This window comes from Parabacteroides sp. Y3-G-102, assembly GCF_023656845.1.
GTDB lineage: Bacteria > Bacteroidota > Bacteroidia > Bacteroidales > Tannerellaceae > Parabacteroides > Parabacteroides distasonis.
Window position 1 is genome coordinate 57672 of sequence record NZ_JAMOKU010000010.1, and the last position, 57671, is coordinate 115342.

Annotated in this window: 42 protein-coding genes and 2 tRNA genes (1 of these 44 only partly in view); 5 read left to right on the forward strand and 39 right to left on the reverse strand. The window is 44.5% G+C overall.

Features of this window, described 5'->3' with window-relative positions; all coding sequences use genetic code 11:
* Positions 1 to 137: 137 nt before the first annotated feature.
* The gene (locus NBH16_RS06745; RefSeq protein ID WP_122144277.1) at positions 138 to 578 is read right to left on the reverse strand and encodes a DUF695 domain-containing protein; all 441 of its coding nucleotides are present in this window, start codon (positions 576 to 578) and stop codon (positions 138 to 140) included.
* A 161-nt stretch (positions 579 to 739) separates the two neighbouring features.
* Positions 740 to 1222: a ferritin gene (locus NBH16_RS06750; RefSeq protein WP_005861772.1), complete on the reverse strand. Its 483-nt coding sequence runs from the start codon at positions 1220 to 1222 to the stop codon at positions 740 to 742.
* Positions 1223 to 1379: 157 nt separating this feature from the next.
* Between NBH16_RS06750 and NBH16_RS06755 the strand changes: the two genes are divergently transcribed.
* Positions 1380 to 1883 carry a methylated-DNA--[protein]-cysteine S-methyltransferase gene (locus NBH16_RS06755; protein WP_250788250.1) on the forward strand — a complete coding sequence of 168 codons (504 nt, stop codon included), beginning with the start codon at positions 1380 to 1382 and terminating at the stop codon, positions 1881 to 1883.
* 45 nt (positions 1884 to 1928) lie between these two features.
* On the opposite strand, the gene NBH16_RS06760 is transcribed toward NBH16_RS06755, so the two are convergent.
* The 26 genes from NBH16_RS06760 to NBH16_RS06885 form a co-directional block, all read right to left on the reverse strand.
* Positions 1929 to 3209 (reverse strand): DUF2262 domain-containing protein, encoded by a 1281-nt coding sequence (locus NBH16_RS06760; protein WP_250788251.1) that lies wholly within the window; start codon positions 3207 to 3209, stop codon positions 1929 to 1931.
* A gap of 418 nt (positions 3210 to 3627) precedes the next feature.
* On the reverse strand, positions 3628 to 4428 hold the full coding sequence (locus NBH16_RS06765; RefSeq protein ID WP_250788253.1) for a GNAT family N-acetyltransferase: 801 nt from the start codon (positions 4426 to 4428) through the stop codon (positions 3628 to 3630).
* Between the two features lie 31 nt (positions 4429 to 4459).
* Positions 4460 to 5257 carry a class I SAM-dependent methyltransferase gene (locus tag NBH16_RS06770; protein WP_250788255.1) on the reverse strand — a complete coding sequence of 266 codons (798 nt, stop codon included), beginning with the start codon at positions 5255 to 5257 and terminating at the stop codon, positions 4460 to 4462.
* 102 nt (positions 5258 to 5359) lie between these two features.
* The gene (gene mobV / locus NBH16_RS06775; protein WP_250788257.1) at positions 5360 to 6718 is read right to left on the reverse strand and encodes a MobV family relaxase; all 1359 of its coding nucleotides are present in this window, start codon (positions 6716 to 6718) and stop codon (positions 5360 to 5362) included.
* A gap of 191 nt (positions 6719 to 6909) precedes the next feature.
* On the reverse strand, positions 6910 to 7896 hold the full coding sequence (locus NBH16_RS06780) for a DUF8464 domain-containing protein (RefSeq protein WP_250788259.1): 987 nt from the start codon (positions 7894 to 7896) through the stop codon (positions 6910 to 6912).
* Positions 7897 to 8051: 155 nt separating this feature from the next.
* Entirely contained in the window at positions 8052 to 9125 is a 1074-nt protein-coding gene (locus NBH16_RS06785; protein ID WP_122357531.1) for an AAA family ATPase, read from the reverse strand.
* Positions 9126 to 9129: 4 nt separating this feature from the next.
* Positions 9130 to 9423 carry a helix-turn-helix domain-containing protein gene (locus NBH16_RS06790; protein WP_013611477.1) on the reverse strand — a complete coding sequence of 98 codons (294 nt, stop codon included), beginning with the start codon at positions 9421 to 9423 and terminating at the stop codon, positions 9130 to 9132.
* 129 nt (positions 9424 to 9552) lie between these two features.
* Positions 9553 to 10482 (reverse strand): hypothetical protein, encoded by a 930-nt coding sequence (locus tag NBH16_RS06795; protein WP_250788261.1) that lies wholly within the window; start codon positions 10480 to 10482, stop codon positions 9553 to 9555.
* 303 nt (positions 10483 to 10785) lie between these two features.
* Complete coding sequence (locus NBH16_RS06800; RefSeq protein WP_195309600.1) at positions 10786 to 11178, reverse strand: DUF6941 family protein; 393 nt, start codon at positions 11176 to 11178, stop codon at positions 10786 to 10788.
* Between the two features lie 2 nt (positions 11179 to 11180).
* Positions 11181 to 11618: a hypothetical protein gene (locus NBH16_RS06805; RefSeq protein ID WP_195309599.1), complete on the reverse strand. Its 438-nt coding sequence runs from the start codon at positions 11616 to 11618 to the stop codon at positions 11181 to 11183.
* A 2-nt stretch (positions 11619 to 11620) separates the two neighbouring features.
* Positions 11621 to 12052 (reverse strand): hypothetical protein, encoded by a 432-nt coding sequence (locus tag NBH16_RS06810; RefSeq protein WP_250788263.1) that lies wholly within the window; start codon positions 12050 to 12052, stop codon positions 11621 to 11623.
* Between the two features lie 149 nt (positions 12053 to 12201).
* A complete protein-coding gene (locus tag NBH16_RS06815) occupies positions 12202 to 13395 on the reverse strand; it encodes a site-specific integrase (RefSeq protein WP_250788267.1) in 1194 nt (397 codons plus the stop codon).
* 178 nt (positions 13396 to 13573) lie between these two features.
* Positions 13574 to 14527, reverse strand: a complete 954-nt coding sequence (locus NBH16_RS06820; protein ID WP_250788269.1) for a transporter — start codon at positions 14525 to 14527, stop codon at positions 13574 to 13576.
* Positions 14528 to 14639: 112 nt separating this feature from the next.
* Entirely contained in the window at positions 14640 to 17210 is a 2571-nt protein-coding gene (locus NBH16_RS06825; protein ID WP_250788271.1) for a glycoside hydrolase family 38 C-terminal domain-containing protein, read from the reverse strand.
* Positions 17211 to 17277: 67 nt separating this feature from the next.
* Entirely contained in the window at positions 17278 to 18663 is a 1386-nt protein-coding gene (locus NBH16_RS06830) for an SGNH/GDSL hydrolase family protein (RefSeq protein ID WP_250788272.1), read from the reverse strand.
* 163 nt (positions 18664 to 18826) lie between these two features.
* Complete coding sequence (locus NBH16_RS06835) at positions 18827 to 20341, reverse strand: RagB/SusD family nutrient uptake outer membrane protein (RefSeq protein ID WP_009018572.1); 1515 nt, start codon at positions 20339 to 20341, stop codon at positions 18827 to 18829.
* 33 nt (positions 20342 to 20374) lie between these two features.
* Positions 20375 to 23635: a TonB-dependent receptor gene (locus tag NBH16_RS06840; RefSeq protein ID WP_230327939.1), complete on the reverse strand. Its 3261-nt coding sequence runs from the start codon at positions 23633 to 23635 to the stop codon at positions 20375 to 20377.
* A gap of 246 nt (positions 23636 to 23881) precedes the next feature.
* Positions 23882 to 24922: a FecR family protein gene (locus NBH16_RS06845; RefSeq protein WP_217772549.1), complete on the reverse strand. Its 1041-nt coding sequence runs from the start codon at positions 24920 to 24922 to the stop codon at positions 23882 to 23884.
* 65 nt (positions 24923 to 24987) lie between these two features.
* Positions 24988 to 25554 carry an RNA polymerase sigma-70 factor gene (locus NBH16_RS06850; protein ID WP_008778039.1) on the reverse strand — a complete coding sequence of 189 codons (567 nt, stop codon included), beginning with the start codon at positions 25552 to 25554 and terminating at the stop codon, positions 24988 to 24990.
* A gap of 158 nt (positions 25555 to 25712) precedes the next feature.
* A complete protein-coding gene (locus tag NBH16_RS06855) occupies positions 25713 to 27698 on the reverse strand; it encodes a glucosamine-6-phosphate deaminase (protein ID WP_250788273.1) in 1986 nt (661 codons plus the stop codon).
* 182 nt (positions 27699 to 27880) lie between these two features.
* Positions 27881 to 29047 carry an N-acetylglucosamine-6-phosphate deacetylase gene (gene nagA, locus NBH16_RS06860; RefSeq protein WP_057319954.1) on the reverse strand — a complete coding sequence of 389 codons (1167 nt, stop codon included), beginning with the start codon at positions 29045 to 29047 and terminating at the stop codon, positions 27881 to 27883.
* 12 nt (positions 29048 to 29059) lie between these two features.
* Positions 29060 to 30226 (reverse strand): N-acetylglucosamine-6-phosphate deacetylase, encoded by a 1167-nt coding sequence (gene nagA, locus NBH16_RS06865; protein ID WP_008778038.1) that lies wholly within the window; start codon positions 30224 to 30226, stop codon positions 29060 to 29062.
* A gap of 584 nt (positions 30227 to 30810) precedes the next feature.
* Positions 30811 to 32760 (reverse strand): ABC-F family ATP-binding cassette domain-containing protein, encoded by a 1950-nt coding sequence (locus NBH16_RS06870; RefSeq protein WP_250788274.1) that lies wholly within the window; start codon positions 32758 to 32760, stop codon positions 30811 to 30813.
* Positions 32761 to 32798: 38 nt separating this feature from the next.
* On the reverse strand, positions 32799 to 33764 hold the full coding sequence (locus NBH16_RS06875; protein ID WP_005865889.1) for an alpha/beta hydrolase: 966 nt from the start codon (positions 33762 to 33764) through the stop codon (positions 32799 to 32801).
* 123 nt (positions 33765 to 33887) lie between these two features.
* Positions 33888 to 35495 carry a RagB/SusD family nutrient uptake outer membrane protein gene (locus NBH16_RS06880; protein ID WP_250788275.1) on the reverse strand — a complete coding sequence of 536 codons (1608 nt, stop codon included), beginning with the start codon at positions 35493 to 35495 and terminating at the stop codon, positions 33888 to 33890.
* Positions 35496 to 35525: 30 nt separating this feature from the next.
* Complete coding sequence (locus NBH16_RS06885; RefSeq protein WP_121961634.1) at positions 35526 to 38615, reverse strand: SusC/RagA family TonB-linked outer membrane protein; 3090 nt, start codon at positions 38613 to 38615, stop codon at positions 35526 to 35528.
* Between the two features lie 520 nt (positions 38616 to 39135).
* On the opposite strand from NBH16_RS06885, the gene NBH16_RS06890 reads away from it, so the two are divergent.
* Together NBH16_RS06890 and NBH16_RS06895 are read left to right on the forward strand one after the other, a co-directional pair.
* Positions 39136 to 39690 (forward strand): DUF3332 domain-containing protein, encoded by a 555-nt coding sequence (locus NBH16_RS06890; protein ID WP_008780794.1) that lies wholly within the window; start codon positions 39136 to 39138, stop codon positions 39688 to 39690.
* Between the two features lie 111 nt (positions 39691 to 39801).
* Positions 39802 to 43140, forward strand: a complete 3339-nt coding sequence (locus NBH16_RS06895) for a glycoside hydrolase family 2 TIM barrel-domain containing protein (protein WP_416338880.1) — start codon at positions 39802 to 39804, stop codon at positions 43138 to 43140.
* Positions 43141 to 43241: 101 nt separating this feature from the next.
* Here NBH16_RS06895 and NBH16_RS06900 read toward each other — a convergent pair whose 3' ends face one another.
* On the reverse strand, positions 43242 to 44225 hold the full coding sequence (locus tag NBH16_RS06900; RefSeq protein WP_057326369.1) for a TlpA disulfide reductase family protein: 984 nt from the start codon (positions 44223 to 44225) through the stop codon (positions 43242 to 43244).
* A gap of 20 nt (positions 44226 to 44245) precedes the next feature.
* On the reverse strand, positions 44246 to 45022 hold the full coding sequence (locus tag NBH16_RS06905; protein WP_121961632.1) for an EFR1 family ferrodoxin: 777 nt from the start codon (positions 45020 to 45022) through the stop codon (positions 44246 to 44248).
* Between the two features lie 87 nt (positions 45023 to 45109).
* On the opposite strand from NBH16_RS06905, the gene NBH16_RS06910 reads away from it, so the two are divergent.
* Complete coding sequence (locus NBH16_RS06910) at positions 45110 to 45373, forward strand: hypothetical protein (RefSeq protein ID WP_122368708.1); 264 nt, start codon at positions 45110 to 45112, stop codon at positions 45371 to 45373.
* Between the two features lie 379 nt (positions 45374 to 45752).
* Here the strand turns inward: NBH16_RS06910 and NBH16_RS06915 are convergent, their stop codons facing one another.
* Genes NBH16_RS06915 through NBH16_RS06930 form a run of 4 tightly spaced genes read right to left on the reverse strand, consistent with a single transcriptional unit; the run spans position 45753 to position 51693 of the window.
* Positions 45753 to 47027: a TolC family protein gene (locus NBH16_RS06915; RefSeq protein ID WP_048928020.1), complete on the reverse strand. Its 1275-nt coding sequence runs from the start codon at positions 47025 to 47027 to the stop codon at positions 45753 to 45755.
* A 28-nt stretch (positions 47028 to 47055) separates the two neighbouring features.
* Positions 47056 to 50169 carry an efflux RND transporter permease subunit gene (locus NBH16_RS06920; RefSeq protein ID WP_008774099.1) on the reverse strand — a complete coding sequence of 1038 codons (3114 nt, stop codon included), beginning with the start codon at positions 50167 to 50169 and terminating at the stop codon, positions 47056 to 47058.
* A gap of 6 nt (positions 50170 to 50175) precedes the next feature.
* The gene (locus NBH16_RS06925) at positions 50176 to 51285 is read right to left on the reverse strand and encodes an efflux RND transporter periplasmic adaptor subunit (protein ID WP_250788279.1); all 1110 of its coding nucleotides are present in this window, start codon (positions 51283 to 51285) and stop codon (positions 50176 to 50178) included.
* A gap of 48 nt (positions 51286 to 51333) precedes the next feature.
* Positions 51334 to 51693, reverse strand: a complete 360-nt coding sequence (locus NBH16_RS06930; RefSeq protein WP_005861714.1) for a DUF8478 family putative metalloprotein — start codon at positions 51691 to 51693, stop codon at positions 51334 to 51336.
* A gap of 128 nt (positions 51694 to 51821) precedes the next feature.
* On the opposite strand from NBH16_RS06930, the gene NBH16_RS06935 reads away from it, so the two are divergent.
* Positions 51822 to 53369, forward strand: coding sequence for a M28 family metallopeptidase (locus NBH16_RS06935; protein WP_005865866.1), 1548 nt, complete (start codon positions 51822 to 51824; stop codon positions 53367 to 53369).
* A gap of 141 nt (positions 53370 to 53510) precedes the next feature.
* On the opposite strand, the gene NBH16_RS06940 is transcribed toward NBH16_RS06935, so the two are convergent.
* The 5 genes from NBH16_RS06940 to NBH16_RS06960 all read right to left on the reverse strand — a co-directional run.
* A tRNA-His gene (locus NBH16_RS06940) sits at positions 53511 to 53584 on the reverse strand.
* A 92-nt stretch (positions 53585 to 53676) separates the two neighbouring features.
* Positions 53677 to 53750 (reverse strand) — tRNA-His (locus tag NBH16_RS06945).
* A 98-nt stretch (positions 53751 to 53848) separates the two neighbouring features.
* Positions 53849 to 54745, reverse strand: coding sequence for a bifunctional methylenetetrahydrofolate dehydrogenase/methenyltetrahydrofolate cyclohydrolase FolD (gene folD, locus NBH16_RS06950; protein WP_005865864.1), 897 nt, complete (start codon positions 54743 to 54745; stop codon positions 53849 to 53851).
* A gap of 22 nt (positions 54746 to 54767) precedes the next feature.
* On the reverse strand, positions 54768 to 56105 hold the full coding sequence (gene ffh / locus NBH16_RS06955; RefSeq protein WP_005861632.1) for a signal recognition particle protein: 1338 nt from the start codon (positions 56103 to 56105) through the stop codon (positions 54768 to 54770).
* 101 nt (positions 56106 to 56206) lie between these two features.
* A protein-coding gene (locus tag NBH16_RS06960) for a heavy metal translocating P-type ATPase (protein WP_250788281.1) crosses the window boundary here: on the reverse strand, positions 56207 to 57671 show its 3' portion. 446 nt of this gene lie beyond the right edge of the window; only the last 1465 of its 1911 coding nucleotides appear in the window; its start codon lies beyond the right edge, outside the window — the gene reads right to left on this strand; it ends in the stop codon at positions 56207 to 56209.

Here is a 57671-nt window from a genome sequence, read left to right on the forward strand (position 1 = left end):
TTAAAAAGCGGTGGTGGCAGCTTGTTCGCGCTCCCCGTTTACGCTCGTTGGCTTTTATAGCCAGAGAGCCGTGTCGTGAAAAAGAAGGTATTTCAATCAAAAAGATACCTTTCACGCCAAACTCGAAGCACAGGATCTCAATCCACCGCCCACTCTTTCATCTCATACATATCCTTATATTCTTCCCAATCCGGATCCATCTCGGTATAAATAGAGATGGGCAGTAACTCGAAAGGAGCCAAGGCCTCATTCAAGCGTTCGCCGAATACACGCACGGTACGTGTGTAAAACACCCAGACCTTCTCTCCTCCTCCGGTATAGACACCCGTCAGGATAGCCAGCTTGTCTTTCTTTTCCATCGCCTTACGAAGCGCTTCCTCCACGGCCTCCATTTTCTCGCCAAGGTCATCGCTAGGAAGGCCTCTCCCATCTCCCTCGTATTTCCAAGTGATCTCGACACGTTCCTTGAACTTACCGGATTCGGTGAACTCATTCAACTCGTCCCGCCCGTAAACGGTAATCATTTGCCCTGACTCGTTTTCCGAGAGAGCCGTAAACCATACATCGCTTAATTTCATCGTCCCTATCTATAAATGATACGCTACTAATTTGACATGATAAAAAAATGAAGCTAAGTAACATTGCCAACACTCTTAACTTACTAGGCAATGTCACTTAGCTTACTTGGCAAAGTAAGTTAACTTCATTCGACAACGAAGTTAACTTCGTAAAACATGTATTATCTCTTTCCTAATCTATGATCCATAATGGCGTAATGGCATTCCCCATAATTCTTCAATTGATCCACGATCTCTTTAGCCGTAGATTCTTCCTCTACTTGCTCGCGTACGAACCAGAACAAGAAATCACGGGAAGCATGATCCTTATCAGCCTCGGCGATATCAACCAATTTGTCGATCAACTCTGATACATAGCACTCGTGTTTGTAAACATGCTCGAATACCTCCAACGGATTTCCCCAGCCTGTCGGAACCACGTTGATCTGGCCGATCGTAATATCGCCGCCACGATCCAAGGCGTAATCGATCAACTTATGAGCATGCTCCAATTCCTCAGCCGCTTGTTTCTTCATCCAATGGGCGAAACCGTTCAACCCTGCTTTCTGGAAATACACGGACATTGACAAATACAAATTCGAAGACCACATCTCCGCATTAACTTGGGCATTGAACGCCTCTGATAAATTTCTACTTAAGATCATAATTTTATCATTGTTTAAAAATGTTGAAGTATTATCCGTTCACGAAATTTCACTATGCAAATATAAATAAAAGTAGGATTCCTTATCTCATTTCCGCCCTTAGATATTGGCTACTTTCGAAAATTTTTCTAACTTACGCCCTTATTTGATAAACATCATGCAATACACCGACAAATATCGATCTCCCTTGGGAGAAATAACCCTAGCCAGCGATGGCGACCACCTGACAGGATTATGGTTCGACGGGCAAAAATATTTTGCCGCCACTTTATCGGCGGAACACCAAGAAAGAGAACTGCCGATATTCGAGCAAGCCAAAGAGTGGCTGGATAGCTATTTCATGGGTAAGATTCCCAGCTTCACCCCTCCTATCCATCTGGAGGATACGCCTTTCCGACTTGCGGTATGGGACTTATTGAGCAAAATACCTTATGGCGAAGTCGTAACCTACAAGGAGCTCGCCGGCGAAATCGCCCGGCAAAAAGGTATCCCGAGCATGTCTACGCAAGCGATCGGAGGAGCGGTAGGCCATAACCCGATCAGTATCATCATCCCCTGCCACCGTGTCGTAGGCAGCGATGGCAGCCTAACCGGATACGCCGGAGGTATCGACAAAAAAAGGAGCCTGCTTACAATCGAACAGGCCCCAAAAGTATCGTAAAGAGACTTTACCTTGCAAATCCTTGTGGACAAACATAGAATGTAACTATCCCATTAACGTTATCTCCTTCACCTCATGGTCCTCAATATCAGCATATAGGAAGTGGCCGGCGAAAGTGTCTTCCGTGTCTTGGAAAAAAAGCTCCAGTTCGTAATGGATGGAGCCGTCTTCTTTCTCCTTGGTCTCTATATGAACAGATTGCAATTCTACTTGGAGGGCAAACTCCTCTCTGGACAATGCCGGAAGTTCACAATCTTCCCGCCATGCGTTTGCTGTCGGGAGCAATTCGTCGGCCATGCGCAATTGCCATATCGCTTCCCCTTCCTCTTCCAGCCTATTCATATAGCCACTAATAGCTTTCAGATGTTTCCGGATAAGGGATTCGTGCGGACAACGGGGCTCCAAGTTTTTACCGCATTGCTTCCTAATTAGTTTAATGGTCTCATTCAAACATTCAATTTTAGTACCGATAGAAACCGAGGGCATTTCCCAAAGTCGCTCGTATAACTCCAATCGTTTTTCAAACGAGTGAAGGGCAGACCTTGCTCCAATCTTTATATCAAGATAAGCATCATAGGCTTTAGACTCTTCCTTAGTCATATCTCGCTCAACGCCGTTTAGCTTATTCTGACCCTCATCCATGCGAGTAATGATGTCATTGGTAAATTTCACTAATTGACGTACCTGCTTGGGTGTTTTTATTTTGTTTTTCTTCGCATTTTTCTCTACGCTTTGTGCAAAGAATTGAATGGTGGCCATTGTAATTGAAATATTCGTATCCGCACGCATCAAATCATCCGGCAGTTGGACATTACGCACAAGGTCATATAATTCAATTTTATAAGGAATGAGCTGACTGATTTTTTCTTCAACGGGTAAATCCGGATTGCTCCATATCTTGGTACAGTCTTGAATGATTGCCTTAATCCTCTCGGCGTTCATGTAATCCAAATAGCGTTGCTCTAACGCCTCGTCCACCTTAGGCGGCAGGAGTTTTTTGAGAGCTTTTATCTTCTTTTTGAGTTCGTCTACGTAGGCTTGCTGTTCCGGGGGAAGCAGCTCATTCTTACCTTTTGCCGATTTCTCTTCAATGATAGGTAATTTCTCGGTCGGTGTCTCCAAGGGAGCGATGGAGATGCATAGGTCTACCTCCCTCCCCCAAATCGTCGCTTTATACTCTTCGGGTGTTTGATAGCCACGAAACCATGTCTGGAGTGTACTAAGCCAAAACTCCGTATGCATTTCCAAGGTCATTTTGGAAAGATGGGCGATCTTATCTGTCAGATGAAATTCCCAACTATTTTCATCCGTTTGTTCCTTTCTCATAAATATGAATAATTATTATACTCAAACAGATAACATAACCGCCATTGAGTCAACAAGATTTTCCTCATAATCAACAACTCCGATATGTCTTTATTCAAGCTCATTCTTTCTCTTTTTCCATAACTGATAACTGTTAAACAGATTTTGCCAGATATTATACATCAATCAGCATATTAATTTGATTATCAATAAATAAGCCCACCTATCACTAATAGTGGGTAACAAAATAGTAACAAAAAAAACGAAGAAATCGCTTTGCGGTGGGCTTCATGTGCAAAGGTAACAAAAGGCAGAATATCCGCAAAAATAAAGCTGGCGAAAAGAGAAACAATCTTTTTCTTTTCGCCAGCACCTATCTTGCTGTCGGTACAAATAAGTTTAGTCCGTTTTGGATATATAGACAAAGGAACGTACTAAACTAATCTGTAACCTTTTTATTATAATACTCCAAAAATGCCACTTCGCCTATTTCACTTAACAGTTTCTGATTCTCAATAAAATTCTGTCCATACTTTAGCCAACGCTTGGTAAAACCTTTGAATTTGGTACATGGAAAGCTGCTGCATTGGAAACAATGTGTTATCTCTTTCTCCAAACAGCATAAATGAAATGTTTTGCATTTTTCACAGCGAGAACTATTTAGCTCGGCTCCTTTGCAAGGTCTTTTTTCTCTCGTATATGTGGGACACCCCCCACAAAAAACACCACAAGCAGGAATACGACCATTATAAGGCTTGACTTTAGTTATTCCCTTTGCCATCCAAAAATTAGTAAGAGAAAGCTGATTCGCTTTGCGCTTTTGTTCTTCCTCTACTATATAGCCTCTTTTTTCAAAGAAAGGGCGGGCTGTTAAGCTCACTTCAGACGTAATCCGCATAATCCCGGATGTAATTGCATACCGTTCTATTTCTTCCAAAAGCATCGTAGCAATACCTTTACCTTGAAAGTCCTTGGGAACAAACATAGAATGTAAATAGCCTTGGGGCGTAATAGATGAAAAACCAACGATTTGTGAGCGTTGATTAACAGCTACAATAAAATAGTGAGTCTTTATCATATCTTCTATTTCAGAGAGATTATCTCCGCACGATGCCCAGTCTTCAACTTCGGATTGTGAATAATCACGTCTGTTTATCACAAGAACAGTATTTTGAAATAACTCTTTCAGCGCAACAGCATCCGACTGCTGAGCTTCCCTGATTGTAAAGTCCTCCTTCATATCTATTATATTAAATTCTTTCCAGTCTTTTTTATTTTGTAGCTATTATAGAATAGACCATCGGAATATTATTACTTAAATGCTTTATCCTATATTTGTTAGGTTCACATTCAACTGTTTGGGAAAAACAATTATAGGGTGAATAATCAAATTCATCAAAAGAAGATATTGTGAGCCCACTTTGTATAAGGCTATTTAGAACCTCACTCAAACTATGATTCCACATCACACATTCTTGCAACAAATCGTTTTCTCCGTCCGTATAGGTTCCATCTTGAATTTCTCTAATTGCACCGGAATTAAAGTAATTATATTCAATCCTTTTAAAGTCATCATCAAACACCCACAAAATCGGATGAAACTCCACAAATATAAACTTCCCATTTGGTTTTAAATAATTTGAAATAATCTTAGCCCACTTACCCATATCAGGTAACCAGCCAATCACTCCATAGCTTGTAAATACAATGTCGAATTGTTCATTCAAGTAAGTAGGTAAATCATAAATATCACAGCAAATAAAAGTTGCATTAACATTTGCTTTCTTGGCTAATATTTTTGCATTATCAATCGCTTTATCCGATAAATCAACACCTGTAACATTTGCCCCAAGTCTGCCCAACGAAATAGTATCTTGTCCGAAATGGCATTGTAAATGTAGAATAGATTTACCCTTTATATCTCCAAGTAAACCAAGTTCTATATCATTGAGAGATGATTCCCCTTCCAAAAAGCCTTTGACATCGTAAAAGTCAGATTTCAGATGCACATCTACCCTACTGTTCCAAGACTTCCGGTTTATTTCTAAATAATCAAAATCCGCATTCATTCTTTTAATATTAAATGGATTATGTGCAAATATAGCAAAAGGTACAGTATATCATTCATTGTGAATTGCACTTTTTACTGTATTTCAGCAAAATACCTCTCTTTACAGGCTAAAACCTTTGCTCCTTTTCTGCCCCTCTTTCGGTTGTATCCTTTGATAGAGTTTGCTAAACTGCTCCCTGAACCAATCGGATACATTTTTTTGATTGATGATTAGCATTAATTTGTTCTTTCCAACAGTTGAATCTGTTACTATTTGTGCAGTCACCTTATCCGTTGCGAAATTCCGTTTGTACTCTTCGGAATAGAGTGTGCCGTTATGCTCTATCTTTTCCCCTAACATCAGTTTTGCTGTTTGTTCAGTTGAGAAACCGACAATATGACATAGCCTTTCCATTCGGAAAAGTTCTTTTAGTAGTGGAAGCCACGCACAAGCCTTTTTAATCATCTGTGACAGCCGTGATATCTCCTTTCGGGCTTCGTCTAGTTCCTTGATATGCTTACCCTGCGCTTTCATCAATTCCCTGCTGTGCTGTTCCCGTTGCTCTTGCATCATAATTTGCAATCTTTCGATGATTTCGTCACGAGTGGCAACTTCCTCATATAACTGCCTGTTCTCCTGTTTCAACTCCTTAATTTCACCACTCCCTAAAAAAGAACCCACCTTTGCTATAATGGCGGTTTTCGCTTCGGTCTTAACGGCTTCCAGCTTGTCGGTCTTGATTTCTTTCTTAACCTGCTTTAGCTGTTTTTCCGCTTCGTCCTTCTCACTTTGGAGTTGCTGCACGTCTGTTTCGAGTTCTCCCGTCTGCCGTTTCAAATCACGGTAATATTGGGCAGTGGTGACGTGCCTTGCTTCCGAACCACGCACACCACGCTGCAACCCGTATTTATCCATGATTTTGGCGTAGTCGTCATGGTAGCCTATCAACTTGTCACGGTTCAATACATCATCAGCACATAGCCGGGCTGCATTCGTTTTCTTTCGGTAGGAACGCTTACCCTCCGTTTGCTTCTGTTTTGCTTTCCTGCGCTCTCCCGTTACTATCGGTACGATGGTAGCGTGTATGTGAGGTGTGGTTTCGTCCATGTGCAGAACTGCTGAAACGGTATTCTCCCGTCCGAAAGTCTTGTGCAACCATTCCATACTGTCGTTGCACCATTCGTCCATACGCCCGTCTTGCTGTATCTTCATCATATCCTCGTGTGTTCCCGACATCATAACACGGATAGCCCTTACTTGGTCGGGGGTAATCTTCCGTTTGATGCCTGCCGACTTGATACGATGTGCTATCGCTTCATCACGTACCGTCACACCTTCGGGAAGTCCCACCAGTTCCCGATTGAGATGTGTACGTGTAGGATCCACATTCGGAGCTATCACCCTGCGCTCGATATGGTCGGACATACGAGCGTCGGATGCTCCCTTTGCTTTCTTGAAATCAAGGGTGAAATATCCCATATTGAATATTGGTTTTTCGTTAGACAATTCCGCTTGCCTTACACATTCGCCGCATGGCTCACGGGGTTTCAAAAGGGGCGATGCCCCTTTGCTCGATAGGGTGTTTTTAGCGGTGCTTGCACTGCGTGAAGAAAACGCCCTATTGAGCTATGGCTTTTCTTACTCAAAAGCCTGTGGAAAGCGTGCGGTAACTACATTCTGAACCCTCTGCTTTTCTTTTTGGCTGGTTGTTGTTCCTGCCTGTCGGCTTGTTTGACTGTCTGTGATTGTTTGGTCTGCTGTGTCAAGTCTGCCGACTGTATCAACCGTTTTCCACACAAATAATCATTCAAATCTTTATAGCCACTATAAATGCGTGAGGAATCACGGACACGGAACCTGTACTCTTTATAAAGTTCCTGTACGGCTCTTCTCCCTGCCGTATCATTGTCGAAAAAACAATGTATTTTCTCATAATTCCCCAACGGGTACAAGGCTTTGGAAAGATTGGAAACGGAGTTCAGAATAAGATAGTCCTGCTTGTCGAAGTCGGGATAATCAGGACAATTTTTCTGTCGCAAGGTCAGAAAAGAAAGATAGTCCATAAACCCCTCGAACACATAGCAGGTTTCTTTAGGTTCTCCAGTCTGCCGTATATGGGTGATGTCTTTAGGAGCTATGCAGCCTTTAAAATATTTATTGCGTACCTCATAACCTCCCGATGCATTAGGAAAGCCGATGGCAAAGTTCCATTTACCGTTAAGCGAGAAACGGACTTCCATACATTCTTTTTTCGCAAGTGCTGTATTTATGCCTCTATCCTGCAAGTATGCAAACAAGGCAGGAGAAGAAAGCGGTACTGTTTCCAAATGTTGGAAACTCGGTTGTGTTGATGACTGCTGGCAAAAGGAAAAAGAAACGGGACGGATAGAGGGGCTTTGCTCCGCTATACGGTCTAAAAGGTAAGGTAAACTGTCGGATGCATAAAGTTCCTGTGCCAATGCAAGGATGTTGCCGCCTTTACCGGCTCCAAAGTCGTACCATAAATTGCGGTCTGTGTTCACTTTGAAAGAAGGCTCTTGTTCCTCTCTCAACGGTGATTTATACCAAAGACTATTACCCTGTTGCTTTATTGGATTATAGCCTAAACTGTGCAGATAGTCTGCCAACTTTATATTTTTGGATTCTTCGATTGTCATAATCTGAATGTATTGGTGAATGAATAATTGAATCAGTTCCGTTTAGTCCGCTATATATACACCCGAACTGTACTAAACTTATCTTGTACTTAATCGTACAATGAAAAGAAGTCCATTCCTTCTTTATATACACACGGACTAAACCAAACTTGCTTTTAGTAGTGGAAATCAGAATTGAACTTGTAGCCTTTTCCCTCTTTTATTATCATGCGCTTGTTTACAAGGAATTTGTTCAAGTCCACGAGAATATTGCGCCCACGTTCAAAACCGATACTTGCGTAACCTTTTTTCAAGGCTGCGATAACATTGGGATAGCCTTGTACTACATCCTTTCCAAATCCGTTTTCCAACGCTTCACGGTGCTGTTGCTCCGTAAGTTCCGTAAGCGGAAAGTTGCGGTTCTGCTTGGGTTGTTCAAAAACATAGTCTTTCACAACTTCGGGCAATGCAGTTTCATTAATGCGAAATGCAAACGGTTCAAAGTCCTTGTCCCGAATGTGCATCGCCTTTACCTCGCTAATATCCACATCCTGCGTGCTTTTGGTTATCTGTAAAACGGTTTCAGCCTTGTTGTTAAGTTCCGTTCCTATATGCCCACGTGTATTATCATCCCCTTTATTCAAGTGTAGTACAGTGTGAATATGCAAATTATACTCACTTGACCACCGCATTAAAAGATTGATGAGGTCGGATGATTCGCTGGGGCTATTGATGTCGTACATCAAATCACGGATGCCGTCTATAATGACAAGACCAATTCCCTCCATATTAGCAAGCATATAGTCTATTATCTGCTTTCGCTTGTCGGGTGTGTATTCCCTCAACACGACAAAGATAAAGTCCTCTCTATCCTTATCGGTAGGAAGTCCAGCCAAACGCATGATGCGTTCCATCACCTTATGGCAGTGGTATTTGCTCTGCTCTGTGTCCACATATAGAATTTTACGTTTATTGTCAGGTAAGTATGCTGAATAGTGCAAAACTTCGTCATTCTTCAACGCTGCCGCCACAATAGCGGAAATATTGAACGTCTTTTTACTTTTGGCTTTACCTGTGGATGCGCTAAAATTTCCCAATGTACCGATAGTAGAACCATTTACCCAAAGGATTTCGGGCGGTACATCGTAGGTGTCAGTAATCTTTAAATGAATAGTTTTCCATAGGACTGCAAAATCTTCTCTTGTCATTGCAGCTTCTTTCTTATTTTCCGTCACTTTCTTGTTTTCCATAGCTTTACTTCTTTAAAGGACGGTTACTACTAAGGATATACTTCTGCGCTTCCTGCTCTATCTGCGCCTGTGTCTTGATGGGATTTTGGCGTAGCCATGCCTCCAAATCTGCCCGTTCAAAAAACAGCATCTTACCCTGCGGTTTATAATGGGGTATCAAGTTACCCGAAGTCAGTTTGTACAGGTAGCTTTTGGAAAGATTAAGAAACTTGCTCGCTTCATCAAAGCTAAGCACATTCTTAGTTAAAAACAGCATCTGTTCGAGTTCCTCAACTCGCATCTCTAATGTCTTATCCATATTGCTTTTTTGGATTAAGTGAAACAATATGAAGGTGCGCACCCTCGTTTTCTTTTCGTTAACGAGGGCAAAGGTATTGAGGATTAGCTTGATAGTGGATTAAGCTATGTTTGAGGTCTTAACCTATTCTTAAAGTCTTTTCAGTTGTTTGATATAGTTGTATATGGTTGCAAATCCTTTCTCATGGGAGATGCCTTTCACGTAGTTGGTTGCTGTGGCTAAATCCCCTTGATTGAGATATTTATCCCTACTTTTGTCTTTGGAAAGAAATAGTTTATTGTTAGCAATGACCGATTGCCAATTAGCGGTAATCAAAGACCTACTACTTAATTCCGAAAAAAGGAAAGCTACATATCTATTATTATTTGACCTTAATATTGCATTAGGCTTACAGGAGAGTATCGCTTTCAAGTCATCAACAGTTACAGAAGCATTGAACATCTTAACCTCATTGATGCAATCCGCAATCAATTCTATCTGTTTGTCATTAAGAATTGAACCAAACGGATTTTCCGTTTCAGCAATAGGGGGTACGGCTTTTATCGGAAACTCGGTGTTTGTTGTCGGCTTCTGTTCTTCCTGTTCCTGCTTCGGTTGCGTTTCCGTCTGCGCTCTGTCCTCTTTCTTTTTTCGCAAGTATGCTGAATATCTTTCCAATACAACAACTCTAACTACTACGGAAAAATAAGGCAGTTCTTCATCATAAACTGAATTGTCCTGTTCGTATCGGGAATAATTAAATGAAAGAGGAGAGAATAAAAGGTATTTTCTTTTTTCATCGGGCATCAAGGCTTCATAAAAACCGCTTTCCCAAAAGAAATCGGGTATCGAGTAAAAATTTTGAATATCATCCAGTACGGAATAACGGATATAAAGTTGTGCCAATTCATCTGTGGTACGAATGTACTCCTGCTGTTCCAGTTCATCAGCCTGTTCACAGTTCAAATATTCAGACTTCGCAACAATGCTATCCGTTATAATTTGATAGGCATGATTTATACAACGGTTAAAGATCCCTTGTATATAGTTGAATTTTACTTTCAATTCCTCTTCTGTCATAATTTTCTCAATAAGATATTGTGTACCTTCACACAATTCAGAACAACACAGAAATTAATATATCAAGAAATCAAATTAACTAACATACAACCCCATCCATAAAAGGCTTCATCCTTGCACTAACACGATACATTTTAAAAGTATTTTATCTACTTATATTCAATAACCTTGACAAAACATCTTTTCTGATATGCTCAATAACAATAATTTCATCATTAGAATTCTATAAAAAATTCGTGCTATTTTTGAGTTATCAAAAAACAACACGATTTTTTTATAAATAGAAAAAGCCAAGCAGTATAATTACTGTTTTACAGTCACAACATATAGTGTTGATTCTTTTACCAACTCACCTATTTCAAGAGTTACAACATACTTACCAGCAGATGGAATTAACAGATTATTTACATTAAAAATCAAGTTAAGATTCCCCACCTCTGTTTGCAAATTACTATTATCAATGTCCATATTAAATGGATTAACAAGATATGCATCTTCATTCTCTTTTTTTATAGAGATTTTCAACGTATGTTTACCCTTTTCCTGATTACCCATCACAATTCTAGCCACAATAGCTAACTCTGGGTGAGTAGCAGGAAATTGGATTGCAGAGATAGTATTGAAAGTACCAACAATAACTAACTTCCCTTGATATTCTTTTGCACTATCGCACAATGTGAAAATATCGACTATCATAATTATTTATTTAATTGTTTCCTATTATTACTATTCGCAGAAAGTCCAAGCAATTTGTTCAAATTCTGAAATGGATATTTGATTCTCCCAACAGTTCGCTTTTTAGTTGAGATGAGGCGACCTCCATGTGTAGAAGTTAAACCTTCTTGCTTTTCTACAGACAATTGACGTTTTACATCAACATATACAGTTATAGCGTCAGCTTTCAATTTGTCTCCAACTTCACCATGTATATTCAGTTCATCTCTTAATATTTTTTCTTCTTCAGAAAGTATCAAAGATTCCCTTACTTCTACACTGCTATTTCTGTCTAATTCATATACTAACATTTTTTTTTGAGTTATGGGATCTTCTCTTAAACCTTTACAGTCCTCCCTACGTGTATAAATCTCACATTTCTGACCTTCCACAGTATCTCCTGTATCTATATATTCCGCCATTCTTAATCGTTTTTCGCTATATATTTGTGAACAGATTTATCATTAAAAGAGAATAAAGCCATAAAATCATCTGTTGTCTCTACATTTTTGAGCTTAGGAGTAACTTGCAAGGCAAATTCAATTTCAGTCAAATCTGCATCAACTCCAGCAGGAACAACATAATCATCTTCATTTTTATCTATTTCTTCATCAAAATCATCATCAGAAATATCACCTCTCAGCAGAGAACTATATAATTTAAAATAGTTCCGTTCTCTTGTTCTATTATTTATTGCCCTAACATACAGGTCTTCAAGTCGATTATCCTGCCCTATTAACGTTCGAGTAAATGCACTTGTAGTAGCAGCACCAGCAAAAACTGTAATATCCTGTCCTACAATAGCAGTAGCAGTTATGCCATCTCCCTGTATGTATAATTGAGTATTTTTATCCATCTCCATAACATTTAAGTATTATAGTCTGCTGCAAATATAATAATATTGCACACAAAAAGTTCAAAAAAAGACATCTTTTATAATGCAACATTTTTTTTTGAAGCAATTTAGCATACAAAACAGCAACAACACACATACTACTATTAAGATTAGTCCATTAAATTAGGTATCAGTTTTATTGCTTCCTCTTTCTTCTTGTCAACTATCTTTGCATATATTTGAGTAGTCGCAATGTTTTTATGCCCCAACAGCTTACTAACCGTATATAAATCAGCCCCTAATGTTAGCATCATAGTTGCATGGGTATGGCGTGCTACGTGAAACGAGATATGCTTAATAACCCCTGCATCTTTCGCCCATTTTTGAAGTATTTTATTTATAGTCCCCTCATGCGTCAAAGGAAAAATCAAATCATCGCCTTTTGCTTCATTTTGTTGCGGCAGCCACTTTAACGCTTCATCGGATATAGGTAGATAAAGCGGTTCTTTGGTTTTCTGCATCTTGATTTCAATTCTTATTCTCTCACCGCTTTTCTGCAAATCGTTCCACTTCAAATTTCTTATATCGCTAACACGCAGCCCACACAAACAACTGAAAAGAAAGGCTTGTTTCATTATCTCATATTTGCACTCTGTACCGATAAGTAGTTTCAACTCATCTATTGTCAAATACTCCCTGCGGCTGACTTCCGCTTTTACCTTACTGGCAAAATCAAACTCTTTTGTAGGATTCACCGTAATAATTCCCTCTTTATAGGCTCTATTTATAGCGGTACGCAGCACTCCATAGTAAGCAATAACGGAATTATTACTTAATACGCCCCCAGCCTTTAACAAACCAAACTTGCTTGCTTTCTTCGCTTGTTTCAAGAAATCCACAAAGCTATTTAAGAAGTCCTTATCTATATCACGAAAAGCGATATAATCCCCTCTGAACAACTTTAGTTCACGGATGGTATTACCAACAGTCTTTTCGTAATTCAAGCTGCCACGTTCTTTAGATTGGCTTCTCATGTTCACTAAATAATCAATCACATTCGCTTTTGACTTATTAGTGTTCTGAAAGCCATGTGCATCATTTTGCAACTCTACTATCCGCTTGCTTTGAATGGCTTTTGCAAGAGCCAACGTAGCTTCGTTCTTCGCCTTATCCTCTCTTGTCTTCTCGGGTATAAGGTATAATTTCAAAAATTCATACTGCCGTTTACCGCCAACATAATTTTCTTTTCTAATAACATCACCAGTATAGTAATCCAAATAAATAGACTGGTTACCATTAGCAAGCTGCTTGAATCTAATCCTTACGGGTTCTTTCAATTTAACTTCTTGTTTTTTCTTCGCCATAATTATGTTCTTATTTTGTTACCGATACAAATATAGCGATTTGTTTTGTTACTCCAATGAATACGGGTAACAAAATAGTAACAAAATGAAGGCATTTATTAGACTAAACAAGAAAACAAGGGAAATAAAGGAAATTACACTAAATAAACATAAAACATTTAATATCAATATCTTATATTTAATGTTTTATCTCATTTTTTCTTTTCTTCCACAACTGCCAGCTATTGATGATGTTTTGCCACAGCACGTAGCTTCCGGGGCCAACGGAGGATAGAGGGTTCAAATAGGTGTAAGACATCCAGATCGCTAACACGGTATTTTTTTGTCCCAAGGCTTGTCCGGCACTAATACGGTCATTGTATTTCGTGCCGATGCGCTTTCCCCAATAAAACTGCGCGATACAGGTTATCAAGCCGCCTAAAGCGATCAGGATTTCTACATAAATCTCCGCCTCGCTATTGACCAAGGATTTCACGGTCTGCCCGGTCACGATAGCTAGAGCGACGGCCCAGAGATAAAAGGCCATATCCCGAAGCCCCGCAAGGAAGCGATGGATAGGCGGCATGAATCTACGCAAGAACAAAGCGAGGAAAAACGGGAATAACAGCAATGGGAAGACTTTTCCCAAGATCTTCAAGAATGCGGCGAAGAAAGTAATCTCGGCATGCGGTTCCACTAATGGGAAGACCAGCGGCACGACAATCGCAGCTAATAGATTCGATAATAAGGTATAAGTAGTCAGACTAGAGGCGCTTCCCCCTAATTTACCCGTAATCACGGCGGCCGCCGTAGCGGTCGGGCAAATCAGGCAGACCATCGCTCCCTCGAACACATCCCGGTATTCCTCTCTCATTGGCAGCCAGAGCAATAAGGCGGCAAGCACCAAACTGGAAATCGCTTGGATAAGCAATAGCCAACCGTGCCAAGGGCTGGGCATCAATTCCCGGACAGAGATCTTACAGAAGGTCAGGAGCAACTGCGCAAAAATCAAAAAGGGCGTCAGATACGCTATTAAAGTGTACATGAACGGCTTTGTAGGCTCCAGAAAAGTAACATTGGCGAAAACAAAATACCCTATCGCACCCGCTAACATGGAGATAGGGAGTGTCCATGTCTTGAAGAATTTCAACATAACGCCTATTCTTTTAATTCGGGATGCAAAATAACATCTTTCCACCGAAAGAGGCAAGAGAAACGGGGATTAATTAGGGATAAAGAGAGACGGGACATGCCCCGTCTCTACATTAGATATTCTTACAGCTTAGTTTTAATGTCCTTATTCCGTAACGGGGGATAGAAAGACGCATTGAACTGGCGCCTTTCTTCTCGGTGACGGTTAAGTCCTCAACCAGACGGTTATCCAATTCCACCAAGCTCGCTTTCACGTCTTGTCCTTGAAAGATTATCGTTTTAGGGGAGGCATCGCTTTGGGCATTGAATAGGCGGATATAAAGGTCATTCCCTTTATAGGTCATAGAAACCAACTCGTAGGCATTATTCTCTATCCGGAAAAGGGAACCGGATGTCAAGGTAGCATCGCCACCCAAGGTTGCGACCAAAGGCTCATTGCGTCGTTCGCTTTGTGTCCAAATACGGCTTTTCTCCCAAGTTCCGGCATGAGGGATCAAGGCATACGAGATCTCGGTCGGACGGTCTATGATATAATCCCGGCCCCACAAGCCTTTACCGGCGTATTGTACGTTCAAGGCCAATGGGAAATCCTTACCATGCGCATAGCTGGTCGTATGATCCGTGAATAATGACAGACCGCAAGAGTTATCCTTGCTCGTAACATCCACCCAATTCAAAATGATATTATGCTTGATGCTATCCCAACGATTGAAAAAGGTATTCTCCAACCGGCTCTCGCAAACATCGAACGGAGCGTCCTTATAAATCTGTTGGTTGGCGATCTGGGTAGGTAGATACACCAGAAGTTTGTAACGGTCGTCATAAAATGCCTTACGGGGATTATCCGCACGGAATTCGATACCCGGCTCACCAATGCGAGGGTTTCCTGTCCAATCCAGTTTAACATTCATATCGATGCGAGGCTCTCCCTGCGTTAACCGGATCGTTTGGGTAAATGAATACTTTCCGATCTTGCCTTTCACAGCTACCTTCACGAATAAGGGCCCTTGCTCCAACACGCTCACCTCAGCCGGTTGATCCATACTGGAAAGGAAACCACCCTCATCGATAAAATATCCCCGAAGCTCATTGAACCCACGTTCATTCCGGTTATCCACGAATTCCTTGCCTCGTACGGCTTTCGCTTTCAAGCTTTCTATTACACCTCCTTTAGAGGGGTTTAGCACCAAGGTGTATAAATCACTTTCCATGCGAAACGTACCGTCTTTCTGTCTCTCAGCCTTCAAGGTTCCAGACTGTTTATCCTCTGCCTTCCGGATCGCATAAGAGGCATAACCGGCTGAGGGGACTTGCGCACGAAACAAGAGTTTTGAAATGCCGTCTTCCGTCAACCATTGAGCCGGTTGTTTCTTTCCTTGCTTATCAAGAACCACCCAATCAGAGTTTCTCCATGAGACGGGAACTTCCACCGCCACCAATTCATTCCGGTCGGTAGCCAAGGTATTATATACGTACACCGTGGATTCACCTTCCTTTTCTTTCAATAAGGACAAGGCGTTATCAATTATCTGACGGCTGTTTTGATTGGTCACCCCAGTCCAATCCGTAACCGTCTCCGCCCATGTCTTTTTCCCTTGTAGTTGATTGTAAGGAACGATCCAGCAATCATGATGCTGCGACAATAAAAGCGTGCGCCATCCCTCATCGATACGTTCGGTCGGCCATTCCATGCCTTTGTATAAGCGAGCGTAAGCCGCCATTTTCTCCGCACGCACGATAGCGTTCTCGGCTACCCGTACCTCTCCGGCCAAACGCTGCATGACCTGCGTTCCCCACATCAAGCCACCTAGGACATCCTCTTGCGAGAAATACCAATCATCCTGAGTAGTCCCGACGGAGCAGTCTTGGATGTAATTCCGCCAAGTCTTATAGGCGGTCGGCGTATAATAGGCCGCCGTATCCTGTCCCAGCCAAGGGCCTTTATCCCAGCCATGGCTCCATGCAGCGTCTTGTATACACATTCCGACCGGGTGCTGAATACCGGTATCCAAGCATTTATGGATGTAGTCCTTCGTATTGAACCACGAGATGGATTGCCAGCAAGAGCCGGGTTGTAAATCCTCGCAGGCGTAACGGGGGACGGTGGTAAATCTCGTACCATCCGGCCCTACCCAATTCACCAACTCACCTCCGTAGGCGCTTACGTAGCCACCCCACATCGTATTCGGGTTCTTAGTAGAGGCATACGAGAAGCCGAATGACTTCAATATATAGGGCAGGCAACTGGTAAAGCAAGGCTCCTCCGCCGAATAGGTGGTGAATACCGCCTCGGGGAAATGTTTCCGGATCAGCCGTATTCCATATTCGAATTGGCGGATAGCGCTCTCGCCGGATGTCCCGAAGAAATAACTTTGGGCATAGGTCGGGTTTACGTACTCGATCCGCCCGCTCTCCACGGATTGATCCTTAAATAAGCGCTTGAAAGCCTCGTAACCTTCAGGGTCTCGTTGCCGTACGACTTCCCATGATTCAGGCTCGATCTCGATATTGATATTCCAGTTGGGATTCTGCCTTAATTTCTGGGCGATAAAGGCGGTCTGCCCCACCGGGTAATGCCCGTAGATACCGCCATGATAGCCATCGATGAAATAGGCTTGTTGGGCATCTGCCCAACCGGCCAACAAGAATTGGCTTAATACGAATATCGCTAGTTTCTTTTTCATATAATATGTACTATTAATTCACATTTAGAATACTTCCAGTCGGTGGGAGACGGGGCACGCCCCGTCTCTACAAGTCTGTAAATTTCTTGATCTCTATTCGCAAGGGGATTGGTTTATTTTGCTCATAGATCTGGTTAACCAGATCCTGTTGCTCATTCACGCAATCCTCACGAATCCCCTTGTGCATGTATTGTAGCCAAAGGTCGCCGTTCCATTGCAAGAAGATGTCGTGGGGACGGTATTTGCGCAAGGTGTCCACGGCAGCCTCGTTGCAGGCCCAAAGCATGCCCGTCTTCCGCATCAAGTTATATTCCACCCAATAAAATTCACGCATCTTACGCTCTTTCAACCAGCGTTCCTCGTTCATCTGGCGGATCTTCATCGCTTGTTTATACTGCGGGGTATTCTGAAGAAGAGCCATATTGATGCCTCGCTCCAACTCCCTCGCCGTAAAACGACCGATAAACTCCCTACCGATCGTTAACCCGTAATATCCATCCGACAAACCGCTCACGGACAATCCCTCATAATTCATCTCATCCATAAAAGGGATAACACTCAAGGCATCTGCCTGCGTATGTTTCTCATTATCATAATAAGAGGTATCGATAGGATACGGAAGTGATTTCGCCTCGTACGTAAAAGTAAGGTTATCCGAGGAAACAGACAAATCCGAGACACGGCAATTATCCGAGCGAGTCACCTTTTTCCCCGCTCCGTCTATCCGGATATCGGCTACCGGCTTACCGGCCAGACCTTGCGCCTTCAAGAAGAGATAAGCCATGACCAGATGCCCGTCCGTAGAGGGATGTATACGATCCTTCCCGCATAAGGTATACATGGAATCCTCCGCTTGCTCCCATTGGTTGATCGCTACCATCGGGCGGTTAAAATCCACGAATCCCCATTGATTCTCCCGGGCCCGGGCATTCTGGAAATCCACGATCTCCAAGATTGGCGTATTCTTCCCCGGGAAAGCGACCTTATTGAAACGAGAAGTCTCGTCATAAGGAGAGCTTCCGATCAAGATTTTCCTCACCTCCGGATACTTCTTATAGACCTCCTCGATAAGGGCATAATCCCGGCAAGCTTTCTCTACCCGGTTCCGGGCGATCGTATCCGCCCCCGGCTTCCGAAAATCCATATAGCCGACATCGTTCATGCCAAAAGATAGCGTCACCACCGTAGGCTCATGTTCGAAAACCTTATCCAACCGCTGGTAAATCATCTCGGCTACATCCCCACCTACTCCCTCGTTAAAGATATCGATGCGTTGATCCGGGAAACGGGTCATATAATACAGCCAGATATATGAATGATAATGCCCACCGCAAGTAATGCTGTTTCCCACGAAGGCGATCCGATCTCCTTTCTGAAACGGAGCTATCGACTGAGCATATACTCCTGCAAGACCTGATAAAAGCAAACAGACAAACCAAACATATCTTTTCATCTCTATTTCTCTCTTCTCTAATTTTCTGTGATGAATAATATATACCGTGTTAAAAAATATTACTATCAATAGTAATCGTATTTATCATGGATAATAATCCGGATTACTACGGATAGTAATATCCTTCCACACACCTCTAGTCTAGAGAATCGCCCGCTTACTTTTAGCGAACGACATCCTCACCAAGCAGAGGGTTCAGTTCTTTCTCACGCAAAGGTACCGGGAAAACCAAATCCGATTCTTTAAACGGATACGTATGATTAACCGCCTGATAGCCGAATAAATCAACCATTTGCTTCGAAACCGGATCAAACGCACGGTGAGTACGCAACATATCATACCATCCTGTAAACTCATAACAGAGTTCCCACGCACGTTCTTTCAATACTTGATCAACCGTGATTGAAGTCGGTCTCGCCTCATTGGGCAACGCACGGTGACGAACTTGGAAATAAGCATCCACAGCTATAGCGTCGGAAGTAGATCCACCATCCAAGGTAGCTTTTGCCTCCGCACACATTAATAGAACGTCCGCATAACGGTAAACCGGAATATTCGCCCCGCTCTTTCCTGTAGATTCGGCATTCTCATCCCAATATTTGCATAAATAAGGAACATCCAAAGTAATCGTTGTCTCCGGATCACCATATTTGGGTTTAGAAGTATAGAAAAACTCCTCATTCCGTTTACGAATATCTTGGTCATCATAACTTTCATAAAACTCTTTACGAGGAGCCAAACCACCCCCATAAGCCGGAGTAATGGAAATCGGTTGTTCCGGATAAGGCAAAAGGCCAAAATGGAAAGGAGCCCCGGCATCTTGCGCCTCACGCTGGATCATAAAAATATGCTCACCACTATTTTCGTTCTCTGACGCACGCAAATCCTTATAATCAGCGAACAAGCTAAAGGCTCCACTATCAATAACCTCCTTGGCTTTCTCGTAAGCCAATTGATAATACTCATTTCCTTTTTGAAGCGGATAACCTGCCATTGTCAAATAAACCTTAGCTAAAAGGGTCTTGATCGCTCCCATAGAGACATGGCCTGTTTTATCACTCCAATCCAGCCCGGACTGCTCCGCCTTTTTCAAGTCTTCCACGATCTGGTTATAAATATCTTCCTTAGGAGACCTGGGGATCTTCACCGTATTCAAGTCTACCGTAGGTTCCGTCTTCAACGGGATATCCCCGAATAATTGTACCCCTTGGAAATAGTAATATGCCCGCAAGAAATAAGCCTCTCCCAGATACTTCGCTTTCTGGCTCTCGCTAATAATATCCGTAGCGGAAACATTTTGAATCACGCTATTACAATTTTCCAAAGGAAAGAAAGTAGCCTTCCAGAAGTTACGAATAATGCCGTTACTCTCTTCCAAACCGGAAAGCAACAAGAACTGGTTCTGCTCATTACCGGCCGCACGAGGACGATAACTAGTACCTACAAGATATTCCAAGTTAAAAAGGTGAACTGTAGCAATCTCGAGGTCGGAACTCAACAGATCATCAAGCCCGTCATAAGTGCCATCCACAGCCGCCTTTATCTGGTTCTCTGTCGTATAATATTCAGAAGGACTCAAGAAGGTTTTCGGGTCTTCCTCTAAAAAATTCGTACAGGATGTAAAAGCCATTGTCGCAGAAAGCAAGCCACACATCCATACATGCGCTTTATTTTTCATATCTTAGTTTTTTACGAAGTAAAGATTAAACAATTAGAAATTAACACCTAAAGTAAATGAATACGTACGAGGTTTGGGATAGGTATAAAAATCCACTCCTTGCTCAAATACAGCATCATAACTCGTCACCTCCGGATCACTACCAGAATAGTTCGTAATCAAGAACGCATTCTCCACATTGAATCCCAAGGATAAACTCTTGATGTGAGCGGCAGAAAGCATACGGGAACTAAAGTCATATTTCAAGCCGATATTACGTAAACGCAAGAACGAACCCGGCTCACAACTCCAAGAATCTACGTCATTCTCATATCCATCTCCCGGAAGGCGCAAGCTAGGCACCATCGTGTTTTGGTTTTCCGGCGTCCAAGCGTTCACCGGAATGTCCGCATAAGCATTGGAGAATGTCACACGGTTACCCATCAACTGGCGAGTGAAGTTAATCAACTTATTACCATATACCCATTGCAAATCAAACATAAACGTGAAGCCTTTCCACGAGAATGTATTTGTCATATTCATCTCGAATTTAGGAGCGCCATTTCCGATATAGTCTTGGTCTTCGCCATCCTTCATTCCATTACCATTCTTGTCCCAATACTTGATATCGCCGGGTTTCTTATTATACTTAGCGGCTTCTTCCGCCTCATCAGTACCCCATGTACCTAGGCGAACATAGCCGTAAAGAGCATTTAAAGGATGTCCCTCTTCAATGCGTCCTCCCCACTTACCGATAATATTATCATTTATATCCAGTACCATCGAGCGGTTCATCGTATAATTCCAAGAGGTAGTCCATAAGAAATCACGGCTTTGGATATTGCGTGTATTCAAGCTCATCTCAAGACCTTGATTACGGATCTTACCCAAATTTGTCATAGTCTTCTCATATCCCGAGTTAGAAGGCAATTGTAGCTCATACAATAAATCAGTCGTAATCTTATGATAATAATCCGCCATAAACTCGATACGCCCATTAAAGAAACTCAAATCGATACCCGCGTCAAGTTGTCTGGATTTCTCCCAGCGTAAATCCGGATTTGCCATACTTTTCAACGTAACGATCGTCGTCATATCCTTGCCAAAAGGAAGGCGTTTATTCTCATAACGTGCCATAGACGCATAATCACCGATTTCTGCGTTACCCACCGTACCGTAGCTCAAACGGACTTTCATATCATCAATCACCTTTTTTGCGTTCTCGAAGAAATTCTCATTGGATACACGCCAAGCGGCCGAGAATGAAGGAAAGAAACCATATTGGTTATTCAAGCCAAAACGAGAAGAACCATCCTCACGGAAAGAAGCGCCCAATAAGTAACGATTGTCAAAATTATAGTTGATACGGGCATAGTAAGAATTCATCTTATTATCCGTATAGTCTGAGCCAACCTTAGAACGTACGGTGCCGACTCCCATATTATTATACTCAAAATAATCATCGAAGAAATTCTCGGCCCCTAGCTCGCTTTTCTCTGTTTTTGAGTAATACCAACTAGCTCCCGCTACGACATTCAAGTTATGCTTATTCCAGCTTTTATCAAAAGTCAAGTAGTCCTCATTTGTCCACGACATCGTATTTCGATGTGCTTTCTCCGCTTTACCCTTTTGAGTATCTCCATAGCCGAATAAGGTACTCGGGTTATAAGATGAATTGATATAAGAACCATCTTGACGGCTGAAGCTAGTCGTTAACTTTAGCCAAGAGGTAATTTTAAACGTACCGATCACATTAGCCAACGTGTACTGATTCTTATCGATATTCTTACGCTCCTTTAAAATCCTCACGGGGTTCTCCGTATCTTCCGCACCGGGATAATCCCCCTTACGGGAATAGGTACCATCCTCATATTGGATAGGAAGGAACGGCAATGCTTCCAATGTATACCGAGAGATCGCATTCTCCGAGTTTCGGGCATTACTAGATCCTACATTCAACATGGCCTGTAAATGGAACCATTCTTTCAAATCCCATCCTACATTGATAAAAGCGTTCAACTGACGTTTATAAGTCTCCAACATAATACCCTGATTATCTTTATAACTTACATTCGCCACAGCGGTCAGCTTATCACTTCCTCCGGAGAAACTAAGTGAATGCTGATGAGAAAAAGCCGTACGGGTTACGGCATCCTGCCAGTCCGTATCATATTTCGGAGTCCCGTCCGGATTGAACAGGTCATTCTTATGCGTAAACATATTGCTCGGATCCAGATGGGGAGCGATACGTCCCGGTTGAGCCTCATAAGCACGCTTGAATACATCCAAAGCCTCTTCCGCATTTAAGACATCGACTTTACGAGCTAACGTTCCGGCAGACAAAACGGTATTATACGAGATATTCGTTGTATTTTTCTTACCTTCCTTCGTTGTTATCACCACAACACCATTCGCACCTCTCGCACCATAAATAGAAGAGGAAGTAGCGTCTTTCAAGATATCGATAGACTGAACTATATTCGGATCAATCTGGTCCGGATCCACGCCAACCACACCATCGACCACATATAGCGGTGTATTGGAAGAATTCAAAGAACCGATACCACGGATTTTTATCGCAGGGCTACCACCCGGCGCACCAGAATTCAAAGCGATATTAACACCCGCTACCTTTCCGGCCAATCCTTGGAATACGTTCGTGGCATTCGGACGCTCCAATAACTTCTCCGAGTCTACGGAACCCACTGAAGTTGACAAGTTTCGTTTCAACATCGTACCATATCCAACGACAACGACCTCTTCAAGCGCTTTATAATCCTCGGCCAACTTCACGTTAAACAGTGTACGATTCCCGACCTCGATCTCTTGCTCCGCATAGCCGATATAGGAAAATGACAGGATATCGTTATTAGCCGCATCCAAGCTAAACTTTCCATCCAGATCCGTAACGGTACCGACCGTCGTACCCTTAATCACAACATTGGCCCCAATAACCGGTATGCCATCCGGATCCGTAACGGTACCGGAGATCTTTTTCTTTTGTTGCTGTACGGCGTCTTTCTTCAAGATCGTGATGTGCTTACCTGATATGCGGTAGGTCAAGTTCGTGTTTTTCAACAACTCATTCAACACGTCGGTAACTTGGCGATTCTTCACCTGTATATCCACCTGCTTACTATTATCGATATCCTCGCTCTTATAGAAAAACATGAACTCGGTCTGTTTCTCAATCTCCGAGACGACATCATAGAACGTCCCGTTCTTTACTTCTACCGTAACTTGAGCTTTTTGCGCATAGGTATCCGCCGAGACATGCAATATACCCAGTATAAAAAAAAGCAATGTGATCTTCATGATTGATTTAAATTTTTTAGGTAATAGATCATCACTATTCCAAACTTTTCCCATAAATTTGTAAATGTTTTTTTATTAAGGACTTACCTCGATCGCACGGTTTCAGCGGACTGGCGAGAAAGGTGATTCATAAATTAAGAACGAATAAGGATCGGGGATGAGTGGTGTCAGTCCCGATTCTTTTTTTGTGATCAAGTATTTGTCATAGGCAATTCCAATGTTTAAGGTTATACATCTATTATTTTGTTATTTGCTTCTCGCCGATATCAGAATATCTTTTCCGTCTTTCATGAAAGTGAATTGTTTCTCCGAGTTAATAATATCCAACACCTCTTGTATACCTTGATCCAAAGAGAAGGTTCCCGTGTAGCGGATGTTCCGCAGACTGTCATGCGCCAAGCGGATATTTACCCCATAGTAATTCTCCAGACGTTTTACGATAGAGACTAAGGTCTCATCCTTGAAACGATATTTCCCTCCTACCCAAGCGTTCGAGATCGAGGCATCTGTCTCTGACAAGAAAATAGAGCCGGTCCGGTTATCCGACCGGGCTTGTTGATTCGGCTTTAGCTTCATGCTACTCATTTTCCGTCCTTGAGCGTCAAAAGATTCCAACAGGATACTACCACTTAATAAGGTGGTGACGCTAAAGCGATCATCGTTGAAAGCCTGTATATTGAATGAGGTTCCGAGTACCGTGATTTGTTGGTTCTTTAGTTTTACGATGAAAGGTTTCGAATGATTCTTCGCAACCTCGAAATAGGCCTCACCCTCCAGATGAACCACACGCTCATCTCCATTAAAAGAGGTGGGGTATTTAAAACGGGTGGAAGCATTGAGTATGATCTTGCTGCCGTCGGATAGCAATAGCGTGTTCGCACGTCCGCCTTTTTCCACTACGATCTCGTTATATTCCGTATCGCCGGCATATAAACGATTGCTTATCCATTGATTCATACCCACACCTACTCCCATAGCGATTACGATAATCGCCGCATATCTCAAGAATGAAAGCCAGAACTGTTTGCCAAGGACCTTGGATTTCATAGATACGCCAGAGATCGCATCCAGCTTTCCAGCCATTCGCTCCCAACTACGCTCCACGGAATAATGGTTCAAGAACGCCACTTCTTTCCGAGTGTCAAAAAGCCCCTTAAGCTCAAAGAAGTGGGCTTTATTAGCGTCACTCTCATGAATCCAAGCATCCAACACCCGAAGTTCATCCTCTTGAATCTCGTTCTGCAAATAGCGTATGATCAGTTCTTCTATCGAATTATTAAATTCCATTTTCTGTTTCATTTATAATATATACGACCGGTTCCCTCTTTTTACTTACGTATTCTACCGTATTTTCATCTAAAAAATAAAACCAGTGCCAGAAGTGCCAACACATTCCGTATGATCTTCAATCCTTTATAGAGTTGCGCCTCTACCGTACGTTGAGAGATATTTAGCATTCCTGCGATCTCCACTGATTTCTTCCCGTCCACATAAGCCAACGTAAAAACCTCTCGGCATCTGTCCGGTAACTTGGCTATTTCCCGGTAAACGGAGTCCAGACGCTCTTTCTCCAGCTCCGCCGCATCCGACTGATTATAATAACCTATCTCCTCTATCTTTAGTCTACGAGCAACCTCATCCGCATAAGTCATTTCTATTGATTTATGCTTTAGGTAATCGAGGCAAGCATTTTGAACGGAACGGAATAGGTATGTCTTCAAGCCTTCTTCCACGGAATAAATCTCTTTCTTTTGCCAGATCTTGATGAATATATCATGCACTAAATCTTCCGCCGTATCGCTATCCACATATTTCGAGGCATAAAAGATCAGTCTGGGGGCATTCTCCAGATATAATAATTTAAATTTATCTAACTCATGGTTCTTAATAATATAGTCTTTCATGCTCAATGTGGACATTTCTTGTATTATATTAGACAATTCAAGGCTTCTCCTTTATCTATATACGATCATAGAAACAGATCTACTTACGCCCACACGAAAAAAATAACACAAAAACAAAAAGCCCTATCCGAACTTAATCAGATAGGGCTTTCAGATTATTCTATCGCTAGATATTATCTCAACGGGATATATTGTACAAACGCCTCGATCGCCTCATAAGAAGCCAAACCTAATTGACGATACAACTCCGCAGTAGCACGGTTGCGATCTTCGGCACGCTGCCAGAACAAACGCTCGTCGTCACCTAGATACGGAGCGCTCTCGGCCTGCGATTGATGCTTCAAGATAGCGTTACGTTTGAAGCGCAACTCCTCCGGACTGATAGGTACGGCCATCTCGATATGGTCCATTTCCCATTCTGCCCATGCGCCGCGATACATCCATACACGGCAGTTCTTCATCCATTCCTCGTCTTTCACCTCGTCGATAGCGGCCAGTACGGCATCCAGACAAACCTTGTGAGTTCCGTGCGGGTCAGCCAAGTCACCGGCGACAAACATTTGATCCGGCTTGATCTCGAGCAACAGCGCCTTTACGATATCCTTGTCGGCCTCACTCAAATCATTCTTTTTCACTAATCCGGTCTCGTAGAACGGAAGATCCAAGAAATGAACATGATCGTCCTTCACGCCCGAGTAGCGGCAACCGTGACGGGCTTCCTCACGACGGATCGTTCCTTTCATAAAGAGGACATCCTTTCTCTCCGGCTCGCCGTTCTCCACCTTCTCGTAACGCAGGTAGTTGATGATCTCGTTCGCTTTATCCTTCACGGCCGAGTCGGGAGAGTATTTCTCACATACATCACGCAAATACTCGCAATAACGGATTACCTCCTCGTCGCCTACGGCAATATTACCGGAAGTCTCGTAAGCCACATGCACATCATGATGTTGGTCGCACAAACGGCGCAAGGTACCGCCCATGGAGATCACGTCATCATCCGGGTGCGGACTGAATACGATCACTTTCTTCGGATACGGGTTAGCACGCTCCGGACGATTGGAATCGTCGGCGTTCGGCTTGCCACCCGGCCATCCGGTAATCGTATGCTGGATATCATTGAATATCTTGATATTTACATTATACGCCGAACCATACAGGGCTAACAACTCACCCAATCCGTGCTCGCTATAATCCTTGTTTGTCAATTTCAAGATCGGTTTGTCCGTCAACTGACACAACCAAACGATCGCACGGCGGATCAACTTATTATCCCACTCGCAGCTAGTCACCAACCAAGGATGGCTGATACGAGTCAAGTCGTAAGCGGCTGAAAGATCGATCACGACCTTGGCGTTCGGATGATTCTGCAAATAGCTGGAAGGAACGGCATCGCTAACCTTGCCCTCAACGGTCTTAGCGACAATGCTAGCCTTATCCTCGCCCCAAGCCATCAAGATCACGCTGCGGGCGTTCATCATCGTAGAGATACCCATCGTGATGATACCTGCCGGGACATTCTCCTGCGAAGGGAACGTACGGGCAGCCTCCTTGCGGGAAACGCCTTCCAACAAGACCATACGGGTATGCGAGCTGATCGTCGTTCCACCCACGTTGAACATGATATTGCTGGAGTTACCGATACCTAGCAACATGCAATCGATACCTCCCACGGATTGGATCGTCTCCTCATACTGGCGACAGAAATCTAGGATAGCGTCTTTCGGCATGCTTCCGTCCGGGCAATAGATATTCGCAGGATCGATATCGACCTGATCGAATAACTCCTCTTTTAGGCGAGCCAGATTTCCGGCGCTGGGATTAGCCAATGGATAGAACTCATATTCCACGAAAGCAATCACGTTGCGGAAACTTAATTTCTCCTCTTTATGCATACGGATCAACTCCTTGTAAACGCTTAGCGGAGAACGTCCGCCGGGTAAAGCGATCACGAAGGGCTTACCAATATCTTGTTTTTTACGGATTTGTGTTGCTATCTCTTTAGCGATAGCGAAAGAACCTTCCTCGGCCGATTCATAAATGTTTGTCGGAATCTTTTCCAAACGGGTTAAAACTGAATGCTCGAAAGCATTTTCCGGGCGATAATACCGCAACGGTATACGCGTCAGAGTAATTTGAGAACTAAGGTTCGTTTTCATGTTTAATTATTGATTTAGTATTACAATCTTACTTGAATCACAAATATATGAAATAAGTACTGATTTCGCCATACGTTGATAGAACAAATTTATTAGCCGAAAGGTTTGATCTATATCGCCTAAAAATAAAAAAGGACCGTCCCGGCCAGCCAAGACAGCCCCTCTCTTTATTATTAACGTGTTTAGACCAATGTATTTGTCTCCGGAACTAAGTTTCCCATGCTCCATACCGCACGCACGTTCAACTTACGATCCAAGATCACGATATCCGCATCCTTCCCTCTTTGCAAGGTTCCGGTGCGATCGCTTACCCCCATCAGGCGGGCCGGAGTCTCGGAAGCCATACGGACTGCATCGGCCAAAGGAATGTCAGCCTTCTGCACCATCGTACGTACCAGTACGTCCATCGTGGCGATACTTCCCACCAATGAAGAATGATCCGCCAACTTGCATACGCCATCCTCAATGATAATGCGGGGATCGGATAACGGCTTACCCTCGTTGGCTGCGCATGAGAGAGCGTCCGTAACCAAGCAAGTACGTTCCACTCCTTTCAACTTATAGACCAATCGGAGGATCGTAGAGGGTAAATGACGCCCGTCAGCAATCACCTCTACCGTCATATCGTCCATCAAGAAAACACTTTCCACCGTTCCCTCGTACTTATATTCACGACGCTTATGGAAACCAGGCATGGCGTTATAGAAATGAGCCGCATGCGTGAAACCGGCATTGTAAGCGGTCTTAATATCATCAAACTCCGCTTCCGTATGCGAGATAGCGGATAGGATTCCCCTCGACTTCAAGTATTGGGCGAACTCAAGCGCACCCGGTATCTCCGGGCTGGAATCCCAACGCTTGATGCAATCCGTGCGTTCCAATATCTCTTTATACTCTTTCGGGTCGGCGGAATTCTCCTTATCGATAAACAGGCTCGCCGCCATCTTCGGATTCAGATACGGTCCCTCGATATGCAATCCCAAGATAGGGCCGTCTTTTTTCCTCATCATCTCCTCGCATACGGCCACCGCCTTATCGATCACCCCGATTTCCGGAGCCAGCACGGTAGGGAATATCGTCGTGGCCCCATGCTTCTGATGGGCAGCTACCGCACCGTGGAAAGCCTCTTCCGTACATTCGGAGAAGTCGAAGCCCCCACCGCCATGGATATTCATCGCCACGAAACCGGGGACGATAGACATTCCTTTCGCGTCCACCACCTTGGCGCCAATCACCGCTAAATCGCTATTTGTAACCTCTAAGATCTTCCCGTCGCTAATCAATACGGAACCATCCTTCATCCATCCTTGCGGCGTAAGGATATGGCCATTTATAATCTGTGTCAACATAATCGTTCTTGTTTAGAATAGTTTATTCGTACCTTCAACCAACTTACCCATCGCCCAAACCGCACGGACATTCAAGTCACGGTCCAACAAGACGATATCGGCGTCTTTGCCCCGCTGCAAGGTTCCCTTGCGATCGGATACGCCCATGATACGGGCGGGAGTCTCCGAGGCCATACGCACGGCATCCTCCAAGGGAATCTCGGCCTTTTGCACCATCGTACGGATCAAGCGGTCCATCGTGGCGACACTACCCGCCAAGGCCGAGCGGTCGGCCAACTTACACACGCCATCCTCGATGATGACACGGGGATCGAAAGCGACTTGGCTATCACTGGCGGCGCAAGCCAAGGCATCCGTGATCAGACAAGTGCGTTCCACACCTTTTATCTTATAGACCAGACGAAGGATCGTAGGCGGCACATGGATACCATCCGCAACGACCTCGACGGTCATATCATCGAGCAGATAGATGCTTTCCACCGTTCCCTCATACTTATACTCGCGGCGTTTATGGAAGCCCGGCATGGCGTTATAGAAATGGGTGGCGTGGGTATAACCTACCTCATAAGCGGTCAAGATATCCTCAAACTCGGCTTGGGTATGCCCTACCGAGGCGAGTACGCCTTTCGAGGTGATATATTTACCGAACTGCATCGCTCCCGGAAGTTCCGGAGCGGCGTCCCAGCGCTTGATGCAATGCGTTTCCTCCAACAGAGGGATATATTCCTCGGGATCGGGATTCTTGATATTCTCAGGGATTTGTCCACCAGCCATTTTCATATTGAAATAATGTCCTTCTAAGTGAAGCCCCAGAACCGGGCTATCTTTCTCGGCCATCAGTTTCTCGGTGGTCTCGGCGGCGGCACGGATCATCGGGATGGTAGAAGAGGATAAGGTGGGGAAGATACTGGTCGTACCGTGTTTCATGTGCGTGGCTACCGCCGCACGGAAAGCTTCCTCGGTACCTTCCATAAAATCACGGCCTCCACCTCCGTGCACGTGAATTTCCACACCCCCGGGGACGATATACATACCTTTGGCGTCTATCAAGGTTGCCCCTACTACCGCTAAGTCGCAGTTTGTTACTTCTAAAATCTTACTGTCGCTTATCAGTACCGAGCCGTCTTTCAGCCAGCCCTGCGGGGTAAGAATCTTTCCATTAATGATCTGAGTTAACATGATATGAGTTTTAAGCTTTCGCGTTTTTTTGGATAGCAAAGTTAAGGACTTTCTTTTTAAAACGAGTAAGCTATTAAAGGTTATTTTCAAGGAATAATCAAAATGACACTTTGTAATCCGAACCTCCGGAGAACCGAATATTCCGGGCCTAAGTACTGCTCGCCTCCAAATCCGAAAGAAAATTTCAGCAAACAACTAATAGCCAACTCTATACCCAAAAAGAGCCTTTTATTCTAGCGAAATCAATTCATCCTAATTCATATCAAAGGGAAAGATTGGTATCATTTATAGGGTTACAATAGGGTTCTAGCAGGGTAAGAATGCCTATTCACGAGTAGTCATAACCCTATTCTTGAGTAGTCACGATGCCCAACGGCGGCATACGCATCGGCCGATGGCAGTACTGGCGTAGCCCAACGCAGCCTATCACGCATGAGAAAAGGGATATTCTCCCCTTTAAAAGCCAGCTCTCGTACTCTCCCTTCCGCTATTTTGCGTCATCAATAACAAGCGCTTGTCACGAAAACAGGAGTATTTGGATCAAAAAGATCAGATAAGCAGCCTTTCACTGACTAGCAGCCTTTTCATGAATCCTGCGTATTCAGCTCTTCCAACTCCATTGTCCGTTCGGTCCATAAATCCATCGCATCGGAAAGTTCTTTTTTTAGGGCAGAATATTCACCGTAGAGAGAAGCGTCGGAGGCACCTTCCGGCGTAGCCAGCTTCGCCTCGATAACGGCAATGCCATTCTCAAGCTCCGAGATACGGGCCTCGGCCTCGGCAACTGCTTTCTCCGCTTTCTTAATCGCTTTACTCAGTTCCTTCCTTGCCTCATAGGAGAGCTTGTTTTGAGATACCTGAGCCTCACCGGTACCGGATGTGGAAGTGCTCGTCCCGGTAGAACGTTCCAATTCACGCAAGCTATCCATTTTCTTATGCTCCAAGAAATTATAGATGCCGCCTAAGTGCTCGACGACTTTCTGGTTACCGAACTCATAGACCTTATCGACTAGGCCATCCAAGAACTCACGGTCGTGGGAAACCAGAATCACCGTGCCGTCGAACTCCCTCAAGGCGTCTTTCAGCACGTCTTTCGAACGCATATCCAAGTGGTTTGTCGGCTCATCGAGAATCAGCAGGTTGACCGGCTCCAATAACAAGCGGATCATCGCCAAACGGGTACGCTCGCCACCCGACAGGACTTTCACCTTCTTATCGGAAGCCTCGCCACCAAACATGAAAGCGCCTAGGATATCCCGTATCTTCAAACGGATATCTCCTTGCGCTACGTAATCGATCGTATCGAAAACGGTAAGATTCTCGTTCAATAGTTGCGCTTGGTTCTGGGCGAAGTAACCGATCTTCACGTTATGACCCAACTGGAGCTTTCCGGTGAAATCGGTAATCTCTCCCATGATACATTTCACCAAGGTAGATTTACCCTCACCGTTCTTTCCGACGAAAGCGACTTTATCACCCCGGTTGATCGTCAAGGTCACATGGTCGAAGATCAGATGATCGCCATAACGCTTCGCCACCTCCTCACAAATCACCGGATAGGAGCCGGAACGGGGAGCAGGCGGGAATTTCAGCCGCAGCATGGCTGTATCCACATCGTCTACCTCGATACGTTCCACTTTCTCCAATTGCTTGATGCGGGATTGTACTTGTACGGACTTCGTGGCTTTATAACGAAAACGCTCGATAAACGCCTCGGTATCGGCCAATTTCTTTTGTTGGTTCTCATAAGCGCGCTGTTGCTGCTCACGGCGTTCTTGGCGAAGTACGACGTACTCCGAATATTTCACTTTATAATCGTAGACCTTGCCTAATTCGATCTCCAAGGTGCGGAAAGTCGTATTATCAATAAAGGCACGGTCGTGCGATACTAAGATCACGGCGTTGGCACGGGTAGCGATAAAGTTCTCCAGCCATTGGATGGATTCTATATCCAGATGATTCGTCGGCTCGTCCAGCAACAACACGTCCGGTTGCCGGAGTAAAAGCTTTGCCAGCTCGATACGCATACGCCAGCCTCCACTGAACTCAGACGTCGGGCGGTCGAAATCGCTACGGCTAAAGCCTAATCCGACCAATGTACGCTCCAACTCCGCATGGTAGTTGTTTCCTCCCATCATCTGGAAATGCTCGGATAGGTACGTGACACGATCGATCAGCTTTTGATAGCTCTCGGAGTCATAATCCGTACGCTCCGCCAATTGGGTATTCAAGCGGTTGATCTCCTCCTCCATCTCATGGATATGCTCGAAAGCGCATTCCGCCTCCTCCCGCACCGTACGGGTATCAACTAATTGCATGTGCTGGGGCAAATACCCGATAGTAACATCTTTCGGTACGCTAACAGTTCCGGAAGTGGGTGATTGCAAACCGGCGAATATCTTCAACATCGTCGATTTACCCGCACCGTTCTTACCTACCAAGGCTATACGATCCTTCTTGTTTACTACAAATGAAATGTCATCAAAAAGCGTAAAACCGCCAAACTCAACTGTTAGTCCTTCAACCGAAATCATACTGTCTCTTTAATTTATGACCGCAAAGATACAACAGTTCAAGGTTTACTCACAAACTTTTCAATTAATATCAGCACATCCTTATGCAACGGAAGGGCGGGATCGGTATAGGTAGCCATTTGCCTCTGCTGGTCCATCGTATCGCAGGTCTTCATCAGATGGTTCATATTTCCAATCAAATGATAATCCGCCGAAGGCTGGGCTTGCTTCAATAGTTCGGCATCTTTTACGGATACTTGCATATCCTTATCCCCTTGTAAAATCAACACCGGCACTTTTAATTTTTTGATGATTTCTTGCGGATTATACGTATACCATGAGATCATATAAGGCTGTACCGACGAACGGAACAAGGATTGTAAGCCGATCGGCACGTCCGGTACGAGCTTCCCTTCCTTCAAGGACGCATTTATCGACTTTACCATGTCCCGGATCACTTCCGGCTGACCCGCCATTTGCTCCTCCACGATCTCATAGGCTGGACGCCCCGCACCTGCCACCGAAATGTATCCTTTCACTTTCGGGTTATCCACCGAAGCCGCCATACCGACTAACGCTCCCTCGCTATGCCCCAACACATAGATTCCGGAAATACGTTTATCCCGGCTCAAATAATCGATCCAGCCTCGTGCGTCCTTGATCCCGTCCTCGAAACGCATGGAATACTCATCCTTTCCCGCTGAGGCGCTGGAGGCGATACCCCGTTTATCATACCGCAAGGAAGCGATACCTTTTCCCGCTAGCCCTTCCGCCAAGTATTTAAGGGAGTTATTCTTACCCGGCAAGGCGGCGGAGTTCCCATCCATATCCGTAGGGCCGGAACCGGGTATAATCAATACCACAGGATAACCGGACTCCTGATTGGGAGTTACCATCTTCCCTTTTAATGCCCCGGTAGACGTATTTAGCACCACCGAACGCTCGTTCAACCGTACAGGCAACTGCGGCAAACAAGACAAGGATACGAGAAGAAAGCAGGCAAAAACTATCAGTTTCTTTTTCATAACGGAATCAATTTATATACTTAAGCACATGAGACATACAATCTCAATATTCGCCAAATGTAACTAAAAAAGGGGAGAACCTCTCGGCCTTCCCCCCCTTTTTATCTAACATCTCATAGGAAACTAATACCCCGGATTCTGTTTCAAGTTTGGATTCTTATCCATGCTTGTTTGAGGAATCGGCAAGTAACGGTTACGAGAAGAGAACTGACGAGTCTCAATAACAGCCGTACCCGTGATTTCCGCACGTTTAGTAGGCTCAGACTCCCCATAATTAATCGTTCCTGTAACACGTAACAAATCACCATTCAGGACTTTCTCGGCAAGCATCTTTCCATCTTCCTGCCAACGGACGATGTCCGCACGACGCAAGCCTTCGCCGGCCAACTCTACCGTACGCTCACGACGGATCAATTCACGAAGTTTCTCCTTCGTCCCATATTTAGCCTTATCCACTTCCCGCATTCCTACACGCTGACGGATCTGATTCAAATAACCATAGATCTCATCAGAAGGACCGCTCAACTCATTCGCAGCCTCCGCATACGTCAATAGAACCTCCGCATAACGGAATACGATCGGACAAGCTCCCGAGCTCCAAACATCTCCATATTGATCCATCGGATCCAAGTATTTCGCCCAAGTCAAAGCACTCTTGGAAGCATTATCTGTATAAGTCGGGAAGTTCTTGTTGACAGTACCATCTTGAAGTTTCTCGTCCAAAGTATTCAAGACATCACCTCTCCAGTCACGTCCCGGATATAAAATGGTCATGGCCATACGAGGGTCACGATTCGCGAACGGATGCTTTGCGTCATAAGTCTTCGACTCTTCTTTCGTCAATCCATCAGACATTTCATACATATCCACCAAATTCTGGGTCGGGACGATAGAAGACCAGCCTTGGTCTACATTATTGTACATTTGCCCGATGGTTCCCAATCCGTCCAACGTCTCAATATTCTGATCCGCTAGGATTATCTCTTTAGAATCCACTCCCGATGCCTTAAAAAGATTCGTATAATCCGGATCCAACTCATACTGCTTCAAATCAATGATTGCCTTAGCTGCGTCTTTTGCCTTTTGCCAATCACCATAATACAAAGCCTCACGCATCTTGATAGCTAAAACAGCACCTTTAGCGATATAGCCACGAGCCTCCGGAGCCTCCGCGATCCCAGCTAAGGCCTCGTCTAAATCCTTAGCTATATAATCGCGTACCTCTTGTTCCGTATTGCGTTCCACTTTAGCCTCGTCCGCACTTGAATAAGAACTAATAATAGGCACACCACCATACCACCAATTCATCAAGAAATACTTATAAGCACGGATCGCTTTAGCTTGAGCCACATAATTAGCTTTTACAGCGTCACTAGAAAACGTCACCTTGTCTACATTCTCCAAGAATGTATTCGCCTTACGAATCGACTTGTAATCATAAAGGATCTGCCCAGGATTAGAACTAGACAATGACCCATCCCCCCACGGGCGGAATCCTTCCCAAGGGAAATTATTATAGCCTATATCTGAGCCACAATCCAGATAAAGCAACGTATTTCCATCTAGCAAATCCTTATAACAGCCTACTATGAAGCCCTTCGCATCCGCCTCTGTCTGCCATGTGGTAGAGGGAGCCAACTGATCCTTAGGCACCGTATCCAGAAAATCCGAACACGAAGTAGATAACGCAGCCATACCAGCCGCCAACATATATATTGATAATCGTTTCATAAAATCTTCTATTTAAATGGTCTTAACTAATTAGAATGTCACATTTACGCCAAAAGAATTTGTCATCACTAATGGGTAGCTAGACAAACGGGAACTAACAGTCTCCGGGTCTACGTTCAATGGCATAGAATCTATCGTAAACAAATTCTCCGCAGAATAATAAACACGTACATTCGACAAACCGATAGCGTTCAGCACACTCTTTGGAAGCGTATATCCCAATTGCAATGTCTTCAGACGCAGGTAACTGGTATTAATTACCCAGAAATCAGACATCACGTTAGAAGCCTCACTCGGAGATTTTCTAGACTCCGCTACACGCGGCATACTTGCATTGGTATTTTCCGGTGTCCAGCTATCCAGCCATGCAGTAGAAGGATGTCCGGCACTACCCGAGAACTCACCAAACGCTTCTTTCGTAAACGCACGGCCTACATTAGCCGCACCGGTGAAGTTCAAAGTCAAGTCAAATGCTTTATAGCCTACATTCAAGTTCAAACCAAATGTAACAACTGGATTGATAGTCTTAGACAATACACGGTCATCCGCATCCAGCTTTCCATCTCCATTCGTATCTACATAACGTAAATCACCGGCTTGGAAATCCTGTCCGAACGGGTAGCCGTCTTTTCCTTTATAGGTATCCATCCATTGCTGTGCCTCCGCGTCAGATTGGAAAAAGCCATCAGCCTTATATACATAGTAAGAATCGATTGGCTTTCCAACAAAACGCCACAAATCACCGTCATCAGGATTTGTCATACGGTCTACACCTCCTAAATCCTCGATCTTGTTCTTATTATAGGCCATATTTCCCATCACATTCAATGACCAGTCATTCCACTTATTGTTATAACCTAGCTGTACCTCGACACCTCGGTTACGCATAGAACCCACGTTGTCGAAATAAGGATCCAAGCCAAACTCTGTCGGGACCGGTACCTCCATGATGATATCCGTAGTCTTGCGATCATAGTAATCAAACGTGAAAGTCACATGATTAATAACCGCATCCAAGCCAATACCCCAAGTCGTAGATTTCTCCCATGACAAATCCTCGATACGATAGGCTTTCTGATAATATCCCGTCGTCAAGTTGCCTCCTATAGGATAATTACCATCCAAATTATAAGTCTGCATCCAAGGATAATATTGGTTCTCCCAAGGGTTCGATTTATTCAAGGCGTCTTGATTACCTAACATACCCCAAGAAGCACGAATCTTCAAACTGCTCAACCAATCATGCGTACTTTCCATAAACTCCTCCTCGCTGATACGCCAAGCACCGGAGAAAGAAGGGAAATATCCCCAACGATGTCCCGGAGCAAAACGAGAGGAAGCATCCGCACGGAAGTTTGCCTCTAATAAATATTTTCCCGCAAAATCATAATTAATACGCCCAAAATAGGAAAGCATGGCAAGCTCTCGGCTCAAACCATCATTTGTTTGTGTAGAAGCCCCACCGGCATCCATATCATTCAGGCTATTACTCGGGAAATTATTCCTCTGCATCTGATTCTTGCTAACCTCATACTTCTCCGCATGATAACCTACCATCACTTTCAAGCCATGCTGACCAAAGTTCTTGCTGTAATTCAGCAAAGCATCGAAATTATAACGTTTCCAATTCACGAAACGTTCAACCAAGGAAGTGGTACGAGACGCAGATGCCGGATCATCCGGTATGCTCAGGACTCGCTCCGTATGACGTTGGTCCTCGTTCACGTAGGCACCCGTCACAGTAGCCTTCAGCCCATCAATAATATCATAATCAACAGAAAGTGCCCCCGTAAAATTCTGGTTACAATTATCCACCGTCTGCCCGGAATCCAACCATGCGATAGGGTTACCATCGTTAGTTTGTCCGTATTTGCCATCCTTATCCTTGACAGGGATCATCGGGCTAATAATATTCAATTGACGGATAATCTGGTCGGAAGAACCACCATAATAGCTAGCATTCGGATCCGAGAAGTCATTCTTGATAAAAGACATGTTCATCCGAACAGCCAGTTTCTTCGTCAACTGCATATCCAGATTCGTACGTCCGTTAAACTGTTTACGATCTGAGTTAGGAAGGATACCCGTCTGCCCTAAATATCCGGCCGAAGCCATATACTTCACGTTCTCCGCACCTCCTGTAATACTAACATTGTGCTTATGCAACAAACCTGTCCGATAAGCCTCATCATTCCAGTCCGTATTAGGATGTCCGTAAGGATCAGAGCCATCCTCAAACATCCGGATGTCCTCGTCACTATAACGTCCCGGCTCGAAACGATTCCACAAACGTGCGTAATCGGCTGAGCTGACACGATCAATCATGGAAGTAGCTTTCGAGGCACCCACATATCCGTTATAAGAAATACGAGGAGCACCCGTCTTACCACGTTTTGTCGTGATCAAGATAACACCATTAGAAGCCTTCGAACCGTAAATAGCGGCGGAAGAAGCGTCTTTCAATACAGAAATACTCTCAATATCATTCGGATCGATATCATTCATGGAGCCACTCTCGATACCATCGATCAAGATATATGGGCTGGCAGAGTTCAAAGTACCGACACCACGGATACGGATCGTACTACCATCCTGTCCCGGACGGCCTTGACCCGAGGTAACGGTTACACCCGGCATCATACCTTGAAGACCGGAAGACACGTTGGAGATAGGACGGCTTGTCAACTCCTTGCTATCCAATTGGGCTACCGCTCCCGACAGGTTCGCCTTCTGTTGCGTACCATAACCGACAACGATCACCTCATCTAATTTCTGGGTATCTTCCTGCAAGGACACATTGATGGAAGGCTCTCCATTATATTTGAATTCTTGAGTTAGATAACCGATAAAGGATACTTGGATCACATCCCCTTTCTTCACATCCAACACGAAATTACCATTCATGTCGGTTACAGTACCATTCGTAGTACCTTTTACAACTATTGACGCTCCAGCCACAGGGCCAAAACTGTCACTAACCGTTCCCTTCAAACTACCTTCTTGCTGGGAAATACCTACCCTCGGAGTTATCGCCGCACGATCAGAAGCATGAACCACACCCCCGGAACAAAACGCTGCAGACAATAGAACAAAACTGACAGGTCTTACAATTTTCAACATAAGAATCGTTTTTTGTTTATTAAATAGCTGTTACTATTATAAGACTTAAGGCATACTATTTTAGATCTCGTTTCTTATAATATTCACTCTTCTAAATCATTAAATGTATAATTATAAATCCTCGGTTAACTACCATGAAAGCGCTTCTTCATCGTTCTGGCGGAACTTATAATCATTAGACGCAGCAAATATAGCACTATTTTTAATTATAAAACAAAAAAGACTAATTTTTCGCATACGAATCTAAAACAACACCACCTAGTTATTAAAATATTTAACAAACAATCTTTCCAACCATAATCTTTTTTAGTATGGAGCTATGGACATCAAAGAGGTATATGGTTTGAAATTCAAACATGAAGTTAGTGTATATTAGTAATAAACGGAGTTCCGCCAGAACTACGTACTTAATAGAAGCTTGATTAATATTAAGGCACTTATTCCATTTATTCCTTTATAACCACTATTTATCATGAAAAAGTTGTTATCTTCGTCCCTTGTAATAACTAATTATTAAATTATGAAAAAGAAAAGCTTAACTTTATTACTAGCGACTACGGTGGCAAGTAGTATCCTATTTTCGTCCTGTATAGGATCTTTTGGTTTAACAAACAAACTTTTAACGTGGAATAGAAGCATCGACAGTAAGTTTGTTAATGAGCTAGTGTTCATTGCTTTCTGGATTGTCCCGGTTTACGAGATTTCCGCTTTGGCTGATGTCCTTGTGATCAACTCTATCGAATTTTGGAGCGGAAGTAATCCTGTAGCAGATGTAGGTAACGTTAAAACAATCGATGGTAAAGACGGCGTTTATACCGTAGAAACAAAAGTTGACGGATACCATATCCAAAAGGAAGGCGACGAGAAAGCGGTTGACTTAGTTTTCAACGAGGCTGACCAAAGCTGGAATGTAGAGGCTGACGGTGAAAGCACAAAATTGTTAAAATTCAATGGCAATGACGAAGTTGTCATGTACCTACCGGACGGAAAAGAAATGAATGTCGAGTTAAGCCAATCTGGGGTTTTAGCATTCCAGCAAGTAGCTAACGGATATTCTTACTATGCAGCTAAATAATTGAAAATTGAGAATTGAGAATTGAAAATTACGTAGAGTCACTTCTAATTTTCAATTCTCAATTCTCAATTTTCAATTCCCCAGTGCTAATCTAAATAAAATACGATGAATATGAACTCTATCAAAAAAATGATGCTTTCCGGAGCATTAGGTTGCCTTATTTCCGGAATGGCTTATGCGGACGGTTCTTCACCCCAACCCGTAAAACCTTATTGGCAAGACATTCAAGTCGTAGCCGTAAACAAGGAAAAACCCAGAAGCTCCTTCATGAGTTATGCGGACCGGGAAACCGCCCTCACCTCTCGATTTGAGAAAAGCCCGTACTATTCCCTATTAAACGGTACTTGGAAATTTTTCTTTGTCGACTCTTACAAAGATCTTCCTCAAAATATCACAGATCCTTCCGTTAATACCTCTTCATGGGATGATATAACCGTTCCCGGAAACTGGGAAGTACAAGGACATGGCGTAGCCATTTATACGAATCATGGTTACGAGTTTAAACCCAGAAATCCCCAACCTCCGTTATTGCCGGAAGCGAATCCGGTTGGCGTATACCGCAGGGACATCGAGATACCCGCAAATTGGGATAACCGGGATATTTATTTACACATCGGCGGAGCTAAATCCGGCCTTTACGTATATTTAAACGGGAAAGAAGTGGGTTATAGCGAGGATTCCAAAAATCCCGCCGAGTTCCTGATCAATAAATACCTGCAACCCGGAAAGAATGTGCTTACATTAAAGATATTCCGTTGGAGCACCGGTTCTTATTTGGAATGTCAGGATTTCTGGAGAATGAGCGGTATCGAACGTGACGTATTCCTTTGGTCTCAACCCAAGGCCAGTATTCAAGATTTCCATGTCGTCTCAACCTTGGACGATACGTATACGAATGGAATCTTCAAACTGGCGGTAGACTTAAAGAATCATACCCAAGAAACGAAAAATTTAAATGTCGGATATGAGCTTTTGGACGCAAAAGGTAATCTTGTGACCTCCGAGGCTAATGATATATGGGTAAGTCCTGCAAGTCCTCAAACAGCATCTTTCGAGTATGATTTAAAGAACGTAGCCCCTTGGAGTGCCGAGCATCCGAATCTATACAAATTATTGATGACGATAAAAGAAGAGGGTAAGGTAATCGAGGTAGTTCCATTCAACGTTGGTTTCCGCCGGTTCGAGATGAAGCAAATTGACCAAGTAGCGGAAGACGGAAAACCTTATACGGTCTTATTGTTCAATGGGCAACCGGTTAAGTTCAAGGGTGTCAATATCCATGAGCATAACCCGGAAACCGGACATTACGTAACCGAGGAACTCATGCGTAAGGATTTCGAGCTGATGAAGCAAAACAATATCAACGCTGTCCGCCTATGCCACTATCCGCAAGACCGTAAATTCTATGAACTCTGCGACGAATACGGATTGTATGTTTACGATGAGGCGAATATCGAGTCTCACGGTATGTATTACAGCCTGAAAAAAGGCGGCACTTTGGGTAATAATCCGGAATGGCTGATCCCGCATATGGACCGTACGATGAATATGTACGAACGAAACAAGAATTATCCGAGCGTTACTTTCTGGTCACTCGGAAACGAGGCTGGAAACGGATACAACTTCTATCAAACTTATTTATATCTGAAAGACAAGGAAATAAATAGCATGAATCGTCCGGTGAACTACGAACGTGCCCTTTGGGAATGGAATACGGATATGTACGTACCTCAATACCCGAGCGCTGAATGGCTAGAGGAAATCGGGCGTAAGGGTAGTGATCGTCCGGTAGCTCCTTCGGAGTATTCACATGCGATGGGAAACTCTTCCGGTAACTTATGGGATCAATGGAAAGCTATCTATAAATACCCGAACCTGCAAGGCGGATTCATCTGGGACTGGGTGGACCAAGGTATCTTGGAAAAAGATAAGAATGGACGTGAATATTATACCTATGGTGGTGACTATGGAGTAAACGCCCCTAGTGACGGAAACTTCCTTTGCAACGGTATAGTAAACCCGGATCGTACCCCGCATCCCGCTATGGCAGAGGTTAAATACGCCCATCAAAATATCGGGTTTGAGGCGATCGATTTAGCGAACGGTTTATTCCGCGTCACGAACCGTTTTTATTTCACAAACCTAAAGAAATATATGGTCCACTATAGCGTAACAGCCAATAATAAAGTTGTACGCTCCGGTAAAGTCTCTTTGGACATAGAACCGCAAGCTTCTAAGGAATTTACGGTTCCCGTAGGCAACTTAAAGCCACAAGCAGGTACGGAATATTTCGTAAACTTCAACGTAACGACCGTAGAAAAAGAGCCGTTAATCCCTATCGGACACGAAATCGCTTGCGATCAATTCCGCTTACCGATCGAAAGCACCAAGAAGGCGTTTAAGACCAGCGGCCCTAAATTAACGGTTTCAACCAATGGAGATAACTTATCGGCATCCTCCTCAAAGGTAAACTTCGTGTTTAACAGGAAGACAGGAATCGTTACTTCTTATAAAGTGGATGGTACGGAATATTTCAGCGAGGGTTTTGGTATCCAACCGAACTTCTGGCGTGCGCCGACCGATAACGATTACGGAAATGGTATGCCAAAACGCTTACAAGTATGGAAGGAAAGCAGCAAGAACTTCAACGTGACAGACGCTACCGTCACTATGGATGGCAATAACGCCGTGGTTAACGTGAACTATTTATTGCCGGCAGGAAATCTATACATTGTTAATTATACGATCTATCCAAGCGGAGCTGTAAATGTGGCCGCCCGTTTCACATCCACGGATATGGATGCCGCCCAAACCGAGGTATCGGAATCTACTCGCACGGCAACTTTCACTCCGGGACGTGACGCCGCCCGTAAAGAGGCTTCCAAATTGAATGTTCCCCGTATCGGTGTTCGCTTCCGCTTACCGGCAAGCATGAATCAAGTGGAATATTTCGGACGAGGACCTGCAGAGAACTACTTGGATAGAAACGCCGGTAGTATGGTCGGCTTATATAAATCTACAGCCGAGGAATTATATTTCCCATATGTACGCCCGCAGGAAAACGGTCATCATACCGACACTCGTTGGGTATCACTTAGTACCGGCAAGAAAGGCTTGTTGATCCAAGCGGATAATACGATTGGATTTAACGCTTTGCGTAATTCCATAGAGGATTTCGATGACGAGGAAGCGACTGGCCTATCCCGTCAATGGAGTAATTTCACACCAGAGCAAGTAGCGAATCATGATGAAGCCGCAGCAAAGAACGTATTACGTCGCCAGCATCATATCAACGATATCACGCCTTGCGACTTCGTTGAGGTTTGCGTCGACTTGAAACAACAAGGTGTAGCAGGTTATGATAGCTGGGGTTCACGTCCGGAACCAGCTTATACATTACCCGCAAACCGGGAATACAACTGGGGCTTTACCCTTATTCCGCTTAAATAAAAAAAAGTCATAACTTATCCATAAAAAAGGGAGTGTATTAGGCTTAATCCAATACACTCCCTTTGTTTATACTACTGCAACGGCTTTGCAGTAACGTATCCTTATTTAATCACTTCCTTCAAGGTATTCTGTAAGTCTTCTCCAGTGATATTCTTGGCGATGATCACCCCATTCGGATCCAATAACGCATTTGCCGGAATACCCCGTACCCCATAAAGAGCAGGGATCTCAGAATCCCAATATTTCAAGTCGGAAACGTGAGTCCAAGTCAGATGATCGTCTGCGATCGCTTTCTGCCATTTAGCCTTATCCTTGTCCAAGGATATACCTACGATCGTAAAGTTCTTATCCTTATATTGCTGGAAGGCATTTACCACGTTAGGGTTTTCCTTGCGACACGGGGGACACCAAGAGGCCCAAAAATCCAATAACACATATTTTCCCCTAAAGTCCGACAATGACACAGAAACTCCTGCAGTATCCGGCAAGGAAAACTCCGGAGCGACTTGTCCGATCTGTACGTGTTCTAATTGCTTGATAATACCGTCCAAGTCCTTCACATAAGGACTATTCGCCAATGCCGGGGAAATCTTCGCACGAGTCGCCTTCAAATCATCCAAAGATAATTGGTAGGTAAAATAACGATATAGATAGAACGCCGCCGCCGGAGAATCCGGACATTTCGAGATCAAACTGTCAATATCATACCCTTCCTCAAATACCTTCTCCGCATTTTCTTGAAAGATATCATTCACCGGCGAGTTCCGTACGGTGATGGTCTCCCCGTCATTCCCGATCTTGACATTCATATCCGTATTCTCCAAGAAGAGCTGAACCGGATAGTTCATATTCTCGGTTGCCAAACCAAAAAGTAAAGGCTGATCTACCTCACCCTTAAAGGTGAATTTCCCGTCTTTTACCTCTGCCGTATCCACGTCAAAGAACATTTTATTACGGAATGACTTCAAATAAATTTTACCGTCGGGCATATTCTCTACCTCGCCATTGATAACATATCCTTTTGGAACTTCTTGGCAACCAACCACCAAAAGGCCGGCAAGCGCCATCATACAAAATTGCTTCATTTCTCTATTCTATTTATTGATTACTTAAACTCTGGGTGATGATAACGTCCCTTTTTCAACGAGATCGTCCCATATTCTATCGCACGCACCGGACAACGATGAATACAGGCAACGCACTGAACGCAAGTATCAGCCCATTCCGGTTTTCCGTCACCCGACAGGGAAATCGTACCGGTCGGACAAACCTTCGCACAGATACCGCAAGAGATACAGGTATCCGTAGCATAAAATCGGTTGCTGCCTATCGCAAAGTGAGTAAATAACGGATAGACCATATAGCTCTTCAAAAGAGGGACACTTCCCGCACAATACAAAGAGGGATTTTTCTTCTGCCGGATCGCCTCTACGATCTCGTCTACACGTTCCGGTGCTTTTTCCAGTTTTTCAGTCTCTACCTTCTTACTATCCACGTCGAAGCCGGGCATTAAGATATAATTATTCGGCATTTGTATAGAGAATCCTCCAGTTAGTGTAATTCCCCGTCTCGCCAAGGTATTCCTCATGATCCGATCCGTATATCCACAATCATCACCACAAGTACAGACGAAATAAACCTCTTGCCCTTTATAGCCAGATAGGATCAATCGGGAAATAAAACGGGACACCAATACAGCCGGCCCCCAAGAATGGACAGGAAACACAAAAAACACTTTCTCCCTCTCCCTCAATGGATAAACATTCTCATCCTTACCCTCATTCAACGCATCGGCAATGGAAACCAACGGCTCATCGAAAGCCGTTCCTAACGCTTCCGCAACCCAACGGGAGTTTCCTGTCCCTGTAAAGTAGAATATCATGCGCTCATTTTTTAGATGCAAAAATACATAATATCCAAATACATACGCTATCTTTGTCTAGTTTAAGAAACCTAAAAAACAAATCTTATGACAACGATGGAATTAAATTTACGGAAAGAATATCTCTATGACTTGATAAAAGGCATGGATGAGGAAAGATTATCGAAAGTGGAGACCTATATAAAACGTCTATGCCTTGCCAAGCAAAAGGAGGGCCTTTATCCTTGGGCACCAGACGAGGCTGAATTAACTTGTAAGATAGCTGAATCTGAAGTAGATTTCAACAATGGGGATTATTGTACGCAAAAAGCGCTGAAGAAAAAACTACAAAAAAAGTTGGCTTCATGGTAAAAGAAATCCAATGGTCTAAACATGCAGAAGAATCATTTACTGAAATCTTACTTTATTACCATGACGAGGGTAATAATTCTTATGCTTTTTTATTGTTGCAACGGATCCACTCATGCAACGGAACTATTAATAACTAATCCTTATTTAGGATTTATTGAACCATCACTACTCCAACTTAATAAAGAATATCGTTCCTTGATCGAGGGATATTATAAAATCATCTATAGTGTTGAATATGATTGTATCCGTATCTATCAAATATTCGATACTAGGCAATCACCGGATAAACTGATGGATTTATTCAGATAAAATAACAAGGGATAGAAATGTAAGCGTCTTACAATTTATCCCTTGTTACTTTTCTGAATTATAGCGCAAATCAAATCTCAATATCCCAAATACCCGCCGAACGTTCTAATTCGACCAAGGCTGAGCTGTAATTAAACAGCGTCTCGATATACTGAGCTTGTACTTCATCGTAAGTACGCTGGGCGTCTAAGACTTCCAATAAAGAGACTTCTCCCCTATTATAGCTGTAAATCTTGCCATCCATCACCTCACGGGCTTGCCTTAAAAGCCCATCCTCATAATGATTAACTTGCTCGGCGAAAGATTGATAATTACGATATGCCTGCATCACCTCCGTCTGTACTTGCAAAAGAGCCTGCTTATATTGCGCTTCCGCTTGTTGCTCCCGATAACGAGCGGCACGAACCGTTCCCTTATTGAAATTAGAGAATTTCAAAGGAACAGCGATACCTGCCGTCACTCCGGTAAAAGGAGGTGCCGGGGCTTCCTCATTATAAACCCGGGCGTTACGGCTTACTGCGATAGACAAATCCACATCCATATTCCGCTCCCGGCGAGCTACTTTCAAGGCTCTAGCGGCCACTTCCTTGTTTTTTAAGGCGGCTACCAAATCCGTACGCCCCTCGCTTGCCGCCGTGATTAAGTCGGCAAGGATAAAATCCCGAGGCTCCGTACGTAACTCAGCCTCTGGGTGAAATAAAGTATCCGTACTGAAAGTCCCCGTCAAGAAGTTTAAGTTCGAGAAAGCATTCTTTAATTCCGCTCCGGCTTGCAGCAACTCGTTTCGTAAGACCCCGGCCTCTACCCGGCTCTGCGTAGCATCCACCTCACGGATTTGCCCCAATGAGAAACGGATACTGTCGCTCTCCGCCAATGTCCGGATATTCTCATAGGCATTCTCCTTTACCTTATACAACTCATGTTGCTTCAAGGCTTCCATATAAGCAATCGTAGCGTCTGCCCGGAGATTCCGGAAATAATCGGCCAACAAAGCCTCGGTCAACTCACTCTCGCTACGTGCCAATGAGATATTCGCACCCCGTTTTCCAAAAGAGAAAGTTTTGCTCAGTTCTACTTCAACACCTTCTCCCATTTGCAAGGAATTATTCTCATTATTGAAATAAGACACGGAAAGGTTCGGATCGTTAAACACCTTTGCCGCCGTTACCTCAGCCTTAGCGGCCGGCACATTCAATTTCTCCGACGCATACTCAAGGTTGCCTTCCGCAACCCGCTCCATATATTGCCGATACGTAAGCGGAACCATGGTCTGGGCATTCACGGATAAGCATCCGCAGAGTAACGACAGGATTATATATTTCTTCATATCTTCTAATCTAAACATAGTATATCTTTTTAATTCCACCTCCGGATTAAGCGTGCAGCTCTTTTTCCTCCGATACCGGCGTCAAATCCTTCCCCTCATAATGTTTCTCGATCATATAGTATAAAGCGGGAAGTACATAAAGCGTAATAACCGTAGCAAATAAAAGCCCGTAAACGATTACCGTAGCCAAGGGACGCTGCACGTCCGAACCGATACCTGTACTAACAGAGGCAGGAAGCAATCCCAAGACCGCAACCGTAGCCGTCATCAAGATCGGACGGAAACGGTGCTTGGTTCCCGTTATCACCGCATCTTTCAAATCCCGCTCCCTCGTACGTAAGTTATTGATATGGGAAATCATGATCACGCCATTTTGGATAGCGACACCGACCAAGGCGATAAAACCAACCGCCGAGGAGACATTCAATGTCATTCCCCGCACATTCAACGCCAACATACCACCAAACAAAGCCAAGGGAACGACACTCATCATCAAAGCCGCCTGCCGGAATTTACCGCAAGCCGCAAACAACAAAAGCAGCATCAGCCCCAACGCCAAAGGAACCACAGCCCCCAAACGGGCATACGCACGATGCTGGTTCTCGAACTGTCCGGCCCATTTCAAATGCACGGAATCATGATCGTATTTCACCTCTTTATCGATCAACGCATTCGCCTTATTCAAGAACGCCGTCAAGTCCACGCCACGTAAATTAACCCGTACCGTCAAGTGCCGCTTATTCATCTCACGGGTAATCGTACTGGCACCAGTTGTCATCTTAATCTCCGCTACTTGCGAAAGAGGAATCTTTGTTCCGGAACCGGTAGTCAGCAATAGATTTCCGATACGTTCGGGAGAATTGCGGCTAGCGTCATCGAAACGACAAATCACGTCATAACTTTTACTTCCGACAAATATCTGGGAAATAGAAGCTCCACCGATCGCTAACTCAATCAAATCAGCCACATCCGACACGTTCAAGCCATACTGGGCGATACGGGCACGATCCGCAATAATCTGCAATTGCGGCAACGGAGGCTCTTGATCTACCGCTACGTCGGCAGCACCCGGTATTTCCTTCAACACATTAGCGACTTGATCCGCAATATGGCGACTTTCCGTAATATCATCGCTATAAATCTTCAGCGCCAAATCACTATGAGCCCCAGCGATCTGATCCATCACCATATCGATGATCGGCTGGGAGAAACCGACCGAGTAGCCGGGCATGGTCTCCAACTTAGCCGCCATTTCCTCGATCAGATCCGCTTTCGTCTTACCGAATTTCCATGTACTATAGGGTTTCAATCCCACGCCACACTCCACATGAGAGAGTGAGAACGCTTCCGCCCCCTCATCATCGCGACCGACTTGAGTCATTACATATGAGACTTCCTTAAACTCTTTCAAAGTCTTCCGAAGCTCCGCCCCCATCTCCTTCGATTTCTCAATGGAAATACCCGGAGGAAGCTGTACCTGTATCCAGATCGCCCCCTCATCCAACGGAGGCAAGAAGTCTTTTCCTACGGTATAACTTAAAATCCCCGCTCCCAGCAATATCGCCAGTAACGGTACAATAACCCGTCTTGGCTTCTCCATCAATCGGACAATTTGTGAATGATAAGCCGTGGAAAGTTTCTCCAACCAACGATTATGGTAAATCTTTCCCGGCTTACGATACGCATAAAAGGCCAATCCCGGAATCAAGAACAAGGCCACACACAAAGCGCCCAGCAAAGCATACCCTACGGTATAAGCCATCGGCGTAAACAATTTCTTCTCAATATGCTCAAAAGCGAACAAAGGAAGATAGGCTGTTATAATAATTAATGTAGAGAAAAAGATCGGGCGAGCCACCTCAGTCGTACGGCGCAAGATCGAATCTTCCGTCAATACCTCATCCGGATGCCGTTCCCTTTTCTTCAAGACCGTCTCCATCATCACGATCGCTCCGTCTACCAAAATACCGAAGTCTATAGCGCCTAAGGATAGTAGGTTCGCAGGAATATTCGTAACATGCATCAAGATAAAGGCAATCAATAGAGACAAGGGAATGGTTAAGGCCACCAACAAAGCGCCACGCCAACTCCCCAAGAATAAGATCAGTACTAAGACAACCAGTACCATACCCTCGAACAACGTATGCGATACAGTATGCAAGGTCGTATTAACCAAATCCGTACGATCCATAAACGGATGGATACGGGTTCCCTCGGGAAGTGTCTCGTTATTTAGTTCGTCTACCGCCTTATGCACATCATCCAACACCCGGGACGGATTCTCCCCCCTGAGCATTTGCACGATACCTTCCACGCCATCGGAATAATCACGGGTATCGTCCGTAAAACCTAAAACGCCCTTTCGCTCCAAGTTTCCGTATTTCAGTTTACCGATATCATTCAAGTAGACCGGGACACCATTCACGGTCTTGATCACGATATGCCCCAAGTCTTCCAAGTCCTTAACCAGACCGATTCCACGGATCACATAACTCAAATCCCCCCGGCTTAACATACTACCACCGGCGTTCACGTTATTCTTCTCTATCTTTTCCGTAATATCCCCTAAGGTAATGTCGTATTGCTCCATCTTATAAGGGTTCACCTCGATCTGATATTGGGTAGTGATACCGCCGTAATTACTTACATCCGCTACACCCGTAACCTGTTTCAGTCTCGGAATAATTACCCATTTATGCAAATCGGTCAACTCCCTCAAGTCCAAACGGTCACTTTCCACCACATAACGAAAGATCTCTCCCGTCGGCGAAGTCAAAGGATTTAAGCCGGGAACCGCATTATAAGGAAGCTCCACGTCTACCAACCGCTCTTGTACACGTTGCCGGGCCCAATAATCCTCAATACCATCATCAAAAACCAATACGACCGTAGATAAACCAAACGTATTCTTGCTACGCATTACGTTTAGTCCCGGCAGACCATTCATAGCCCGCTCGATCGGAATACTGATTTGTTGCTCGATCTCCTCGGCGGCCAATCCGGGAACCTGCGTCACGACTTGCACGGTGGTATCGGCGATATCCGGATAAGCATCTATCGCCAACCGCGTCCAAGAATAATAACCAACGATCGCTAAGAACAGAAATAACACGAACATCAGTCCTCGCCGATGTATCGCCAAGTAAATAATCCTTTTCATAATCCGTTAGCGTGCGTCAAGTAAATAAAACGCTCCCGTAGCTACGATCTCATCACCTACGTTCAAGCCGGATAAAACCACCGTCTTGCCATCTTCAGTAAGGCCGGTCTCGATCTTTTGTTTCCGGTAATCGTTATTCCCCAATTCCACCAATACGTACATATTCTCCTCTTCCTGCAAGATAGCGGAAGTAGGTATACGAATCACCTCCGCCTCACGGTCGCTCAACTTGACCGTGCCGTACATCTCCGGTTTCATCAAACGGGTACTGTTATCGCACTCGATCAAGACCTCCACCGAACGGGTATCGGGGTCCAGCATCTCGCTGATATGATAAATCTTTCCCGATATCGGTTTATCCGGCATGGCTACCAACCGGATTTCCACCTCATCCAAAGCCTGTATTAAACTCAAATCCTTCTCTTTTACATGGGCGACCACCCATACCTTTCTCAAATCGGCGATGACAGCTACAGGCTCGGCGTCCTCTTTCATATATTGCCCGATTACGATCCGATCTTTCACGACCTCACCGGCTATAGGCGAGCGAACGATCAATGGTTGCCCCAAAGCCATTTCATCCGGATTAATCTGAAAGACTTTCAATGCGGCGACCATATTCTCATAGTCTTTTTTCTTTAACTCGTAATTCACCTCGGCCTCTTCCAATTCCTTTTGGACACCAACCTTGTTTTTCATCAAGTCTTTCTCCCGATTCAAGCTTTTCAAGGCCAGTTCCATCTCTTGGCGAGCTTGGTAATAAGATTTCCCCGCCTCATAAACAGCGGGAGCGCTAATCTCGAAGATCGGACTACCCGGGGCCACTTTTTGCCCTAAGCGAACGAACGATTTCGTAATTCGCCCGCTTACCGGTGAAGCCACCTCCGCATAATTAGAAGGAATCGCCTGTACGACCCCCGAGGTGGTAAACTCCATACGGTAAAGTTCCCGTTTAACCGTTTCCTTTGTCAACTTGGATAAAACAGGAGATTCGGAACCGATATGTATAATATCCCCTTTGAGTGTTACGGCATGCGCAGACTCATCCTCTTGCTTTTGGGTATGGCAAGAGCATAGTACTATCGCTGGAAGCAATAGTAAAAATATAGATTTCATATAAGATGCGTAAAATGTTTAGTATAAAAAGTGATTCTAATGCTTGATTCAAATTACTATACCAAACGAGGGAGGCGCACGGGATTCGCCACGCCGCACAAGACGCAAGACAACCTCTTTCTTTAGAAAGACGAGCACTACCATCAAAAGCGCCCAAGCCATAACCAAAGGTAAGTACGGAATTAACTCCATACACAATTCGGTCAGCTCTTCAATCGTATTAAACGCTACTGTACTATGCTCATGATGAGGCAAGCCATCGGCTCCCGGCAGATAGGGATGAGAGTGAGTGATACTATAGTTTAGGAAATGATGCGTATGGGTAAAGGCCGTGCCACCCACGTAGTAACTCATAAAGAGTACTACCAAGAGGGGCCTTAACCACTTCAAGCTACGCATTGTTTTCATTCGCCATCTGTTTACTCCGCAAAGTTATAAAAGAAACTGCCATTTCATTTGCAATAAGTCAAAATTTATTCCTTTATTTGCATACACTGAATAATAAACAGTCATATCAATGAAATAAACACTACTTTATGAGAAAAATCTTACTTGTTTGTGCGGCATTAGCCTGCATGACAGTCTCCCCTGTACCAGCTCAGGACGCTGCCGTAAAAAAAATCATCGAGATGGGTCAGAACGATAATCAAGTGATGCATCAGCTGGATATCCTTACAAACCGCTTTGGCGGACGTTTAATAGGTTCCGACGCTTATGAGAACGCCGCCGAGTGGATGGTGCGTGAGTTTAAGAGTTGGGGACTCGATGTCCAATTAGAAGAGGCCGGTACCGTCCCTGTCGGCTTTAATCGAGGACCTTGGTTCGGACGCTTGTTGAGCGACAACGGAATGATCCTGCATTTCGCCACCCCTTCCTACACTTCCGGAACGAAAGGCGTGCAACGTGGGCATGCGGTGATGGAGCCTCGTAACGACGAGGAGTTCCAGCAAATCAAAGGAAGATTGAATGGTGCTTGGGTTCTTATCTCAGGGAAAAATGTAGGTTGGCCTATCGACCGCTCCGCCTCGGGAGATTCCATTCGTGCGGAGATCAAGAAAGAGAACAACGAGATCATGAAGAAAAACAATGATCTAAGACGCCGCAACTGGGAAAACGGGGAGAAAAACGAGATGTTGCCTTATAAAGAATTCCCCGGATTATATTATAAGGAAATGTGCGAGGCCGGAGCTTTAGGTTTTATCCAATCCTCCACCGTACCTATCCGTGCGTTATACGACCGGAAAATGATGAACGACCCGAATACGAACTTCGACAATCTGCCGGAACTTCCGGATATCAAATTAGACGAGCATCAATTCGCGATCATCGAACAAATGGTGAAAGAGAGACGTACATTCGAACTAGAGTTCGATATTCGTAATCATTTTAAATTAGGCCCGGTTAAATACCATAATGTCGTAGCGTCTATCAAAGGCAGCAAATACCCGGACGAATATGTTATTATCAGCGGTCACCTAGATGCTTTCGACGTGGCTACCGGAGGCATCGATTGCGGTACTGGAATCGGACCGATGATGGAAGCCGCTCGCATGATCGCCAAATCCGGAGCCAAGCCTAAGCGCACGATCTTATTTATCGGATTCGCCGGTGAGGAATTTGGCTTATTAGGAGCACAAGCTTGGGTGAAAGCGCATAAGGATAAATTACCCAAAATCGCTAATTTGTTCAATCGTGACGGTGGCCCGGAACCTCCTGTCGGTATCTCCGTCCCTCAAGCCATGTATGATGATTTCGTGAAGATCAGCGAACCCATCCAAAAAATCCGTCCGGACTATCCTTTCGAGGTAAAAGTTCGTGAACCCCGTAAACGCCCGACACGCATGGGGGGAACAGACGCATCAGTTTTCGCCATCGAAGGTGTCCCCACATTAGGTTTCACCACAGAGGATTTCAAAGGATATGATTTTGATTACGGCGAAATCTGGCATACGGAACGGGATTTATACACAAAGAACATCCCCGAATACCAAGAACATACGGCTACGGTTACCGCTATCATAGCCCTCGGTGTAGCGAATCTGGATAAGCAATTATCAAGAGAAGGTTTATATACCGAAGAGTAGGTCAGCACGATCGCTATTATAAGGAGTTTACAATGCCTATTATAAGCTCCTTATGATGGGCATCATAAAAGACTTACAATGCCCATTATAAGAAATAGAAAAAGGATATGCCCTAATAGACATATCCTTTTCTCATTCTAGGGTGAAAGATGGGGCTCGAACCCACGACCCTCGGAACCACAATCCGATGCTCTAACCAACTGAGCTACTCTCACCATATAAAAAAACCTTTCATTCTTCACAGACGCCTTGGTTCATAAAACCTTGTTTTATTCATAACAAGATTTTTATCTAAAAAACCACAATGGGTGAAAGATGGGGCTCGAACCCACGACCCTCGGAACCACAATCCGATGCTCTAACCAACTGAGCTACTCTCACCATATCCGCCTTTCAAAGGATTCCCCCTTTAAGACGGCGCAAAGATAGGTATAAATTCTGATTACACAAACCTTTTGCGAACTTTTTTATCCATCCACTTACTTATAGATCGCTTTCTTTCCCGCTAACAATGTGTTACGCATCAAAGAAATGATTGTCATAGGCCCTACGCCACCCGGAACCGGAGTGATATAGGAACATTTAGGAGCGACCTCGTTAAACAAGACATCTCCCGTTAACTTAAATCCGCTCTTGGTTACGCTGCTTGGCATACGGGTTGTTCCCACGTCAACGATCACGGCGCCTTCCTTCACCATATCCCCTTTCAAGAATTCAGGAACACCTAAAGCCACGATAATAATATCAGCAGACAAGCACATCTCCTTCAAGTTCTTAGAACGGCTATGGCATACGGTCACCGTACAATCGCCCGGATAAGATTTCTGCATCATCAAGGTAGCCATCGGCTTGCCGACAATATTGCTGCGTCCCAAAACCACGCAATGCTTTCCTTGCGTCTCGATATGATAACGCTTCAATAATTCCAAGATACCGGCAGGCGTAGCCGATACGAAACAAGGCAAACCGATAGACATACGTCCCACGTTAATCGGATGGAAACCGTCCACGTCTTTACGATAATCGATCGCCTCAATCACCTTCTGCTCGGATATATGTTTCGGAAGCGGAAGCTGTACGATAAAGCCATCCACATCCGGATCATTATTTAACTCATCGACCTTACGAAGCAATTCTTCCTCCGTAACATCCTCCTCAAAGCGAATTAAGGTAGACTTAAAACCAATCTCCTGACAAGTCTTGACTTTACTAGCCACATAAGTCTCGCTACCACCGTCATGGCCCACCAAAATAGCAGCCAAGTGAGGGATCTTACCTCCGGCAGCCTTGATCTGGGCTACCTCCTCAGCCATCTCCTTCTTCATCTGAGCGGAAACGGCCTTACCATCCAGCAATTGATAATGTTGTTCTTCCATATTATTGATTATCTCCTGTTAATTAACGTCTGAACGAGGGCTTCATCGAAGGTAGCTTCATCTTCCCCGACTTCGCGGAAGTAAGCATACGCATCATCTTACGGGTCTCATCAAATTGCTTGATCAGCTTGTTTACCTCCTGGATGCTCGTACCGCTACCTTTGGCGATACGCTGACGGCGTGAGCCATTCAAGATAGCCGGGTTGCTGCGCTCATCCGGAGTCATCGAATAAATGATAGCCTCGATACTCTTGAACGCGTTATCATCGATATCCACATCTTTCAATGCCTTTCCTACACCCGGGATCATGGATGCCAACTCTTTCAAGTTACCCATCTTCTTGATCTGTTGGATCTGGGAGATAAAGTCGTTAAAATCGAACTGGTTCTTAGCGATCTTCTTCTGCAAACGTTTCGCTTCTTCCTCGTCATATTGCTCTTGCGCACGTTCCACCAAAGACACGATATCACCCATGCCTAAGATTCGATCCGCCATACGTTCAGGGTGGAAAATATCCAAGGCATCCATCTTCTCGCCCGTACCGACAAACTTAATCGGCTTATCAACAACCGTACGGATCGACAAAGCGGCACCACCACGGGTATCACCATCCAACTTCGTAAGTACGACGCCGTCGAAGTTCAGCCGCTCATTAAATTCCCTCGCGGTATTCACGGCATCCTGACCCGTCATGGCATCTACCACGAACAAGGTCTCATCCGGCTGGATAGCGCTCTTGATAGCGGCGATCTCGTTCATCATCTGCTCATCGATAGCCAAACGACCGGCGGTATCCACGATCACGACGTCATTGCCTTTAGCCCGTGCCTCGCGGATAGCGTTCATAGCGATCTCCACCGGATTCTTATTCTCCAATTCCATGTATACCGGAACACCTACCTGCTCTCCGACTACACGCAACTGCTCGATAGCTGCCGGACGATACACGTCGCAAGCGGCTAATAATGGTTTCTTATTTTTCTTGGTCTTTAATAAAGACGCTAGTTTACCAGTGAAAGTAGTCTTACCCGAACCTTGCAAACCGGACATCAATATAATGGCGGGATTTCCCTGCAAATTCACGTCGACTGCCGTACCTCCCATCAAGCTGGCCAACTCATCGTGAACAATCTTAACCATCAACTGACTAGGCTTAACCGATGTAAGCACGTTCTGTCCTAAAGCCTTCTCTTTTACCGTATCCGTAAAACTCTTGGCAACCTTATAATTGACGTCGGCATCCAACAACGCTTTACGCACATCCTTCAATGTTTCCGCCACATTGATCTCGGTAATCTTGCCTTCGCCCTTCAACAGTTTAAACGATCTGTCTAACCTTTCGCTTAAGTTCTCAAACATAATTCGTATGTGTATTTATATTATTTTCTACTGGATTAAGGGGCAAAGGTACGAAAAAGAGATGAGTATGCGATGAAAGCGATCTCGAAATTCTTCACTTCTCAACGTTTTAGTATACGGATCGAATTAAGAACCGCCAGCAAAGATACGCCTACATCCGCGAAAACAGCTTCCCAAAGCGTGGCAAAACCGAAGGCTCCCGCCACAAGGACTATCACCTTCACGCCAATAGATCCCACGATATTCTGACGGACGATATTCCGGGTAGCACGTCCGATAGAAATAGCTTCCGCTACTTTAGAGGGCTGGTCCGTTTGGATAACCACGTCCGCGCTCTCGATGGCCGCATCCGATCCCAATCCACCCATCGCAATACCGACATCACTTAAAGCCAGTACCGGCGCATCGTTCATCCCATCGCCCACAAAGGCAACCGACTTATCCGGCTCCGCCGTTAATCGCTCTATATAAGCGGCTTTATCCTCCGGCAGCAGATTACCATACGCTTTATCGACACCCAAACGCTCAGCGAATTGATTCACGATCTCTTGCTTATCCCCGGACAACAAGCAAATATCTTTAACATCCAGATCCTTTAACCGACGAATCGCATCCACGGCATCCTTCTTCAAGGTATCCGAAAGGAGAAGATGCCCCGCATATTTCCCATCGATCGCACAAACCACCACGGTAGAAACACTATCGGATAATTCCTTCGGGACAGGAATATCACGTTCGGCCAATAAACGAATGTTACCGACAAGCACCTGCCGACCGTTCACGATAGCCTCGACACCATGCCCTGCCAATTCCCGCATGTCAGTGATTTCCATCGGCACGCTATCTTGTTTTTCCGCATAGCGAACTACAGCCTGCGCTACCGGATGGGTACTTTTCCGCTCTACTGATAACAAAATACTCAAAAGATCAGAAGCCGGGATACCCGTGCTTTCCACCGTTGTGACCTCAAAACGCCCGGTAGTCAATGTACCGGTCTTATCGAACGCTACCGTATTTACCCGTGTGATCGCATCTAAATAATTACCACCCTTAAATAATATCCCGGCACGAGAAGCGGCGCCTATACCACCGAAATATCCGAGCGGAACACTTATAACCAAGGCACAAGGACAAGAAATAACCAAGAAAACCAATCCCCTATATAACCAATCCGAGAAAACATACTGGAAAGAAGGCGTCACCATCCCTACCAAAGCAGGAACCGACACGATTAGAAACGACAGAAGAATCACGATTGGGGTATAAATCCGTGCGAAACGCCGAATAAACAATTCCGCCGGCGCTTTCCGCTCCGAGGCATCTTTCACCAAAGCCAAAATACGGGCCAAGGCACTTTGCTCGTACGGCCGATTCACTTGTATACGTACCGCCTGCCCCTGCACGATCATTCCGGCAAGCACCTCCTCACCCTCACAGATAGAACGAGGCATACTTTCCCCGGTTAATGCCGAGGTATCGAACTGCACCTCGGCTTCCAATAAAACGCCATCCAAAGGCACACGTCCGCCGGGCTTCACCTCGATCCGCTCGCCTACTTTCACATCC

Bases quoted from the DNA above. Each gene is read 5' to 3' on its own strand.
- nagA (WP_008778038.1), bottom strand. From the start codon at position 30,226: ATGTTAACTCAGATCATTAATGGAAAGATTCTTACCCCGCAGGGCTGG.
- NBH16_RS06810 (WP_250788263.1), bottom strand. From the start codon at position 12,052: ATGGATAAAAATACTCAATTATACATACAGGGAGATGGCATAACTGCT.
- NBH16_RS06895 (WP_416338880.1), top strand. From the start codon at position 39,802: ATGAACTCTATCAAAAAAATGATGCTTTCCGGAGCATTAGGTTGCCTT.
- NBH16_RS06795 (WP_250788261.1), bottom strand. From the start codon at position 10,482: ATGACAGAAGAGGAATTGAAAGTAAAATTCAACTATATACAAGGGATC.
- NBH16_RS06905 (WP_121961632.1), bottom strand. From the start codon at position 45,022: ATGATATTCTACTTTACAGGGACAGGAAACTCCCGTTGGGTTGCGGAA.
- NBH16_RS06830 (WP_250788272.1), bottom strand. From the start codon at position 18,663: ATGAAAAGATATGTTTGGTTTGTCTGTTTGCTTTTATCAGGTCTTGCA.
- NBH16_RS06930 (WP_005861714.1), bottom strand. From the start codon at position 51,693: ATGAAAACAATGCGTAGCTTGAAGTGGTTAAGGCCCCTCTTGGTAGTA.
- NBH16_RS06875 (WP_005865889.1), bottom strand. From the start codon at position 33,764: ATGAAAAAGAAACTGATAGTTTTTGCCTGCTTTCTTCTCGTATCCTTG.
- NBH16_RS06890 (WP_008780794.1), top strand. From the start codon at position 39,136: ATGAAAAAGAAAAGCTTAACTTTATTACTAGCGACTACGGTGGCAAGT.
- NBH16_RS06910 (WP_122368708.1), top strand. From the start codon at position 45,110: ATGACAACGATGGAATTAAATTTACGGAAAGAATATCTCTATGACTTG.
- NBH16_RS06920 (WP_008774099.1), bottom strand. From the start codon at position 50,169: ATGAAAAGGATTATTTACTTGGCGATACATCGGCGAGGACTGATGTTC.
- mobV (WP_250788257.1), bottom strand. From the start codon at position 6,718: ATGGGATATTTCACCCTTGATTTCAAGAAAGCAAAGGGAGCATCCGAC.
- NBH16_RS06900 (WP_057326369.1), bottom strand. From the start codon at position 44,225: ATGAAGCAATTTTGTATGATGGCGCTTGCCGGCCTTTTGGTGGTTGGT.
- NBH16_RS06800 (WP_195309600.1), bottom strand. From the start codon at position 11,178: ATGATAGTCGATATTTTCACATTGTGCGATAGTGCAAAAGAATATCAA.
- NBH16_RS06770 (WP_250788255.1), bottom strand. From the start codon at position 5,257: ATGAATGCGGATTTTGATTATTTAGAAATAAACCGGAAGTCTTGGAAC.
- NBH16_RS06935 (WP_005865866.1), top strand. From the start codon at position 51,822: ATGAGAAAAATCTTACTTGTTTGTGCGGCATTAGCCTGCATGACAGTC.
- folD (WP_005865864.1), bottom strand. From the start codon at position 54,745: ATGGAAGAACAACATTATCAATTGCTGGATGGTAAGGCCGTTTCCGCT.
- NBH16_RS06750 (WP_005861772.1), bottom strand. From the start codon at position 1,222: ATGATCTTAAGTAGAAATTTATCAGAGGCGTTCAATGCCCAAGTTAAT.
- NBH16_RS06820 (WP_250788269.1), bottom strand. From the start codon at position 14,527: ATGTTGAAATTCTTCAAGACATGGACACTCCCTATCTCCATGTTAGCG.
- NBH16_RS06845 (WP_217772549.1), bottom strand. From the start codon at position 24,922: ATGGAATTTAATAATTCGATAGAAGAACTGATCATACGCTATTTGCAG.
- NBH16_RS06785 (WP_122357531.1), bottom strand. From the start codon at position 9,125: ATGGAAAACAAGAAAGTGACGGAAAATAAGAAAGAAGCTGCAATGACA.
- NBH16_RS06755 (WP_250788250.1), top strand. From the start codon at position 1,380: ATGCAATACACCGACAAATATCGATCTCCCTTGGGAGAAATAACCCTA.
- NBH16_RS06855 (WP_250788273.1), bottom strand. From the start codon at position 27,698: ATGAAAACGAACCTTAGTTCTCAAATTACTCTGACGCGTATACCGTTG.
- nagA (WP_057319954.1), bottom strand. From the start codon at position 29,047: ATGTTGACACAGATTATAAATGGCCATATCCTTACGCCGCAAGGATGG.
- NBH16_RS06780 (WP_250788259.1), bottom strand. From the start codon at position 7,896: ATGACAATCGAAGAATCCAAAAATATAAAGTTGGCAGACTATCTGCAC.
- NBH16_RS06850 (WP_008778039.1), bottom strand. From the start codon at position 25,554: ATGTCCACATTGAGCATGAAAGACTATATTATTAAGAACCATGAGTTA.
- NBH16_RS06825 (WP_250788271.1), bottom strand. From the start codon at position 17,210: ATGAAAAAGAAACTAGCGATATTCGTATTAAGCCAATTCTTGTTGGCC.
- NBH16_RS06765 (WP_250788253.1), bottom strand. From the start codon at position 4,428: ATGAAGGAGGACTTTACAATCAGGGAAGCTCAGCAGTCGGATGCTGTT.
- NBH16_RS06745 (WP_122144277.1), bottom strand. From the start codon at position 578: ATGAAATTAAGCGATGTATGGTTTACGGCTCTCTCGGAAAACGAGTCA.
- NBH16_RS06915 (WP_048928020.1), bottom strand. From the start codon at position 47,027: ATGTTTAGATTAGAAGATATGAAGAAATATATAATCCTGTCGTTACTC.
- NBH16_RS06925 (WP_250788279.1), bottom strand. From the start codon at position 51,285: ATGAAATCTATATTTTTACTATTGCTTCCAGCGATAGTACTATGCTCT.
- NBH16_RS06870 (WP_250788274.1), bottom strand. From the start codon at position 32,760: ATGATTTCGGTTGAAGGACTAACAGTTGAGTTTGGCGGTTTTACGCTT.
- NBH16_RS06880 (WP_250788275.1), bottom strand. From the start codon at position 35,495: ATGAAACGATTATCAATATATATGTTGGCGGCTGGTATGGCTGCGTTA.
- NBH16_RS06815 (WP_250788267.1), bottom strand. From the start codon at position 13,395: ATGGCGAAGAAAAAACAAGAAGTTAAATTGAAAGAACCCGTAAGGATT.
- NBH16_RS06790 (WP_013611477.1), bottom strand. From the start codon at position 9,423: ATGGATAAGACATTAGAGATGCGAGTTGAGGAACTCGAACAGATGCTG.
- NBH16_RS06835 (WP_009018572.1), bottom strand. From the start codon at position 20,341: ATGAAAAATAAAGCGCATGTATGGATGTGTGGCTTGCTTTCTGCGACA.
- NBH16_RS06840 (WP_230327939.1), bottom strand. From the start codon at position 23,635: ATGAAGATCACATTGCTTTTTTTTATACTGGGTATATTGCATGTCTCG.
- NBH16_RS06805 (WP_195309599.1), bottom strand. From the start codon at position 11,618: ATGGCGGAATATATAGATACAGGAGATACTGTGGAAGGTCAGAAATGT.
- NBH16_RS06885 (WP_121961634.1), bottom strand. From the start codon at position 38,615: ATGTTGAAAATTGTAAGACCTGTCAGTTTTGTTCTATTGTCTGCAGCG.
- ffh (WP_005861632.1), bottom strand. From the start codon at position 56,105: ATGTTTGAGAACTTAAGCGAAAGGTTAGACAGATCGTTTAAACTGTTG.
- NBH16_RS06760 (WP_250788251.1), bottom strand. From the start codon at position 3,209: ATGAGAAAGGAACAAACGGATGAAAATAGTTGGGAATTTCATCTGACA.